The following is a 57,671-nucleotide window of genomic DNA, read 5'->3' on the forward strand; positions in this document are numbered from 1 at the left end:
ACTTGAAAAAGCTGCCGCCTGCAAAATACAGACAGCAGCTTCAAAAGGTTGCTTAGCTTTTTTTCAAAATGTCCTTTACAAAGGGTACACTTTAACTTTGGCAGGCTTTCCTTCTGATCTCTTCTTATCATAGAATTCTTTCAGCTTTTTGTTTCTTGAACTTCTGATACCGCACAATACGGCAAGATACAAAGCATGGCGTAATCTACTTGAGCCTCGTTTAGTAATACGATTGGTTGTGGCAGTGAACTTTCCTGATGAGTGAACACTGGGATCTATTCCTGCAAAGGCAACCAGTTTTTTAGGATGACTAAACCGATCAATTTCACCAATCTCAGAGATTATCGTGGCAGCGATTTTTTCTCCGATTTCTGGAATCGATTGGACAATCTTGTAATCTTCCAATTCATTTGCCAAGGTCACTATACGAATTTCTAACTCTGAAAGGTGTCCTTGGTACTGAAAAAGCAGCTCAATATACATTTGAAGATTGATTAAGTGACTGTGATAGACCACTTTTTGAAATGGATTTCGAGATGCAGAATCCATTAATTTTTTTGCCTTATCCAACGCCCATAGACTAGATCGTCTTGGACAAAACTCCATCACACACTCCGCTAGCCTACTTTCCCCAGCCGCTATTACATCTTCTGAAGTAGGATATTTCTTTAACATCAATAAAGAAACCTTCGAATAAAGATCACCAAAAACCTTGCGGTATTCTGGAAACACTTGATCTAAAATAGTGTGAAACTATAGCTTAGCTTCTACATACATATTCGTCACAATCTCCTGTTGTCTTGAAAGATTTCTAAGATTTAGCAATTGAATTCCTCCGTTTTTATGAGGTTCAAAATCTTCTTTGTAATAAAGTACACACAACTGATACGCATCAATTGCGTCTGTTTTTACCTTTCGTAAACTAGATCTCTTAGCCTGATAAGAAATAATAGGATTAAGCAAGATATATAAAACCTCGTGCTCCTCCAAGTATTGAATAACGGGGGTATGATAATGACCTGTAGATTCTAAAATGACCATAGGCATTTGCCCAGTCATCACTTCAATCTCATTTAAAAAGCCTATAAAACGGTTTAATTCCTCTCTTGTATGCTTCATCGAAAAGCTCTTTCCAAACAGCTTCGATTTATCTAAAAACGCCTGAACTTGGCTCTCTCCTTTTGCCACATCCAGTCCAACTACTGGATTCATTTGCTTCCTCCTCTGACAACTCATTCACCAGTACCCCTAATCCTCCATGTAGTATCATAGCTTCGCTTGTTATACGAGATCTATGTCCCAACCAGCCTCAAACATGTTTCTACAAGTAGGGGGGGGACAGTTTAGTTGACGGGATCATTGTCCCACGCACCCGTACTTCCTACCCTGGCTACTGATATAATAGATTCTATTAAAAAAAGGTCAACCAGTAAAAACTGGTTAACCTTATAATACGATCGCACCCGTTAGCTGAATAGTATCAACAATTTCATGCACTTTCAGTTGACATACTTATTTAAACAAGGTTCGCTTATGAAATGATATAGACTTGTTCAGTATTTAAGAAATTTTGGAATACAATCGCTTGGAATAATAATATGACTGACGGAAATGTTGGATATCATTGTCGACTAGTGAAATAAACACTAAAAGACTTTTTTAAAATCGCTTACATATAGTTCGTATTTAATAGATTCTTTTTTGTTCGGCTGACAGTGGCACTTACTTCGAGTCATAAAAAATACTCCCTATTAGATAAACAGATTTTTAATCTATCTACCTAATAGGAAGTTTTAGAACAGATTCGTTCAATAGTAAAGAGGATAAGTATTAATAATTAATTAATTCGAAATCATCTAATACAGTTATTCCATCTAAATCATAAACAGGAATTATATTGATATAACTACGACTTTGTGTGTATGTGATTGCTTCTTCTGGTATAGTGAATTTCGGTGCTAAATCACTAGACTTTATATATCCTTTAACCCCGTTAACTCCTATTGCAGAGATTAGATCTGGTGCTTCCCCTTCTGTAAATTCAGAAAAAGAGGATCCATAAGTTTCTCCGTTATTATTTACGGCATACTCTTCTGTCATTAAAGTTAAAATTTCTTGTGAATATTCAATTTCAGAAATATATTTCGATGATGGCATGCTCATGTTTGGAGATTTATACCCAAAAAATGTTCTATATCCATCACCAGTATAAAAATCGCCATAAGTTAAAGCATAGTAGGTATCCTTAGCCGTAGCTGTAGGTGAATATGCATATATACCTGCTACTTTCGTTGTATTATATTTCATCGCACTGGCAGTCCACAATTCCCCTTTTGAAGTATACAGACGAGCTTGAGCACCCATATAACCAGGGTCAACATTTTTGCTCGCTTCGATATAAGCTACTGCTTCAAGTGTAACTTTGTTGGAATTTGATCTACTCCACACCATAGACTTCATGTCATAAGTAAATCCGTTTATTTTAGGTGTCGTGTAAATATCAGATGAAGTATCAGCTGCTGCATTTTTGGGTAATAAAATCATTACTAAAATACAGGCTGTTACAATATTAAACAGCTTTAATCCTAATTTTTTCATTTCACTTTCTTCCTCCATATCATTATAGTTAATTCTCCGATCCCAATTTAAATTCGCCAATTATAGTCTTACCGTCTGATTTATACAGAGGAATTGATTTATAACCAGCAATATCTACAGCTTTTTGGTGTGCTAAAGCTTCTTCTGGTGAAGTAAATCTAGGATTTAAATCTTTTTCTTTGACATACCCAAGTACTCCATTCTCTCCCTTTGTCTCAATTAAATCTGGTGATGTAATTATTTTACCTGAACCATCAGTATGAACCGTTCCATAAGTTTCTCCTTGAGCATTGACAGGATACTTAAGACTATCTCCTTTAACCGAGGAATTTGAATTACTTATTTCTTCGATTTTGGGTTTAGAAAAATGATTTATTAGAAACGGTAAAGACACTACTAATATAGTTACTATAGCGACAGCGACTTTTAAAAATGTTTTTATAGTAATCCTACCTTTCATAATTTGTATTCTATTTCAATATACCATAAAAATACCAATAAAAGTTAAAAATTAACTCTTATTTTTTGTATAAAATATGTTTTTTTTACAATAATAGTGAAACAACAAAGGATTTATACATTCCCATACATTCTAGGTTTACATAACATTAGAAAAAGGCAGTAACGATAAAGGATCAACCCTTGTCGTTATTGCCTTTTCGGTTAAAGCACGAATGATTGTATATACAGGATTATATACATCGTTAGTTTGACAACGTTTTAAGGCTGGTTTACTGGCTGTAGCCTGCATAAAATCCTGTATAAATACAAAGACGGAAACAAATATTTTTAGCATATTTGTTTCCGTCTAATTTTTTAAAAATGGCAATTTTAATCTTCCCAAACTATTTCACCCGTTTTAATTTTAGAAAGTATCCTTTTCCATTCTTCCGGTCTAAATCTTTCTTCGTCCGTTTTTTTCACAGAAATAATTTCATTTGTATTTGATTTATTAGAAACCATTTCTTCTTTCTTATCATTTAAATCACTCTGAGTAACTTCTTGGTTAGTAACTTCTACATTAGGTGTATTTTGGGCAGCCCAAGTAGCTGCTGCTGTTCTAATAACTCCAGTTACAGTAATAACTGTAAATGCAATAATTAAAATTGGTTTTGAGACTTTTTTGGCATTTTATACATTTTCTCACCACAAATTTATAAAATAGCTTACTCTTCTTGTTTATATAAGCCTTACTGAAAATTGTACTATCTTTGTATAAGGAAACAAAATGTAAAAATTACCAAAATGCTACTTCTTATATACAGATATAATCTTCAACTAACCTGCCCCGTTAGCCATCCATGTAGCGCAAAAACCAGCGCTACACCACAGAAAATGAAAGATGATTAAGTTCTTTCATGGGAGTTGAATAAGAATTGGAGGAACTCAATTAAATTTAGTTCCTCCGATACAATGAATACTTACAATTAAATCTACTTCGGCTTACACTCAAAAGAATAATCACTCGTGAGATTATTATGGATTTCTAATATGACTTCTCCACCAATTTCATAGCAACCATTACTCATTAAATTTATTTCTTTAGTATTGAAATAACTATAGGTATGCGTTATAAAAGACACTCCAAATAAAGCGATAACGAAAAGCCATAAAAATCCTTTTAAATCCTTTTTTTAAAGATACTCATTTTCATCCCCTCCTTTATTTCAATTGAACCAATCTATTCCTTTACTTTTTTACGTTTAAAAGGAATATAAGTTCCAATTACTTCAAAAAAAATTCCCCTTATTCAACTAACCTACTCCGTTAGCCATCCATGTAGCGCAAAAACCAGCGCTACACCACAGAAAATGAAAGGTGATTAAGTTCTTTCATGGGAGTTCAATAAAGAATAAAAGAGCCGCATATGCAACTCAATGGTCTACAAGTAAAGCAAAAGAGCGTTAATCTACATTTCGTTAACACACTTTTATCTTCTCTTTTTTATTTAGTTAAATGTGGTTAACTCTTCTGAAATAGAATTTAAAAAATCTTTCTCAAACATAATATAGTATTTACCATCTATCATTTCCGATTTCATTCCATCACTTAAAGATAACGATTTCATAGAATTAATTTCCAATCCCATTCCCTTTTCTAACAAATGATCAATTGATGTATTGGCTTCTATTTTAGTAGTAAGTTCTTTTAATTGTGTTTGTGGGATTTCGTTTTTTGTTTTATTAATAACAGCACTAATGAGGTTTAATAGGTTTTCTTCACCTAATATTTTTCCCTCTGTAGCAGCCACTATTAATGCCGCAACCTCTTCTCCATTCAAACGATTCTTCCCCTTTTTGAATTCAAATGCCTCTCTAGATATAGCTCTTACTCGAATATCTTCTGGCAAGTCGTAATCTATACCATTCACTGAATCAATTAACGTTGAAAGGGTTGAAATATCCATAACAGCATAATAATTTATTGTTAGATTAAATAGCTTAGAAACTGTTGTTCTTACATTTTCAACTCCTCCTGAACCGTGAACATAAGCAAATGTCAATTTATCATATGAAGTAGTTCCATTATTCTTATCCAATATCGGAGCATAAGTATCACGAGGGATAGACAGAACCTTAACCATCTTTTTATCTTTACTATAAGTAATTAAAAGGTTAATAGGTATTCTATTATTCTCATCTTTCACCGTAAATAGAGTGGTAAAAATCTCGTCTTCTTGTAATACTGTTCCGCTTACATCACCTCTATTATATTCTTTATTAACGTTTCCAGGGAAAATCGATGGAATAAACAAAAATATACACAAGCCTATTACTAATAAAGAAACTGTAAGTGGAGCGAATTTTTTTGAAAAAGAAACAAGAGACTTGTTTTGTGTATTATTATTCTTCTCCATTTTATAAATTTGTTCAAATACTTCATTACGGTCTTCTTTTGTAAATCTTAGTTCTTGTTCAGACGTATTATAAAATTTATCTCTTGATCGTTTATCTTCCATTAAGTTCTGCCTCCTTTATCATCGACTCTAATCTTTGTTTTGCTCTTCTCAATCTAGTTTTCACTGTATTAACTGGAATATCCAAAACTTCAGCAATTTCCTCTGTCTTTAATGAATCATAGTAGTATAGATAAACCACTTCCCGATACACTTTTGGAAGAGAAAAGATAGCATCTTTTATTTCTTCATTATTGTATTTATTGATAACTGTTTTTTCTGTTGATGGTAATATTGACTTTGCTGTTTCATTTATAAAACTTTTTACCTGTACCATTTTGTAATTCCAACTTTTCAAATAATCTTTACATTCGTTAATTGTTATACGATATAGCCAAGTTTTTATTTGTGCGTCAAATCGAAACGAATCAAGGTTTTTGTAGCATTTGATAAACGTATTTTGAACCACATCCTTAGCAATCTCTGTATCCTTCACATAAGAAAAAGCCAATCGTACCAACTCATTACCATATTCAATCATCGCTTTTTCTAAAATGAAATCTTTTTCTTCTTTGTCCAATCTACTCCCCTCCCTTTCAACCTACTTCAAATTCTGCTATTAGACGACTATCAAATCATAATAGGTTCAATTTTTAAAAAATATTTATTTTAACAAAAATTCTCTTCTAATCGGCGTGTTCAATATTTATAAATATTCCATAAAAAAGGATCCATACAATTATAGCTGAAATAAAAAACCTGTATCTTAGATTTAATCATAGATACAGGCTTATTGTTTATAATTATTCCTTATTCCATTAAACTACTGCGTTAGCCATCCATGTAGCGCCAAAACCAGCGATACACCACAGAGAATGAAAGATTATTTCGTTCTTTCATGGGAATTACATAATACTTTTTGATTGACGCTCTCAATGTGCTGAAAGAAGTTAAATTGTTTGTAGTAGTGAATGGTGTAATTTCTTTCATCCTAAGCCGGTATTCTCCTAGGAAGTTAATACTAATTGAGAGGATTTTTTTAAGGTTGCATATTCATCCAACTATCAACATGATGAATGGCAAAACCATTATAACTTTTTTTATTGGCATAATGTTGATGGACTTGTGCTAACTGTTTATTCATATAGGCTTCTCCATCATCATAGAAGGTAATATTTTTCCCTTCATCAGAGGCACCTGTTTCCACACTAATAATAATTGATTTTTTTACTTTTTTTGCATAGTTTATTTCATGTTCAACAATATTTATAATGTCTTTAGCAGCATCTCGATAAGCCATTATCGAAACACTTTCCACTTGGTCAATCACCCAATCAGCTAGTAACCCTTGTCCAAATTGGTTTTTGTATGTAATTTCGTCAAACCAAAATGGCATATCCACTTCCAATGGCAAATGTAATCGATCAGTATCCCCTTTCGCTCTAGTAAGAAGCACTTGATAGGATTCAATCGTTTTTACTTGGTTCGAGCTCCAACCACTATTTAAATACGGCTCTACGTCGAGATGAACTCCAGAAAATTGCTCTGTGGCTGCTGCATTTTCATTATATGTACGTAACCAATCAAACAGCTGATCCTGCATTTTATAGCCCTCCTTTGAAACCCAGCTTGCAGAACCATCCAACGCATATACTTTTATACCTTTTGCCATTGCTTTATCAATAAAACTTTTGTAATAGTTACTTGCTATATCACTATTAATTTGTAAATATAATTTATTAATATCTTTGCTTTCTAAAAATGAGAGTACCCCTGATTCATCTTCGACAATCTCTGTCGTATCCCATAACCAAGTAGCCTTATCTTGCATGGCCATTGCGTCTACCTTCCCCATTGTTAATCCTAGCGTACTTACAATTGTTACTATAAAAGCAATGATTGCTTTTAGTGAACGACTTACCATATATTACATCTCCATTCTATTTACCGAGGCTCATAGAACAGAACCTGGCAACCTGACAATCATGCACTACAATAGTGTTTAGACTCATGGCTTTGCGTCCTTCCCTTTCGGTGAAGTTTGCCTTTTACAGTATTTTTCTTACCTTACATAATACGATGTTAGAATGAATATGTCTGTAGGTAAAACGCATAATTTTATTGATAACTTTCAAATATGAGAATATGAAGACAGGTTATTTTTACTATATTAGAAATAAGTAATTGATGGTAGTGAAGAGGTACGTGTAGCGATTGAAGATTATGGAATGCAAAATTAGAGACAGTGATTCCTTTCGATATCTTTAACTGAAAAACAATTTGTATATAATGTAGCCTATCAATAACACTAAAACTAATACGACCGTCTCTTTCCAACCCATACCATTTAAATTTCCGCTAGTTCCCCTATTTATCCCATCGTTTAAAGAACCAGTAGGATTGTTTTTTAATTCACTTTGTTTTAAATGCTCTCTTTTTTCTTCAGGTGTTTCCGTTTTCTTTGAATCCATATGATAAATACCTCCTCAAAAACGAATTATTAAAAGATATATGCATAATTATGCTTTGTCATGCAGCTCATCGGACGTCCCAAGGAAAGTGACCTGTCGGAATGGAAATCAACGACACGTTTTGGTGATAAGCTTAATATTCGACATAGAGTATTCAGTTTCCCTTTTGGAAGCCACTTAAAAAGAAAGACAGAATCACATATTTGTAATTCTGTCTAAAACATCAACATGAAGTGTTGTATTGAATTATTTAATCCTACAAAAACTTATGCCTCTACGTTTTCTTTTTCATTTTCAAGCATTTTGTGTAAATAATTTATTATTTCACGTATACCTTCTAATGAATTCACAAGTATCTTCGGGTCAACGTATGTGATCATACGATTTTCAAGATTAGCCACAGCTGTAAAGTAGCGTGTTTTTGAATAATTGACAAGTCCCATCTGCTTTAATACTGACTCATCAAAATCAAGAATTTCACGAGCTTCTGTTACAAGTAATCCATAATTCACAACATCCGTGTTCAACACTATAATCCGTGCTGTTGCAGCATTAGAAGAACGATTATATAGAATACGCTCAAAATCAAGCACAGGGACTAGCTCGCCACGAATTCTTGTGAAGCCTAGAAGATAATTAGGTAAGTGAGGAATCGGTGTTACTTGCTCTAACTTTTCAATCGAAATCGCTTGTTCCACAGGCACTGCATATTCCTCTGTACCACAAGCAAAAACTACTGCCTTTACACTTTCCATTCGTTCACATCCTCGATTTTTGTGGTTATTTTTTCGCAGACTCTTTGACGATTTCAACAAGTAAATCCGCTAATTTTTCTAATTCTTCGACTGGGATTTTTTCATTTGTTGTATGAATGTCCTCGTACCCAACAGAAAGATTTACTGTAGGGATGCCAAAGCCCGCAATAACATTAGCATCGGAACCTCCGCCTGAAATACCAAGCTTTGGCGTACGATCGATGTTGTGTACAGCCGCCATTGCCACTTGAACAACTTTATCTGATTCTGTTACACGGAATCCAGGATACATTAGCTTCACTTCAACTTCAGCTTTTGCACCCAATGAAGCAGCGACTTGCTCAAACGTCTCCTGCATATGCTTCGTTTGGGCATCTAGCTTCGCTTTGTCGATCGAACGAGCCTCTGCAAGAATTGTTACTTCGTCACACACAATATTTGTTGCCTGACCACCCTCAAAGCGACCAATATTTGCTGTTGTTTCTTCATCTAATCGACCTAGCTTCATTTGTGCAATACATTTGGAAGCAACTGTTATCGCTGAAATTCCTTTTTCTGGAGCAACACCAGCGTGTGCTGTTTTCCCAATTATTTTAACGGAAATTTTCGCTTGGAATGGAGCTGCTGTTACAATTCCTCCTACTTTGCCATCACTGTCTACAGCAAAGCCGTATTTCGCTTTAATTTTAGAAGGATCTAACTCTTTAGCGCCAACAAGCCCACTTTCCTCGCCAGCTGTAATAATAAATTCAATATCACCATGTTCAATATTTTGCTCTTTTAAGCGTTTAGCCATTTCAAATAATGTGGCGATACCAGCTTTGTCATCAGCACCTAAAATTGTTGTACCATCTGAAACGATATAGCCGTCTTCACGAAGAGAAGGTTTAATACCTTTCCCCGGGACAACTGTATCCATATGAGAAGTAAAATAAATTGGGTCGATATCTAATGAACCCTTTAGCGTAGCAAGTATATTACCTGCTCCATGCCCGTTACGAGTATGTGCATCATCTTGTTCTACTGTAAAACCAAGCGTTGTTAATTTGTCGATTAAAATCGGCGCAATCACTTCTTCATGTTTTGTTTCTGAATCGATTTGTACGAGCTCAAAAAACTCTTCTACTAAACGACTTGTCATGTTGTAGGACTCCCTTAGTTTACGTGTTTTTCCACGTCATAGTTATCTTCTATATTTTAGCATACTGCTGCGTTTGGGAAAATAAAACGATTACATTGTTTTTAAATCGATGGTTGCAATTATCCTTTTCAATAAAATTTACAAATTATAGACGGGTAAAACTCCTGATAATTGCTATAATTAATTCTTTTAAAATGGGATCTGTTATGTTTTATCCCAATTATATCCAATTATTTAATGTCGATTAGCCCATTAAATCGACAACAAAATCAATGAATTTTTTTATAATAAACGATTAACTTGAGGTCCAATTAACACTGAGAGGAAATCTATTAAACCGTTACATATCATACGTTCAAACAGTATAAACATACTTTTTCTAGAGTTATTAAACTATTAAACGAAAAGAAAAATAAAACTAATTTTTCTGAAAATTACTATCGTATTACAGAACATTATGGTATATTCTGAAATATATTGTCGAATAAAAATATTCAACGACATATGAAAGATGAATTTTTCTATACAAAATTAATCGTTTAAGGAGGAGATGGTCATAGCATGATATCCAAAGTAGAACGAATTCTTAATTTATATCAACAGCTGAATGAGGTTCAATTTAGCACGCAAGCATCCGCCAATAATGTTAAGATAGCTCGTTATGTCAACAATCATTTACAAGAGGTAATTTTTATGACTTCATCAAAAATTGCTAAAAATGTAGGCGTGAGTCAACCAGCTGTTATTCGTTTTGCTAAGTTATTAAACTACAACTCCTTTTCTGAGTTACTGAAAGACTTGCAAGAATTACCCAATGTATTTAGTGAACAACAAGATAGCCAATTCGATAAAGCAGCTCAAAGTATCATCGACCGCGAATATGAAAGCCTTAAAAACTTAAGTAAATACTATTCAGAATCTAGTACAACTGCCGTAGCACAACAATTGTATACGGCAAGAACGATTCATATTTTCGGCACAAGAACAGCCGTAACGATCGCTAATTATTTCTATTTTTATTTTAGAAAAATTCATGCTGAAGTTTACTTGCATACAAATGTGAATATGGAACTGTATGAACGGCTTTTGACCATTGACAAAGAAAATACAATGGTCATGTTATTTGCCTATCCGCGCTATTCAAAAGATGTAGTTGATTTATTACAATTTATTAAGCATCATGAAATCTCTTATATTACTTTTGCAGATAGCTATGCTTTACGAACATCAAAAATTTGCGATGTGCACCTTGTTGCACCTGTTACGTACACAGACACGTACGATTCACTTTCAGCTGCATTTTGTTTATTAAATATTTTGTTGGACAAAATCACATCAAATAATCTAGAACAATTCAAACATAGAAAAGCAAACAATGAAAACTTATATAAGGAATTAGGATTTTTTATTTCTGAGTAACTTACCCGATTCCGACTAAAAGAAAGGAGAAGTTAACATGTTTAAACTACGTAAAAGTTTAGTATTTATCATTGCAGCGTTAACGCTAGTGCTAGCAGCATGTGGAGGAAATGATTCTGGAGGCGCTACAGAAGATAAAGTATTAAAGAGCATTAAAGAAACTAAAGTATTAAAAGTAGGTACGGATGCAACATTTAAACCCTTCGAATATAAATCAGGTGGCGAATTCAAAGGCTATGATATTGAATTAGTTGAAGCTATCGCTAAAGAATTGGGCGCAGACAAAGTAGAGTTTATTGATACAGAATTTAAAGGTTTAATTCCAGGCTTACAAGCGAAAAAGTTCGATATGATTGCTTCTGCCATGTACATTACAGATGAACGTAAAAAAACAATTGATTTTTCTGATACTTACTTCCCTGGTGGCCTATCAATTATGGTGCAGGAAGACAACAAAGAAATTCAAAGCATTGATAATTTAATCGGTAAAGAGGTTGCTGTACAAATCGGCACTAAATCTACTGAATTTTTAGAAAAAAACTACCCAGACATTCACTTAGTAAAAGTAGAGAAAAATACTGAAATGTTTTTAGAGTTAGAGTCAAACAAAGTAGATGCAGTTGTTACAGGCTTACCCGCAGCTAAAGTTTACATTAAAGAACACGGCAAAATGAAAGTGTTAGAAAATACACTTACAGAAGAGTTCTACGGTTTCGGTATTCGCAAGGACAATACAGCATTCCGTGAGGCTGTAAACGAAGCATTACAAACGTTAAAAGATAACGGTACGTACGACGAACTTACAAAGAAATGGTTTGAATAATTCAAGGAAAGTAGGAGAGACCTATGGGCCAACTAGATTTTTCTTTTTTATTTGAATGGGAGACACTATCTCTTTTACTAAAAGGTCTTCAATATACAATTTTGTATACATTAGCAGGTTTTGTGTTAAGTATTATTATCGGCATTCTGATTGCATTCGGGCAAATGTCTAAAAATTTGGTCATCAAGTTTTTAGCGTCGGCTTACTTATCTTGGTTCCGCGGTACACCTTTGCTTGTGCAATTGTTCTTACTTTACTACGGTTTACCGTTACTGTTCGGCATTGAAACAATAGCTTGGGTTGTAGGGATTATCGGCTTAGGTATGTACAGCGGTTCATACGTTTCGCAAGTCATTCGTGGAGCAATTCAATCGATCGAATTGGGGCAAATGGAAGCTGGTCGTTCATTAGGTTTTTCGCACTTCCAAACGATGCAAAAAATTATTTTACCGCAAGCAGCTGTACGTATGCTTGCACCTATGACGAATGAGTTAATCTCCTTAACTAAAAACTCTTCCCTACTATCCAGCATTACGGTAGTAGAGTTATTCCGTCAATCAAACTTATTAATTGCAGACACATACCGCACAATGGAGATATTAATTGTGGTGGCTGTAATGTACTATCTTGTTAACAACTTAATTGGATATATAGGACTCTTCCTAGAGAAAAAAACAAGTGTAGGAGGAGATTTACGATGATTAAAATTAATAGCTTAATAAAATCCTTTGGCGAAAACCACGTGTTAAAGGGCATTGATTTAGCAGTTGATAAGGGCGAAACCGTCGTAATTTTAGGTCCTTCAGGTTCAGGTAAAAGTACGTTATTACGTTGCATAAACTATTTAGAAACATATGAAGGTGGCTCGATTGTTGTTGATGGAAATGCCATCGGGAAAAAAGAAGTCAATGGCAAGCTCATTGATATTAGCCAAGCCAAGCTAAACACATTGCGTCAAGAAATCGGCATGGTTTTCCAATCCTTCAACCTTTTCCATCATAAAACCGTGTTACAAAATATTACGATGGCTCCGATTTCTCTTAAAGGTATGTCAAAAGAAAATGCCAATAAAATCGCCCTCGATTTACTAAAAAAAGTTGGCTTGCAAGAAAAAGCAAATGTCTATCCTGCGAGTTTATCAGGTGGACAAAAACAACGTGTTGCCATTGCGCGCGCATTAGCAATGTCACCAAAAGTTATTCTATTTGATGAACCGACATCAGCATTAGATCCAGAAACTGTTGATGAGGTTCTTCAAGTTATGAAAAAGTTAGCAAGTGAAGGAATGACAATGGTGGTCGTTACACATGAAATGGGATTTGCTCGTGATGTAGCAGATCGCGTTGTCATTATGGATGGTGGTTATGTCGTAGAAGAAGGCTCACCAGATATTATTTTCACGAACCCAAAAGAAGAACGTACAAAGTCATTCTTAAGCAAGATTTTAAATCAATAATAATGTTAGGTGTTTCCCACATAAAGCGAAGCGCTAGCGAATGTTTTCTGTGCGAAAGCGAAGCGACAGCAAAAGCGGCTCATCGGACGCCCCTGGGAAAACGTCCGGGCCGGAACGGAAATTACCCCCGCTTTACGGAAACGTAAATCACCAAGAGTAAAGATAAAATTTATCTAAGGTAGTTAGCTTTTTGAAGCGAACTACCTTTTCGAAGGAAAACAGGAAATTTGTGTTAAAATATTTTATAGATTATTAACGTCAATTTTTTGGGAGCGGTGACTTGAAGAAAAAAGTTATTATTATTGTTTCTTTGTTAGTTGTCATTATATTGTTGCATTCAACACCAAGTATGGCATTAAGGACACATATATTTTTAATGGGTTATCCAAAAGCCGCAATTTCTTCAGGAATTATTGAAGATAAAGAGCATAATGAAGTAGATAAAGATAAATTTGCAGAATTAAATGCCAAAGCATACAGTCTAACAAATCCTCCAATAGAAAAGGCTACTCAAGGTGAATTAAGAAACTTTCTTGTGAGGAAATTTGGATTTTTACATTTTGCAGAATACTACGGTGATACTTAATAAGCTTCGTCAATCAAATGGGGACTTTACACACAAAAAACGCTCAGATTACTGAGCGTTTTTTTCTGCCGTTTATGTTATTACTAGTTTAAAGGAAGAGTCTTTTCACAGATCACTTTATATCTACGTTTTGAAAGATCGCTTCTTTTTCTTTATGTAGAGACTGCAAATAGTCATCCGCCTTATTATGTTTATTCTGTAGACGCAAGATCGTATTATGTACATCATCTTGTACACGAGAAACCTGCTCTCTTGCGGTAGATATTTTAGAATGGACAGACCAAGCTGAAAAAATATCATCAAAGAAATAGTCCGCAAATTTTACAAATCCATCTGTTTCAACTGCTAATGATTTCGTTGACATATCTTGCACATCCAGTAGTTCGTTTTGGAAGCGCTGTAATGCAATTTGAGCATTATGAAGATAATTTTCGGACTCATCAAGTGCATCATGCTTTAAATGTGTAGCAATGAGACCTCCACCAAAAAACGTATCCCACGCTGAATAACCACTTGCAGAATGCAAGGACTCTGCAGCTTGTCCAAGCTTAGTAAGTGCTGCTTCACCAGCTTCTTCTGCTTCTTTTATCTCTATAATAAGTTGTTTCGTTAACATTTCTTCATGCGCTAATTGTTCAAGCCTTTTTGCCTGTTCAGGTTCATGTATTTGGAAGTAGCCTTTCTTTTTAGCATTTAATTGCCTTAAAGCTTCTTGCAACTCTTGTTCATTTATTTGAGTAAGTTTAGTGTTTATTTGTCGTAAATCATCTGTCAAATCAAGTTCCATCTTCTTTGCTTCATTTATTTTTAATTCAAGAATAGCTGCTTCATCAATTTTTTCAGTACGTAGCTCATCTTGTTGCCCTGTCCACGTACGAATCATATTCATAAAAGAAAAACCTTCTAACTTATCGAGTTTCAAACGAATTTGATTGAGTGCTTTAGAATGTTTGTAAATTTCCTGTTGTGCACGCTCGATTTGCCTTTCAATTAAATCCTTTTGTTCACTTAACCTACTAGCAGTTCTTAATTGTGCATGAATCATTTCTTGCTCTTTTTGTAATTGTTTCCATTCCATTTATCTCAACTCCTCTTACATATATGTACGGATGAAACGTGGATATGTTTCAATTATCTGTAATTTTTAATAGATCTTTTATTATCGAAAATTAGTTCAAGTCAAAAAGAAAAGCCTAGTAATCCTCATGGATACTAGGCTTGTACATTTTTATAGAGGAATGTTTCCGTGCTTTTTATCTGGACGTGTTTCATGTTTGTTCGATAACATATCTAGCCCTTGAATTAGCTTAATACGTGTATCACGTGGGTCGATAACATCGTCTACCATACCACGAGATGCTGCCACGTATGGGTTTGCGAACTTTTCTTTATATTCTTCAATTTTCGCTGCACGTGTTGCTTCTGGATCTTCTGATTTTGCAATTTCACGCGCGAAGATAATGTTAGCTGCACCTGCTGCACCCATAACAGCAATTTCTGCGTTAGGCCAAGCAAATACTAAGTCTGCCCCAATTGATTTAGAGTTAAGAGCAACGTACGCACCACCATATGCTTTACGCAGAATCACTGTAATTTTTGGTACAGTTGCTTCTGAATATGCATAAAGGATTTTCGCTCCGTGACGAATGATACCGCCATGCTCTTGTTTAACGCCTGGGAAGAAACCAGAAACGTCTTCAAATGTGATAATTGGTATATTGTAAGCATCACAAGTACGAATGAAACGAGCAGCCTTGTCTGAAGAGTCAATGTCTAACCCACCAGCTAATACTTTAGGTTGGTTACATACAAGACCAACTGATTCACCAGCAATTCGCGCAAAACCAACTACTACGTTTTTTGCAAATTCTGCATGAACTTCCATAAATGAGCCTTCGTCCACTATTTGCTCGACTACTTTACGTACATCATAAGGACGAGTTGTTTCGATCGGTACAGTATCCACGATTTCCGGACGATAGTCATCACCCTCTGGACGTGCTTGACGAGGAGCTTTTTCTTTATTATTTTGTGGTAAGTAGCTTAATAGTTTTTTAATTTGATCAATAGCTTCTTCTTCAGATGGTGCGCGGAAGTGTGCATTACCACTTACAGCGTTGTTTACTTTTGAACCACCTAAATCTTCAGCAGAGATTTTTTCACCTGTTACTGTTTCAATAACTTTCGGTCCTGTAATAAACATTTGAGATGTTTTATCAACCATTAGAATGAAGTCTGTAATTGCTGGAGAATATACCGCCCCACCAGCACATGGTCCCATGATAACTGAGATTTGAGGAATTACCCCAGAGTAGATTGCATTACGATAGAAAATATGACCATAACCATCAAGTGAAAGTACACCCTCTTGGATACGAGCGCCACCTGAATCATTAACACCGATAAATGGTGTACCATTTTTTGCGGCTAAATCCATTACTGTTGCCATTTTTTTGGCGTGCATTTCACCAAGTGCTCCACCAAATACTGTGAAATCTTGAGAGAATAAGTATACTGGACGTCCATTAATTTTACCGAAACCAGTTACTACACCATCACCAGGACCTTCCATCTTGTCCATGCCAAAGTCTACTGTACGGTGTGTAATGAATGGGTTGATCTCGAAAAATGTACCTTCGTCTAGTAATAATTCAATACGCTCACGAGCAGTTAATTTGCCTTTATCATGTTGCTTCTCGATGCGCTCATAGCCGCCACCAAGTTCAATTACTGTCTTACGGTCATACAAGTCATTAATTTTGTCGAACATATCCATACTGATCACTTATCCCCTTTTCCACTTTTATCGCATAATTCATATAACACACCGAAAGATGATTTTGGATGCATGAAAGCAACCTCTGCACCACCAGCACCTGGTCCTGGCTCTTCAGATAAAAGGCGGACACCTTTTTCACGAAGCTCAGCCATACGCTCACGAATACCTGTTACACCGAAAGCTACATGGTGAATACCTTCTCCACGTTTTTCGATGTATCCGTGAATAGTACTTTTTTCACTCATCGGTTCTAATAACTCAATTTTTACATTACCCGCGTCAATGAATGCAACACGAACCTGTTGAGATTCTACCTCTTCCACTTTCAGCAGCTTTAAGCCTAAAGTTTCTGTATAATATGTAATGCGTTCATCAAGATCACGCACTGCAATCCCAATATGATCTACTCTCTCCATGGTGACATCTCCTTCTGTTATGGTACATAATCTATTTTACAGACTTTTTCGTCAAAACTCTACTACTTGAGAAATTTTTCAGATTTGATAAACTATTTATAAGAAAAGAAGGAGCGAACGAGCATATGAGTAATAAAAAATTTCAAAAAATCGTCGTTTATACGATGGTTGCAATCATGGTAATTTCATCTCTAGCATTCGGCTTATCAATGTTTGTGTAATGAAAAGCTAGGCGTCCGCATTACTGCGGGCGCTCTTTCTTTACCTTTATCCCCTTGAAAGACTGCTTAATTTCTAAATATCGATCCATTTCCTCTAGAAATTGATAGAGTGCTGCTTGTGCTAGAAATTGCTCATGATTTTTTGGCAAAGGTAATTGGGCGAAATCTAGCTTTACTTGCTCTAACTTCTCCCTAAAATGACTAGCCGTATTTCCTGAATGAACATGCTCACCGAGGTCTTGTAAAAAGTCAGCGACGATCACTGCCTCTTGTACTATAACAGGAAGTGCCGTTATTTTTGGAAGAACCCTATCGATAATTTCTAGCTGCTGTTCACGCATATCAAAATACACGTAGTAGTCATTTTCACGTCTCGTAAAATGATTTTCAACATCTTTAAACGCTAGGGATTTCGCACTATTTAATGCTTTTATCGCGTCTATAATTTCCTGCCCATCCCACAATGTATCGCCTTCTCTTAAATAGTTGGCAATTTCTAAAAAAATCTTACTGTAAAGTTCCTCAATTTTAACTCGATAGTAATTTAATTCCTTTTGAATGTCTGGCATATACATATTTATAGCTATTCCTGTACCATAACCGATTGCCATTAATGCGAATTCATTAGAAACAAGTGCCCATGAAAAGCTTTTTGCTGCATAAATATGCATGATAATTACTGCACTTGAGACAAAGCCGTCTGCTACTTTTAATGACACAATTGTTGGTATAAAAACAATTAACATACATGCTAATGTAAGCGGATGATAGGAAAATAGCTCAAAGCTCAAAAATGCATAAAGCATACCGATAATACTTGCGACGAATCTTGTATAAGCTGCATGAAGAGATTTTTTCTTCGTTGGCTGTACACATAATATTGTTAGAATACCAGCAGATGCATAAGAAGCTAATTCAAAGTATTGGGCAATGGCAATAGCGATTGCTGCACCAAATGCCGTTTTTAATGTACGATAGCCGATTGAAAACTTCTTCAAGTCGACTGCCTCCTATCTTTCAGTACTCTAATTTTACAAATGTGTTGAAGGCTATATATCACTACAAACATAGGCACATCACCATAACGTGGGGTTGATTTCCGTTCCGGCTGGGCGCTTTGTTGCTGTCGCTTCGCTTTCGCGCAGAGCAAAGCTTCCTGGGGGCGTCCGATGAGCCGCTTTTCCCCAAGGAGTCGCCCAGCCTCCACTCCAATCAACTAATATTCATTGAATAGGTTTTTACAAATGTCACCCACAACTTTTAGCGATGAGCCGCAATATATAGTTTTAGAAAAACAATGGGTTTCACCACAATAATGCCCAATATTTCTAATCAACACACCTGTTAATTTTATTCATTTCGAACTTTAGGTGAATTATTTAGCCAATATTTCAAATATTCCGAATGCCAATTGACTAGTATCTTGAATATAAAAGAAGATTATCTATGAAGTCATGCAAATCGGGGATCATCTATCATGGCTAAGTAGTAAGCCTCCGCAGATGTTTTCTAACTGCGGGGCTTCCTACTTATAGAATAGCTTCTCTTTTATTTCTATGAATAAAATTAAAGTTCGTCGCAATATTCCTCAAAGTTTGCTTGTAAGTTTGTTACTACTGACATTGGGTCATGTCCCTCAATTTCATAGCGTCCAACTTCTGCTACTACTTGTCCATCCTTTAATAACACAAATGATGGGGAAGATGGTAAATGATCTTCACCGAAGTGATAACGAGCAGCTGCAGTTGCTTCTTTATCTTGACCAGCAAATACCGTTACAAGATGGTCTGGACGTTTATCGTAATGTACGGATTGTGCTGCTGCTGGACGTGCAATACCGCCTGCACAGCCACATACTGAGTTTACCATGACTAATGTTGTACCTGGACGAGCAAACGCCTCTTCAACAGCTTCTGGCGTGCGAAGCTGCTCATAACCAGCACCCTCAATTTCTGCACGTGCTGTTTTTAAAATTTCTTGCATAAATAAATCGTAATCCATATTCATATAGCGATAGCTCCTTTCAAGTTCGCGTCATCATCAATCATGCCCCGGCATAATTACTTCCGGAAGCCTTAACTTCTTTCAGCTGAAAGAAGTTAAACTTACTAGCTTTAGATAGTCGACGCACATACATCTCCTATCATAGCAGTTAGTGACGAATTTGTGCACCTAGTTGCTCATATTAAGGATCATATTATTTCTGTGATTGTTCATCGCTAAACAAACGATCTACACCTTGCGTGACTGTCAGCTGTCCATTTAAAATTTGACGTTCTAAAAGTTGCACCTGTGCTTTACGTTCTGGATTACCATAAAACATATCGATTAATTGGTCGGTAATCATCGATTGGAACCAATCTCTCGTCTGATTTTGGCGTCTAATTGACCAGTAATTATTTGCCTCAACGATTTGTCTGAACTCCCCTATTGTACTCCATACTTTGTCGAGACCACGTTTTTCCCATGAGCTTACCGGCATTGCTGTAGACATCCAACCTGGAGTAGCAGGCTGTAAGAAATGTAAAATTTGCTTATACTCAGATACCGTTTTTTTAGCAAGGCGAACATTATCACCATCAGCCTTATGAACAACAATGGCATCCGCTAACTCCATAATGCCCTTTTTCATGCCTTGTAACTCGTCCCCGGCACCTGTTAAAACTAACAGCAAGAAGAAATCAACCATACCACGGACATACGTTTCACTTTGTCCAACACCAACTGTTTCTATTAAAATGACATCATAGCCAGCCGCTTCACAAACAAGCATCGTTTCACGTGTCTTTTTATGAACACCCCCTAGGGTACCTGCTGTTGGAGAGGGACGAACAAATGCATTAGGCTTTCTCACGAGCTCCTCCATTCGAGTTTTATCGCCTAAAATACTTCCTCCCGATAAAGAAGAGCTTGGATCAATCGCAAGGACTGCCACTTTTTTCCCCATCTCACAAAGCATCGTTCCGAAAGCCTCAATAAACGAACTCTTTCCCGCACCAGGAACGCCTGTGATCCCAATACGGACACTGTTTCCTGTATGTGGTAGAAGCTCTTGTAGCAGTTCTTGTGCTTGCACTTTATGTGTTGCATTTGAACTTTCAATGAGTGTAATGGCTTTTGACAAGTGTGTACGAGAGCTTGCACGTACTTCTCGTGCAAGCTCCTGTATGTTTACATTGTCGGCTTTTTTCTTTCGGAATTTTTTAGGTGTACCATATTGCATTCCGTCGTGAGTTGCCTCTACTCCGTCCATAACAAATAGCGCACTTTCAGGCATTCCTTTGTTTTTGTCCATTATTCAGACACTTCCTCATAGCCTAAACGTTTGTAAATCTCCTCAATAATCTTTTGTGCCGATACAGGAATAACTGTACCAGGTCCAAATATCGCTACTGCGCCAGCTTCATAAAGGAAGTCATAATCTTGTGCTGGAATCACGCCTCCAACAATAATAATGATATCTTCGCGGCCCAGTTTTTCTAACTCTGCTACTAATTCAGGAACTAGCGTTTTATGACCAGCTGCTAATGAAGATACACCAATGACATGAACATCGTTTTCCACAGCCATTTGAGCTGCTTCAGCAGGTGTCATAAATAATGGTGAAATATCTACGTCAAAACCTAAGTCAGCATATCCCGTTGCCACAACCTTCGCACCGCGATCATGTCCATCTTGTCCCATTTTCGCTACTAAAATACGTGGGCGACGACCTTCATTCTCAAGGAATTCCTCTGTCATTTGTTTCATTTCAGCAATTTGCTCTTCATCTGAGAAGTTTGCAGAGTAAACGCCAGAGATTGAACGAATTACTGCCTTATGGCGACCTGAAACAACTTCGATTGCATCAGAGATTTCACCTAAAGAAGCACGAGCACGCGCTGCATCAACCGCTATTGCTAATAAGTTTTCTTCACCATCTTGCGCCGCTTTCGTTAATCGAGCTAGATGTTTTTGTACTTCTGCCTCATCACGAGCTGCCTTCATTGCTTCTAAACGTTCAATTTGCTTTTGACGAACTAATGTATTATCAATGTCAAGAATGTCGATAGGTTCTTCTTTTTCTAAACGATATTTATTTACACCAACGATTGTTTCTGTTTTAGAGTCGATTTTCGCTTGACGTTTTGCCGCAGCTTCCTCGACTTTCATTTTCGGAAGACCTGTTTCAATCGCTTTCGCCATGCCGCCAAGTTCTTCGATTTCTTCAATTAATGCCCACGCAGATTTTGTAATTTCGTCTGTTAATTTTTCCACATAGTATGAACCGCCCCATGGATCAATAACCTTTGTCATTGCTGTTTCTTCTTGTAGGAACAGCTGTGTATTACGTGCAATACGTGCAGAGAAATCAGTTGGTAGCGCAATCGCTTCATCAAGTGCATTAGTATGCAGGGATTGTGTATGCCCCATTGAAGACGCATTCGCTTCGAATAGTGTACGTGCCACATTATTAAATGGATCCTGCTCTGTTAAAGACCAACCAGATGTTTGTGAGTGTGTACGAAGTGCTAATGTCTTAGGATTTTTAGGATTAAACGTTGACATCATTTGTGCCCAAATTCGGCGTGCAGCACGCATTTTTGCAACTTCCATATAATAGTTCATACCGATTGCCCAGAAGAATGATAAACGCGGTGCAAAGGCATCAATATCGATTCCAGCTTTTAGCCCTGTACGAACATATTCAAGACCATCTGCTAATGTATAAGCAAGCTCAATGTCATTTGTTGCTCCCGCTTCTTGAATATGGTAACCAGAGATCGAAATTGAGTTAAATTTCGGCATATATTTCGCTGTATATTCAAAAATGTCTGCAATAATTTTCATCGACATTGCTGGTGGATAAATATATGTGTTACGAACCATGTATTCTTTTAAAATATCGTTTTGAATCGTACCCGCTAATTGCTCTGGTGTAACGCCTTGCTCTTCAGCAGCAACGATATAGAATGCAAGAACTGGTAATACAGCGCCATTCATTGTCATAGAAACTGACATTTGATCCAAAGGAATTTGGTCGAATAAAATCTTCATATCTTCTACAGAGTCAATCGCTACGCCAGCTTTACCAACATCCCCTGTTACACGAGGATGATCTGAGTCATAGCCACGGTGAGTTGCTAAGTCAAAGGCAACAGAAAGACCTTTTTGACCCATCGCTAGATTACGCTTGTAGAATGCATTTGATTCTTCAGCTGTTGAGAAACCTGCATATTGGCGAACAGTCCAAGGACGAGCTACATACATAGTAGGGTATGGACCGCGCGTATTTGGCGCAATACCTGCTACATCATTTAAATGTTTTGCCTCTTTAATATCTTCTTTTGTGTATATATCTTTAATTTCGATTCCTTCATTGGTCATGAATTTTTCTTCTGACGCTTGAGGAGCTTCTGCTGCTAAAACTTTTTCGATTTCAACTGCACTAAAATTTGGCTTGCTCATCGTTGGACCTCCTTCATGCTAGCGAACACTGAGTTTAATTTTTCGATGATGTTCTGTCCTGCGAAAATAAAGCCGTTTAAGCCATTTGCTAACCAAGCTTCTTCTTCGTCTTTAAATTTACCTGCAACGTCAACAATGACGTTAGCTGGTTTGCCTGCTAAAATTGCTTGTACTAATTCTTTTGTATCGTCATCATTACCTGCAATTACCACATATGTTGCTTCTGTAGCGTTTAACCAAGCTAATGCTTCTTCAGCCGTAGCAACTGGTTCGCTTTTTTCTGGAACTAGACCTACAGTGTTTAAGAAACCTGACACGAAATCAGCACGTGGTTTTGAGCTTTTAAGTGTACCTAATGATAAGATTCCCGTTTGCACATTTGCCGCAGTCATTACCGCACGTAATTCCTCAAAAGGTTTAGCAATTCGCTTAATTTCTGCGAACGCTAGGTTTGTTTCGCTTTCAAGCACATCTGCTGGATTAGCATAAATATTTGTACCTATTAATGATTGCTTACGCGTTTGTACCGCTTTGATACGAGCTTGATAGGATTTTTCTAGTTCCTCCATAAGCTTTCCAGATACAGTGTAAGCGTCGATGCCTCCAGCTGCTTCAATTTCTAAGAATAATGCCCAAGCTTCTTTCACAAAATCTGCTGTTAATGACTCAATAAAGTAAGCGCCACCAGCTGGATCTATAACTTTTAAAACATTTGTTTCTTCTTTTAAGATTAACGATACATTACGTGCAATACGAACTGATTGATCGGTTGGCTTCGTTAATGCATCATGAGGGTGAACTGTAAAGACATCCGCACCGCCAATTAAGCCTGAAAGAGCTTCATTCGCTGAACGTAATAAGTTTACATATACATCCAGCTTCGAGAAGCTTCTTAATGATGTTTCAGCAATAGTTGGAACTTTTACGCCATTAGATACTCCATATGCGGATGAGAACGCTTTCCAAAGTACTTTAAAAGCACGGAGTTTTGCAATTTCTGTAAAGAACTGTGTATCCACTGCAAAGGATACATAAAATTTCTTCGCGAACGCTTCAAAGCTTTCTTCTTGATTTGCGTATTTTGCGGCTAATGCAAGTGCATATGCTAACTCTTGTACTGCGTTTGCTCCTTCATTATGATAAACCGTCGTGTCCGCACCGATTGAGCGCACGCTCGGGAAATTATTTAAAGTGATAGAGATAGGGTATTTCGATACGATGAAACCTTTTACAGCTTCTCGCTGATCAATTGCTATTTTGTCGAACACTGCTAATAATGGGTCATTTGAATTTTCAACCGTAATTTTAAACGAATATTCAGAGAAATAAGTCGCTAATTGTGCCAATACTTCTTCAGTCCATTCAAAATTCACACGGCTATCAACTGTTACTACTTCATTGCCTCGAGCTAAGCTATCATCAAGCTGTGCAAAAAATGCCTCGCTTGTTTCAGCATATACTTGCTGTGCCACTCGAAATGCTTCGTTATTTTGTAGGGAACGGATTGTAGCAACTTGTTTATCAAGTTCTTCACCAAGTTTTGCTACTAAACTTTCTTGGGTGTAAAGAGGTTCTAATGTAATACCTTCACTTGTTTTCGTTAAAAGAGACTCGAATGATTTCCCTTTTAAAGCCTTGATTGCTGCATCTTGCCATTCTGAATAGGACGGCTTTTCAAATTCAATATTTTTCATGTTGTTTGACATGCGGACGCTTAATCAGCTTCCCCCCTTAGTAGTTTCTATTTGTTATTCTACATGACAAATTGCGACTCGAAAAGCAAAAAAAAATCGGAAACCGTTATATAACAGGTTTCCGAGAAGTCATCAGTAGACTGACGTCGAAGATTTATTTGCATTTTCGAGTATTTCTTTTACTCTATTGAGGAATTTACCACAAACAAGTCCATCAAGAACGCGATGATCTAAAGATAAACATAAATTCACAATATCTCGTGCAGCGAACATTCCGCCCGGTAAAACAACCGGTTTTTTTACAATACTTTCCACTTGGAGGATAGCTGCTTGTGGGTAATTAATGATGCCCATCGACTGTACAGAGCCGAATGCACCCGTATTATTAACCGTAAATGTACCACCTTGTATATCATCCATCGTTAGTTTTCCGGCACGAACTTTCACTGCAAGCTCATGAATTTCCTTGGCAATACCTTTAATTGACTTTTCATCAGCGTGTTTTATAACAGGAACAAATAGTGCATCATCTGTTGCGACTGCAATGGAAATATTTATGTCATGTTTTTGGATGATTTTATCTTCTGCCCACATGGAATTCATCATCGGGAATTCCTTCAGAGCTTGAGCAACTGCTTTTACGAAGAAAGCAAAATACGTTATATTAAAGCCTTCTTTTTGCTTAAACTCTGTCTTAATGCTATCACGATATGTTACTAAATCTGTAACATCTACTTCCATCATCATCCATGCATGTGGCACTTCATGGACGCTTCGTACCATATTATTGGCAATAGCACGGCGCACCTTTGTTACCGGAATTTCAATATCGCCTGCTTGAATTGGTTGTGTCGGTGTGGCTGGTTTAGTATTTTCCTGTGATGCTGGTGCCACAACAGGTACTGACTGCGGAACGGCTGAATCGATTGCAGGCGGTGTTTCCACTAGAGAAGTTGGCACATTTCCTGCTTCAATCAGTTTCATTAGGTCTTTCCTTGTTATACGTCCCCCTTCACCAGTACCTGTGATTTGATCAAGTGCAATTTCATACTCTTGTGCAAGTCGAAGAACAGCTGGTGAATAACGCACTTTATCCTGTCGAACTGTTTTTTGTGGGGCTACTGTTGCTGTAGTTGGCTGCTGAGCCTCCTGTTTCTTTTGTACACCTGCATTTAAAATTGCTGTACTTACCGCTGATTTTTTCGGCGGAGGCGGAGGTGGTAACTCACTGTCGCCTGCTATTTCAACGGAACAAACGACTGTACCAACTGGTAACGTTTGCCCTTCCTCTGCAAGTAGCTCTGTAATGACTCCTTCAAAAGAAGACGGGATTTCTGCATTAACTTTATCTGTTACAACTTCTGCTAATGGATCATATTTTTTTACCGTATCACCTGGCTTGACAAGCCATTTTTCAATCGTACCTTCTGTTACACTTTCGCCGAGCTGTGGCATTGTAATATTTTGAATAGCCATCATCTATTCCCCCCATCAATTATGCCTAGGTGTATTTGTATCTATCAAATTACTATCATATTTATAATAAACTCATCACAATAAAGTGGGGGTTGATTTCCGTTCCGACCGGACGCTTTCCTGGGGGCGTCCAGTCTCCACTCCAATCAACTTATATACATGACATAACGTTTTAAGAAATGTCATCCCAAACTTTCTATGAAGAGTCTTAAAATACCTGTGATATTTATAAGCTTTAGGCTATGACGCGTAGATAAACAATCACACGGATTTTAACTTTTCATAAGCTTCTATTTACTACAATGAGTAGATAACGTTTTACTTCCAGTCAAATTTTGTAGATCCGCCCGAGATATAAACTTTTAAGCTCTTCTATATTAGAATGCTGCAAGTTCTCGCATCGCACGCTCTACTTTATCAGGGTTGATCATAAAATATTTTTCCATCGTTGGTGCATACGGCATAGCTGGAACATCTGGTCCTGCAAGGCGCTGAATTGGTGCATCGAGCTCAAATAAACAATGCTCTGCAATAATTGCTGCAACCTCACTCATAATGCTACCTTCTTTATTATCCTCGGTAACTAGTAAAACTTTACCTGTTTTACTAGCCGCTTCAATGATCGCTTCTTTATCAAGTGGATATACCGTGCGTAGGTCAAGAATATGCGCTGAAATACCATCTGCTGCTAGGCGCTCGGCCGCTTGTAATGCAAAATGGACAGCTAAACCATACGTAATGACAGTAACGTCTTCCCCTTCCCGCTTAACATCTGCCTTACCAATGGGCAATGTATAATCGTCGACAGGGACTTCACCTTTAATGAGTCGATATGCACGCTTATGCTCAAAAAACAGTACTGGATCCTCATCTCGGATCGCTGCTTTTAACAAGCCTTTTGCATCATACGGTGTTGATGGTATAACAATTTTCAATCCTGGTGTTCCTGCAAAAAGTGCCTCTACAGACTGCGAATGATAGAGCGCTCCGTGAATACCGCCGCCAAATGGTGCTCGTATAACCATTGGGCAAGACCAGTCATTATTTGAACGATAGCGGATTTTTGCTGCTTCAGAAACAATTTGATTAACGGCAGGCATGATGAAATCAGCGAATTGCATCTCGGCAATCGGGCGCATCCCATACATTGCAGCACCAATACCAACACCTGCAATTGCACTCTCAGCAAGTGGCGTGTCAAGTACACGATGTTCACCAAATTGCTCGTAAAGACCTGCTGTTGCTTTGAAAACCCCGCCTTTGCGACCAACGTCCTCTCCTAAAATGAAAACACGCTCATCACGTTCCATCTCTTCCTTCATCGCTAATGTAATCGCATCAATATAAGACATCACTGCCATTACACATCACCTCCGTCCACTGGTGCATACACGTATTTCAAAGCATGCTCTGCTGTTGCATACGGAGCAGCTTCTGCATAATCTGTTGCTTCATTCACCTCTGCCATGACACGTTCTTCTATTTCAGCACGTAGTTTTTCTGTCATAACTCCTGCATCCATAAGGTACTTTTCAAACAACAAAATTGGATCCTTTGCCTTTCCTTCTGCTATATCCTCGGCAGTTCGATATTGACGATCATCATCATCCGAAGAATGAGCCGTTAAGCGATAAGTCACTGTTTCTATTAAACTTGGACCTTCACCACTACGTGCGCGATCAGCTGCTTCTTTCACAACCTTATAAACTTGTAACGGACATTTTCCATCAACCGTAACACCTGGCATACCATAGCCAATACCGCGATCTGATACTTTTGCACAGCCTAATTGACGTTCTACAGGCACAGAAATTGCATATTGATTATTTTCTACCATTATAATTACTGGCAGCTTATGCACGCCTGCGAAATTCGCACCTTCATGGAAATCACCTTGGTTAGAAGAACCTTCACCAAGCGTAACAAAAGTAATAAAATCTTCTTTTTGTAGACGACCTGCTAGAGCAACTCCCACCGCATGTGGAACTTGTGTAGTAACTGGCGAAGAGCCTGTTAGAATACGATTTTTCTTATGTCCGAAGTGACCTGGCATTTGACGCCCACCCGAGTTTGGATCCTCTGCTTTAGCAAATGCGGATAACATCAATTCTCTTGGTGTCATGCCAAAATGTAAAACAACTCCCATATCTCGATAGTAAGGTGCAATATAATCTCTATTATGATCAAGAGCAAAGGCTGCCCCTACTTGTGCTGCCTCCTGTCCCTGACAAGAAATAACAAACGGAATTTTACCAGAACGGTTTAATAACCACATACGTTCATCTAGTCTTCTCGCCATTAACATCGTTTCGAACATTGCAAGTACATCTTCTTTTGATAAACCTAAATCCTCATGCTTAATTTGAACACCTTGCATACGAACACCCCTTCCCGACGTTTCACTTTCGCTACCAAAAGAGAAATTAAAAATGAATGGCGCGATTATCCACTGCTAACGCTGATTCCGCTAGTACCTCATTTAGTGACGGATGTGGATGAATGGCCTGACTAATTTCCCACGGCGTTGCATCCAATAATTTAGCAAGCGATGCTTCTCCAATCAAATCTGTCACATGTGGTCCTACCATATGAATACCCAATATATCATTCGTTTCTTCATCGGCAATCATTTTCACAAAGCCATCTGTCTCTCCATTAACTAGCGCTTTTCCAATCGCCTTGAATGGAAACTTACCAACCTTCAATGAATAACCTTGCTCTCGAGCAGCACTCTCTGTTAAGCCAATACTTGCAACCTCAGGGTAAGAATAAACGCATTTTGGTACATTTAGAACATCAAGTGCCTCTGTTTTACCCGTTGCAATATGCTCAATCGCAGATACCCCTTCATGCGAAGCAACATGAGCTAATTGTAAGCCACCGATAACATCCCCTATGGCATACATATGTGATTCCTTCGTTTGATACGAATCATTGACTTTGATAAACCCATTTTCAACTTCTATTTCAGTATTTTCTAATCCGATACCTTGTGTATTTGCTTCACGTCCAACACAAAGCAATAGTTTATCAGCCTCAAATAATTCATCCTTATCATCGACTTTTGCAGAAATGAAAACGTTATCATTTTCAATTTTAAAGGTCCCCGTATCTAAGCGGGCGTTAGTCACAATGCGGACACCTCTTTTTTCAAGCTGCTTGGTTACTTCTTTTACAATGTCTGCATCCTCTGCTGGTAAAATGGATGGCCCATATTCAATGACCGTTACGTAAACCCCAAAATCACAAAGCATCGAGGCCCATTCAATTCCAATAACTCCTCCGCCGACAATTAACAATGACTTTGGCAAATTTTCCATTTCCAACGCATGATCAGAGTTCATCACATATTTACCATCAACCGTTAGTCCGGCCATTCCTCTTGGCTTTGACCCGGTGGCAATGACCACATTTGTTGGAACTAGCATTTCATTTTCATCGCCATTATTCATTTCAACTGAAATAGTGCCAGGCATTGGTGAGAAAATAGAAGGTCCTAAAATTCGCCCTGTTCCCTGATAAACGTCTATTTTGCCCTTTTTCATCAGTGTATTCACACCTTGGCTCAATTGCTCAACAATCGTTTGCTTTCTCGCCTGCACTTTGTCGAATTGCAATGTAACGCCTTCAATATCAACACCATATTCAGCAGCTGTTTTATTTGCCATACGATACACTTCTGCACTTCGAAGTAAGGCCTTACTCGGTATACAGCCTTTATGCAAGCATGTTCCACCTAGGCGCTCACGTTCAACAATAGCTGTTTTTAAGCCCAGCTGTGCAGCTCGAATTGCTGCAACATAGCCACCTGTACCTCCGCCTAAAATGACAACATCATAATTTTGAGCCATATGGATTCCCCCTTATGAGAAAAATGCTAAAGCATCTTGTCCCTTTGGTACCTAAGATAAGTGATCTGTCCTTGCCGTTTAAATTCATTTAAACTATTAAATCTATTAATTTACTATAAAGTTAGAAGAAGTCGACAATGCGACTTCTCTCAACGAATAATCGGTTCTTAACGACCGTGTAAAATATTTTTTTCATTTTTTAAGAATTGGCTACGAGACTTCGATACTCGAGCGATACGTTCTTCTGCTAAACGATTAGCTGCAACATATGTCGGTATACCATCACGTTTAGAAATCTCGAAGATTTTTTCGATACTATCATAAATGCCTTCAACACGCTTCATCGCACGCTCACGGTTATATCCGTATAATTCATCAGCTACATTTATTACTCCACCTGCATTAATCACATAATCAGGTGCGTACACTAGCCCTAATTCATGTAAATAATCACCATGGCGAGAATCTTGTAGCTGGTTATTAGCAGAACCTGCGACAACCTTTGCTTTTAGTTGCGGAATCGTTTCATCATTTAAAATCGCTCCTAATGCACAAGGTGAGAAAATATCAACTTCCTGTGAATAGATTTCCTCTGGTGCCACAGCAGTCGCACCAAAATCATTCACAACTCGATCAATTGCCGCTTGATTAATATCTGTAACAACAAGTTTTGCACCTTCATTATGTAAATATTCGCAAAGCTTGTAGGCTACATTGCCCAGACCTTGTACAGAAATAGTACGCCCCTCTAGTGAATCAGATCCAAACGCTTCTTTTGCCGATGCTTTTATACCACGGTATACCCCGTAAGCAGTTACTGGAGATGGGTTTCCTGATGAACCAAAAGCCGGAGATATTCCCGTTACATAATTTGTTTCCTCATGCATTAAATCCATATCTGTCACTGTTGTACCAACGTCTTCTGCCGTAATATAGCGACCATTAAGCCCTTGGATGAAACGTCCTAGTGCACGGAACATTTCTTCATTTTTATCTTTAAATGGGTCACCGATAATGACCGTTTTTCCTCCGCCTAGGTTTAAACCAGCTGCAGCATTTTTATAGGTCATCCCTCGTGCTAAACGTAATGCATCCTCGATCGCATTTTCTTCTGATGCATATGTCCACATACGTGCCCCGCCTAGTGCTGGCCCAAGTGTTGTGTCATGGATAGCGATAATCGCTTTTAACCCTGATGCTTCATCTTGGCAAAATACCAATTGTTCATAATCATACTTTTCCATATACTTGAAGATTTCCATGAAAACTCGCCCCTTTGCTTTAGAAAGTGCATCCCCAAATGCCCATTCCAATTCAGTATAATAAATGTTCAAAAATTGTTTAACAATGGATAATAATGCTCCATTTATTTTTACAATACTCACAATTTCACAATTTATCAACTATTATTACACTTTCTTATTTAATTAAGAATTTTCTAAACATTCAGTTACAACTGATCTAGTATGTCTTTACTAGTTGTTGGGTACTCCAGTTACATAGCTTCCTTGACATTCCAATATCCACAGGTACAATTAAAATTAGGAATAAGGGGGGACATGCATGGCTCGTTTAGCTGCATTTATTGTAATGCTTATTCCAGGTCTTATGGCTGCAGGTGGCATTAAATTTATGCGTGATACATTATTTGGAAAGCTCATCTCACCTTTCCCATTTTTATGGCTACAATTCGTCGTTGGCATTATTCTCTTTGTTATAGGCTTTGGCTTTTTCGCAGGATTCTTACTCCACCGCGATCGAAAAAATGGAAAAGTGGCTCCACGCTTCCAAAAAAAATAAAAATAGCTATCCTTTTAAGTCCAAATGACTTATTGGATAGCTATTTTTATCTTCATTCATCAGAATGATTAACGTTGCTGTTTCGCAATTACTTTATCAGGAAAATCAGTAATCCAACCAATTACAGAAGGATGCGGATTCAATAAAAATGTTTCATCCCCATCTATTGCATAAAAACGACATGCTTTATTACTCGCTACACAGGCCTCTAAATATCTTGGTTTATAATACCTTTTATGCATATGAACACTGTCAATAGCTTTGTAATCACTAAGCAAATCCCATTTTAATTTTTTTGTTGCTATAAGTGCTGTTTCATAGTCCGGCTTATATTGTTTCACAATCTCCAGAAGCTCATAGTGAAACGATGAAAAATGACTGCCAACTGGCAAAGTAAGCCCTTGAAGCATTTGAATAAGTGCGCTTTTATTATCTAGAATTGTTGATTTTAATTCGATATTAAGGGGTAGCTGTTGTGAATTTGCCCAAGCTAAAACTACGTCAAACGTCGGGATTTTATTCGTTGAAAATAATCGCCTCCAAGGCTTCCCAAGTTTAAAGCTTACTAGCTCCTCTATCGTACATTCGTTCACATGCTTATTGATGCCAACCAATCTTGACAGCTGTGGATCATGATACACAACCGGAATACCTTCTTTTGAAAGCTGGATATCTAATTCGATCCCATCTGCTCCTAGCTCTAAAGCCTTTTCAAAAGCCTTCAAAGTATTTTCAAGTGTATACGCTGAAGCCCCACGATGTGCAAATACAGGAATGAACGATTCCCTAGACATTTAACTCACCAAATTCAATAAGAAATTTACCGTTTGTCATCTTACTTAATAAGGATGATTTTTTGCCAATTTGAATATAGGTACCAGGATGAGCTTCCTTCGTCACAATAATTTCTTCTTTTCCAGCATGACGCATTTCATCCATTATTAGCTTAACCTCACGATCGATTGCTACTGCATCCGCTTTCAATTTTGTTAAGCTTTGTTTTGTTTCCTCAAATGTAGCTATCTGTTCCTTAGACATTTTATCAAGGAAAGGCAATATGCTTTTAATTTTTCCCTCGTGCTCAGAGATTTCTGATTGTAGCGACTTAAGCTGTGCAGCCCTCTCTTGCATAATAGAGTATCTTTCCTGTTTATTAACGCTTTCAATGATTAAGTCCGTTCGACGCTCTAAACGATTTCCTGAGATGGCAGTGACTATTGTATTCTTAGCTACTGCACGGCCCCCAATAATTTTCCCTTTTCGTTCGTCCACAAAAATCGAATGCGCAGAGAGCTGTGATCCTAATGAATAAAATCCTATATGAATGCTGTCAGCTGCAACTAGATTTGCTTCATTGACATGCTTAACGAAAATATTGCCGCCTGCTTCTACAATAGTTGAGCCTAAACCAAAAATCCCTCCACGAATATAAACGTCGCCTTCAATGGATTTAATAAGTTTGGCACCGCTTACACCTTCAGCACCCTCGATGGAAATATCTCCAGTAGCAATGACTGTATAGCCTGATGTAACTGTTCCTTTAATGCTTAATGAGCCATTAAATTCGAGATTCCCTGTTTCAACGCCAACGTCCCCATTAATTGGCAAATGTCTATTAACACCGATCATGCCTTTGACATCATCTAATACACCAGCTATTTTAGAACGGATGACAGTTTTCCCATCCTCTTCCACTTCATAAGCTGATTTTTTATCGTATCGTATAGGAGAATCACGACCTGGTACAGCAGCCATAATTTCGCCTAGTACATTTTTTCCTGGTTTACCTAATGTCGCAGGGACTTTTTCACCTAGCCAAGAACCTTCTGAAATTTCAGAAATAAAGTTCATGTCATAATAATCAGCTTTCCCATCTTCGCGAATTACTGGCTTTCTCTCCGGTTTAGGTAAGTATGTAATTTGTGCATCTGTTCCTGCTACAGGTGGTGTTCCTTGTGCAATTAAAAATGCTTTTCCTGGATCAATTTTAGAAATATCAAAATCTAATATTCCATGATCAATTCCTTCGTTCTCGATTGTTTCCAGAATTTGTTGAGTTAATTTCTCTTTATTCTCTAGTATATAATCGTGTGTTTCGTATACAAATATTGAGGCAGACATTTTATCTCGTGCAATTTCTGCTTCAACATTTGGAAGCCAGCGTCCAATTTCAACAGGGCTAGTATTTTCTGTTGCTAAGACATTTTTTAATATTGAAAAATTTGATAATTTAAGTCGGGGATGACTACGTAAAATACTATCAAATTCTTTTAATGGATAACCGGCACTGTAAGTAAGCATATAGACCTTGCCATTTTCTTCGGTTATTTCGAATTTATCATTACGAACTAGAATCAAGTTACCTCCTCCTTCCCTCTAACTGTAAGTATATACAATCTATTTACATTTGTTTAGAGACAATTGTCACTACCAAGAAAGATTTTACCCATACTTTGTAAGCAATACATTCATATTTTCTTTTAATTTTCACATCAAAATTAGTCGATTTATACTATAGAAAGGTATGTTTTTACTCAGATTCGAAAATCTACCTTCATTAATCGGACAAATCCCACTGTTATTAATCAGGAAATTCACAAAATCTTTAATAAATTAAAATAATACATAATGTATCTGTCATAATTTTCACAAACATACATTAGGCCTTCAATACTAACTGACTACTCCCACAGCTAAAGCAGTGGGGTTCTTATGTACTTGAGAGAAGCGTTACAAAGCTCTCCACAGATGGTGTTGCCATGTCCTGTGTACAACATCTTTGATTTATCTTCTGTTCCATAAGACTTTCTTATTTACACAACCGATGTTGTGTTGGCGATAAGTTTTAACGAAGGCAGGTAGCGCTACCTACAGGGGAATACCCCCTCACTTGATTTGATTGATACCCATGCTAGGAGGGAATGTTTTCTTTACTTGTTTCAAGTCTTCTATATGTTGATTGTGTAACTCTAAAAAGGTAGGAAATGTTTTCTTGCATAAGTCTTGATTAGTTTGTTGTAAATTTGGATCACTATTCATCAGTAAAAACGCACTATATAAATCTCGTTGTACGGGATGACTCCCAATTTGACTCCAACGTTGATACAGTTTTTTCTTTTCATAACGATCCGTCACATGGTTATACTGACTGGCTAAAGAAAAATGCACTTCATTCCCCCCACCTCTGAAGAAGTGGGCTTCCTGAAGCTCACTTCTGTGAATATGTCTTGTAAAACATTTATCAACTACTAATATAGGTTTCGAATAGAGTTGAAATATGTTTACAGATCATCCTCTAGAATAGCCTCAATGCGAATATGAGCGCCTAATTGATCAAAATTAAGGAGTTGTTCACGTGTCATATAGTACACACTAATGCTTCCATTAATTCCAAGTCGCACCTCAAATAAATTTTCTTCTATCTGCGTTATTTCTAACGAATTATTTTCGTCAAGCTGTAAGTTTACGCTTTTCATATGTTATCACCCAATATAATTATATACGTTTAAGCAAAGATAAACGATCAACAGTATTTTTGACCGATCAATTATGCCTCGGCATAATTGGGTATGGAATCGGCTTTGTGCTCTGCAAATGTTTTTTGCGCGAAAGCGTAGTGCTAACGTAGCGGCAGCAACAAAATGTTGATCACTCAGTCGTGTGTTGTTGCTGACGCTTCGCTTTCGCTACACAAAACAATTGTAACTGCCGTTCACTTACGTTACACAAAACATTTGTAACTGCCGCTTCGCTTTCGTTACACAAAACATTTGTAACTGCCGCTTCGCTTTCGTTACACAAAACAATTGCTGAAAGAAATTAATTTTATGCCTTTCCTAATACATATTCCGCTAACACACTTTGAATTTTATAAATGTTAGTTGATTTATTAAAGTTTTTCTGAATCGGTAATTCACTACCTGAAACCCAAATTTTCAACTCTGCATCTAAATCAAACGTTCCCGCAGTTTCAACTGAAAAATGAAGAATACTCTTATATGGAATTGAATGATATTGCGTTTTCTTCCCAGTTACTCCTTGTTTATCGATTAAGATAAGTCTTTTATCCGTAAAAATAAAAGTGTCTCTTATAATTTTATAGGCATGCTTAATTGTTTCATGAGGTGTTAATAAATCTTTAACTTCTTCCCGTAATTTTTCTAGATTTACTTCACTTGCATTACCTATTATCCCATCAAATAAGCCCATCTTAATTCCCCCTTCAAATGTCCATTCTCCATATAAAATATGTGATTATTTTTCCATAAATTCAATGTAAATCTGCTGCAGTTAACCTTTAAAACTGAGTGCATTAGCATAAAACTCAGGTTAGGTGAATTAAAAAAGTAAGCACTTTTAGATTTTTACAGAAAAATCCAACATATACGTTCAATTTCGATTTTTAGACAATAAAAATACGCCCTCTCAAACAGTCAGCGCAAACTGTCTAAAAAGGCGTTATAATTTTCGCTACGTTATTTAAATTAGATTTACAGGTCAATCTCCGCTAGAACAAAGCTCAGCTTCGATATACCGATTAGCTCGCTTCATGTTGATTCATAATTGCCACGATTCCATGCTACACTTTCGACACTTAATAGAATTGAGAAAACCATAATTAGTTACTATAATTTTAGTAATCCTTAAGTTATTCAGTGCCCACTGCCTTTTTGCTTAGTTAATCCGCGCTGGCAGATCGAAATCGTCTGAATCGTGGTTTTTTTGAACAACAAACTCAATAAGCAAATCTTCGCCTGTAAGCGCCCCTACTATACCTGTAATCAAATGACTATAATGATTCTCAAGCCAATCTCGAGCAAACGAATTTGGTGCAGCAATCGCCACAGTTGAACTACTTCCATTGTAAGACAGTAATTTTGTAGACTTAAACCACGTTTCGAAGCTTGGTTTAGAAATTTTTTGTTCAACTTGAGCCAGGATAATATTCCATAATTCTTCTAAATTTTCAAAGCTACTAATCTTTACTGCGCTCTTTAAATTAAGAATCTCATCTGGCATTTGTCCTTCTACTTCAGCTTTTTGCTTTGCAGGTTCTTCAAACATTTTTGGGCTGTTAATAACCATATTTTGCTTTCCTAGTTCTTCGGCTAAGAAATTAAAATTCTTTTCAACGTTATCAAAACGTTTGTCCACTTTGTCAAAGCGTTGATTCATGTCTTGCTTCATTTCAGCCATTTCGGCTTTCAATTCTTGTAGCATTTCGATTATTGTTTTTTCAGTTTCGTTTGTCATTTTGGCTACTCCTTAATTTATGTATGATACCTTATTATTTCTCATCAATTATGCCTCGGCATAATTGCGTCCGAATCAGCTTTGTCTAGGCTCTTTATTTTAGTTGTATAACAGACTTGCATTTAATAATTCATTTTGCTGGTCTAAATCGAAAAAAGCTCTATTTACTATTTCGTACGAAAAATCCTTTACAATAATTTGATTTTCTATAAGAAGAACATTCCCATCCATATTCCGTTCCACATAATCCTTTAGGCCTTGTTTAGTGCAAATCGAACACCATCGCCTTTGACCATCGCTAAAGGTAAAAGTCACTTCAATATGTTCTAAAGATTTTTCACTTGAATCAATTATTTCATCATCAAATTTCCATTTATCCAAAACAGGAACAGTAGTCCCGTGTGGAACAAAATAATATTTTTTATACCACCTTGTTCGGTTGTTATCGCCAACTATCCTTATCTGCTCTTTTTCCTTATTCTCCTCTATGACCACATATTCTTTTCCGCGAGTTAATGCTCCACTATAAGAACCAATACTGTTACAAATTACAATTTCCTTCAAATCAGATCATCCTTAATCATAAGTCTTTTGGATAATTTTATTCTATATTATCACAACTGTTTGCTATAGTTCCCGCCACATGATTAAAAGCGGTTTTTTCTTAACTCAGGCAAAAAACTACTATAAGGTTCTAATATATTTAATAATTTTATAAAAATAAAGGATGTGCTCTTTAGTGGATTGAATATCGACTTTCAATAAACTTAAAATTCCTTTAACATACCAAAGTTCTAACGTTTGGTAGAACTCATTCAAATTAACCGAAACTTCATATTCTGCTAAAAATACTTGAGTGTATGTATCAATTGTCTCTAAACTCGGAGGTAAATATGACGCAAAAATTGCTACTAAATCAAAATATTTAGGTCCTTGCCGTGCCTCACTAAAATCGATGAAGCAAACATTTCGTTCAGCAGTTAATAAAATATTCCATGCACCTAAATCTCCATGAATCCAATTCCTCTGGCTATGATCCAACGCCTTTAACTTTTCAATTGATGGGCAAAGTTCATCATAAATTTCTGGGAAGTTTTCATGCAAAAGTTCTTTTGTATCTCTCCATAACCTATCTAATGCGAAACGATTATGACGCGCTGGTTCATAATGAAAATCCTTTAAATATTCTTGTAACATCTGATAAGTATTTAAAATCTTTTGCAAAGGAGCTTTTTCATTTACTGAAGGTACGTAAACCTGTATTTGAAATAAATTCTTATCTATTTGAGTAAATGGCTCATCCGACTTTGAAGTTAAAATCTCACTCACAATGTTAATATTTTTTGTTCTAATATGTTGTATAAGTTTATATTCAAAGTAAGCCTGCACTTTCGTATCAACGGATTTCAAAATATATTTTTTTGAAGTATTTGTATGCAATAAATAGGTTGAAGCTGTTTTTCCATTAGTCAATAGAGTTTTATTTGTAATTGTAGGTATACCGAATTCCTTTACTATTTCTAAAAAATAATCCATAACTTATCACTCCTCTTCGCAAACAAAAGTTTAGAATACAAAAAGCCACGAAAGCTGATTTAACAGTAGTTCGTGGTCATTTAAATGCACATTATCTATACGTTTTTTATAAACCGTACTAACTACTTACTTATGATACAGTTCTCTGTAACGTATATAAAGAGGTTTTCTCTTCTTTACGATCGATCAATTTATTTTCTCTAAGAATACGTGAGCAAGATTTGCTTACTTGTTAATGAGACAACCTATCTAGCGTAATCCCTTCATTACGTCTTGCCTCGTTGCCCACAGAGCAGGAAATAAAACTGCCGCCATACCTATTAATGGAGAAAGAACAATTATACCTCCCAGAAGTAAAGGCATTGATGGAAATGTAGTAGCATTTAAACTTTGAAGCAAACAGTATGTGGAAATCATCGATAACCCTACTGCAAATATTCCAACTGTTCCCGTTAAAAGAGCTCCTTCAAGCAATAGCAACGAAAATAACCGTTTCTTTGTATAACCAAGTACACGTAGCATACTTAATTCTTGGATTCTTTCCTTAATACTACTGGCTGTACTATTCATTAACCCGATGATAGTAAACAAAATGATTAATCCTACAGCTAGAAATAATATGAAAAAGCGTTGTAACAATTGTTCTTCTAAGTCATTCAATTCTTCTGCTCTATTATATAAAATTGTATTAGCATACTGCGGTTGTTGGATCAGTGATTGAACTTCTTCCATTGTTTCTTGTTGGTCTATATCTGATGTAATATTCATCTCTACACTATGAAGAGTATGAATCTGAAACATATCTTCCATATTTTTTTTAGTAGTGAATACTTTGTAGTCGTCACTCATGTGCTCTGAATTGGTTATAATACCTTCGACGATAAATTCTTTCTTATCCACTTCATCCACATTTTCAGACATATCAGCTTCTATTACATCGCCTAAATGATATCCTAATTTCTTTGAAGTAGACTCTGTTATCATAACGCCGTTAGGACTCAAATCTTCCTCTAGATGAATACCGTCCTTTATCTGAACCTCATTTTTATCTAAGCTGTATTGTAAATCAGTCCCACTAAGAGCAAGTATCACTTCACCTTGTTTTGAAGGGAGATTCATCGTATCAAACAGCTTTACATTTGTGTAAAAATGCGCCTCTATATTAGGGCTTTCACTGACAAGGTCATAGAATGAAAATGGAAACCCCTCTTCTATTTCTGATCCCACAGACACTAATTTCAAGTCATTTGGGTAAGTATCCTTGATTGTTTCAGTTGTGTTCACTTTAACACTTGTTAATACCACCATTCCTATAATAGAGATGATAACCCCTAAAGTGAAAATAGTAGAGATTTGCACATTTCTGCCTAATTGTCTTAGTAAATTTTTTGTAGCTAATAAGCCTTCTGCTCTAACCCTTAATTTTCGATCTAACAGACTTATTCCTTTCTCAAATAACACAAACATTAGAGGGATCGTCATAAATATTAATGCTATAAACAAAACTGCGTTAATAACATATATAAACCTCGATTGCCACTGCCATTGATTAAGGGCAAATAATATAGTTATGAATACTGCATACAACAAACTAATCATGAAATACCTTTTAGTAATACCTTGGATGTTTTTCACACCTCTATAAACAACAATTGGTGGAGAAAGACTTGCTATATAGCCAGGAATGAGTGAAGATAAAAAAATGATTACTGTAAAAATCCCCAAACTAAATAATATATCGTGGTATGGTAATACAATACCGGCATTTGGAATATTCATTAGTCTTAAAAACACATCAAGTGTAAGAAAAGGGACTAGAATACCAACAAGGATTCCCACTGCTACAGAAACTAATCCTACCATCATCGTTTCAATTAAAACTAAAAACATAATGTGTTTTTTCCCAAAACCTAATAGGCGTAGCGTTGCAAGTTCCTTTTGTTTTTCCTGAATGGACATTCTCATTGTGCTAATAAGTATCAATGCACTTATAAGGTAAATGGCAATATTAAGCCCCTTTACAAATGGTCCAAGCCCGCAAATATTATTACGTTCATTATCAATCTCTAATCGATTATCAATAAAAAAACCCTGGTTAAGCTCTCTCAATTCTTGAACAACATCCGATTTCTTTTCAATATCATCTAACTTAATAATCAATGCGGTTGTTATTCCATCGTTTAAAGTAACTTCTTGAAGCCAATGAAAGTCGAGAATGACCATATTCGATAAGGCTTCATGCTCTTCAGTAATTCCCGATACCGTAACATCTCTTTTCCCTTGTGGTGGAAAATTCATTTCTATCATCGAGCCAATTTGCAAATTATTCAATTTAGCGTATGTGGGAGAAATTAAAGCTTCTTGTGCTTTAGGGAAATTACCAGATTTTATTGATACAAACGGATATTCATAAGCCAACTCATCATTGTTAAAACCAATGTAAGTTGGTTCGCCCCACATATCATACTCTACTTCTTTGTTTAAGTATGGGTATAGGAAGGGACTTATTTTCTCCACTCCTTCTATCGTCTCTATCGTATCAATCTCTAATTTAGTAAGTGACTTATGACTATCTTGATAACCAACTACTATGTCAAAATCGCCATGCAAATCTTTGATTGTCTGTTCATTTGATTCTTGTAAACTAGCTAATAATATTTGCACAATTACAATTAGAGCAACACCTAGAGAAATACCTAAAACTAAGAATGCGTTTCTGGCCTTATGGTTGAATATTGAATTAATAGCTGCTTTAATAAATAATCTCATAAGCTTAGTTCCTCAATCTTAGATGCAATAATCCTGACTACTTCATGATCCTTCAAGCTTGAGTTTTTTAAATTTAGCGTATCGCAGATTTTACCGTCATGCATGAAAATAACTCTATCAGCATAAGCAGCTACATTTGCATCATGTGTTACTACAATTAACGTATGTCCCAGTTCCTCACAGAAGTTACGTAGAATACTCATCATAGCTTTAGAGGTTTTTGAATCAAGGCTACCAGTAGGTTCATCTGCTAGAATTAATTCCGGGTCATTTATAAGTGCTCTCACTATCGCTACTCTTTGTTGTTGACCGCCAGATAATAGATTAGGTTTAGATTGTATAAAAGAACCTAAACCAACCAAATGCAACAAGTCAATCGCTTTTTCTTCTAATTCTTTCTTATTCTTTACAGTTAGCATTGCTGGGAGGGTAACATTCTCTATAACGGACAATACAGGAATTAAATTAAATAATTGAAAAATAAACCCTATCTTTTCTCTGCGTAAACGAGTCAATTCGTGATCAGAATACCCCTTTATATTTTCACCACTTATCAGAACTTCTCCCTGATCATATGTATCTAGCCCAGATATCATATTTAAAAGGGTTGATTTTCCAGAACCACTTGTCCCCATTATTGCGACAAATTCGCCTTTTTCAATTTCTAATTCAATATGATTTAATGCCTTTACTTGACTTTGACCTTGACCATATATCTTAGAGAGTCCTCTCACGCTAAGAACTGACATTTTTTAATCTCCCCCTTCTTATTCTTGTAAGAATTATAGCCAAGGTAAATCAATTTTCTATATAATTAGTATCAAGATTTTATCAAGAAACATCATCCTTCTATACAACAACTAGGTATACTTTATACTCACTTTCACTGTTTTGAAAAAATAACAATCAAAAAAAAACGAAGGAAGCGATTTCCTTCATTTTTATGTTTTCTGATTATTTTATTCAATGATATTTTTAGGAATCTTTATAACAATCTTTGCCCCTTTTTCCACATCATTTGCGGCTTGGATTGTTCCACTATGCTTCTGAATAATAACTTGTGCAATAGTTAAACCTAATCCCATTCTTTGTCCATCGCTAAACTTTTCTTCATCTCCTTTATATAAAGGTTTAAATATGTGCTCAAGATCCTTTTCTGCAAAGCCCTTTCCATTATCTAAAATAATCGTTTCTATAAAACTATCCTTTTCTCTAATGAATATTTCTATTTTCTCTGTTGGTGGACTATGGCGAATACAATTGATAAGCACATTTTCAAATGCTCTTTTTAGCAATAGATAATCACCAGTAATGGGGAGACTCGTTCGATTAATTACTTCTAGCGTAAGTTTTTTCTCTGAAAGTTTAAAAAACAACATCTGCTTTAAATCGTGTAGTAGATCATTAACTTGAAATACTGTTATTTCTTCGAGTTTAATTTGTCCTTCAATATTTGAATAATTAGCCAAAGACGTGACCAATTCATTCAGATGATTTGCTTGTTTCATGCTCATTTCTAAATATTGCGTTTTCTTTTGTTCGTTTTAAAAAAGTCCCTTTATTAATCCTTCCAAATAACCTCGCAATGAAAAAATAGGCGTCCTTAAATCATGAACAATGGAAGACACAAAGAGTTTTCTTTCATCTTCTAATCTTTCGTTATTCTCTTTCGACAATTTGAGATTTTTAGCCATTTCAATAAAGGCATGAGTGGTATAGTTCATTTCTTTAATGTTGGAACTTGGTAAATCTATGCTATATGTTCCATTAGATATAAGCTGTGAAGATTTATTAATAGCACGCAATGGCTTCATTAAATTTACTTGCAGAAATAATATATAGAGTATCGAGACTAAAGAAAATGCACCAATGTAAAAGACAAAATCGTAGTTCGTACTTTTAAGTTGTTCTTCTGCAGGTATCGGAGGAGGGCTAATATATACCGTTGCAATGAACGAATTATCAGCTGAATAAACATTATAATGAGCTGTATATAAATAAGATTGAACTAGATATAAATTAGATTTTTCATCGAGATTTTCTGAAAGGGCTTGATCACCTTCAGGGAGTAGAGTATTTTCAGGTTCCTTCATTCTTTCAGTGTAGAGCAACTCATCATCGGCAAAAATAATGAGCAGATCAAGATTATCTTCTTCGGCTTTCTTTCTTAATTGACTTTTCCATTCTTCCTTATCAAACTGTGTCTTATCAGTATTCACTATATTATTCTGCACCCATGAGTCCAAATCGAATCTTTGACTCTCTTTGGATGAAAAAACATTCGTTAGTTGTGAAGCAGTTTTCGCTAAAAGGATTGGCGTGAAAACAATAGCGATAAGGCTCAACGCAATAAACGCCTTAAAACTAATCTTTGGCATTTTTTATCCTCTCATTCCTTTATGCAACTGGTAACCAACGGATCTAATTGTTTTTATCTCGGGAACTGTATCGAAAGGAGCTAGCTTTTCTCTTAATTTTGCAACATGGACTCGCACACTGTGAAACCCAGTTACATCGTCATTCCATATTCTATCTATAATTTGCTCATACGTTAGCACAATCCCCTCATTTTCCATAAAATAGTATAATAAATCAAACTCAATTGTCGTTAGCTCTACTGCTTGTTGTCCTACCCTCACTGACCTCGTGTCTAGGTTTAATTCAAGTTGATCGATAGATAAAACCCTCTGCACATCTATAGCTTTCCGAGAATGTATAGCTATTCTTCTTTCAACTGCCTTGACCCTTGCCACGATTTCACTTGGACTTGCCGTTTTGACAATATAATCATCAGCTCCAAGCATGAGACCTCTAATTTTATCTGCATCGGTTTGATGATTGGCACTTAAAAATAAAATAGGAACCTCTGAATCTTTTCGAATTCTCTTGCAAAGGGTAAAGCCATCAGTTCCAGGCAGCATAATGTCTAAAATAATACAATCTATTGTCATTTGACGTAACAGTGTTTCTGCCTCTTCAGCATTTTTAGCACCATAAACTTCGTAATTTTCCATTTCTAGAAAATCAGTCATTAATTGAATAATTTCTATATGGTCATCAACAATTAAAATATTTCTAAAAGGCAATTTAACCACCTCTTTAATTAAATTTCTATAGCTTATTTTACCATTTTTAACTATCTTCATACTATTCTACTATATAATTCATTAAAGAGCATGCTTTACAATTCAAACAAACCACTTCTATTTATTTGAAAGAAATTATGTCATAGAAAGTACAAGCTGTTCCAAAACGATCTATTACTTTTATAGTACTAGATTGTTCTATTTCAAGAAAAGTTTATTTATAAAATGTTAAAAGTCTTGATTTTTTAAATGATACTTCTGCCCCCGAAACGTCTTATCGTCTGCTACACGCTCTCGTAACATGTTCACAAATTATGTAGAACACGGCAACAACGAAAATGTATTGTATATCCTGCGTAGCCATAGCCACTCAGACCTTCCATTCCTGCCCTTTATGTTCGGCAGCACCATTCAGTTACCAAAGCCAACAAGGAGGCTTCTAGCGATATCCTAGACGTTTGTATGTGGTAGAAACGTCATAACCTGTCAAGTTTAGTTGCAATTGGTATTACTAGGTATCCACCAATAGCTAGCTCATGCTGACTAAAAAAGACAAATAAGAAACTAGACCTTTGCATTCGTCTAGTCCCTTTGCCACACAATCCAACATAAAACGGACTATTTCATTATCGAAATTAGTCATAAAAAAAAACACCTCCATGAATGGGAATTCCCATAAATGAATGTGTTTCATAGTTTAATTCAATTATTATGATCTCAGTAATTAGTCGGTATAAATTCAATGAATTCTCTCTAAATAAGTCCTGTAATCTTTTGTGGCTCTATCCTTAACTCGCCATCATATCGATGCGAATCTTGTCTGCGATCATGGCGATGAATTCGCTATTTGTCGGTTTCGATTTTAAATGATGCACCGTATAACCAAACATCGACGAAATTGATTCATAATTGCCACGGTTCCACGCGACTTCAATGGCATGACGAATCGCACGTTCAACTCGTGATGGCGTTGTATTGAATTTTTTAGCAATTTCTGGATATAAAATTTTCGTCACAGAGCCCAATAACTCGATATCTTCGAACACCATCTGGATAGCTTCTCGCAGATAAGAGTAACCTTTAATATGAGCTGGAACGCCGATTTCTTTAATAATGGCTGTAATCGTGCTATCTAATTGATGTTGATTTAATTTTTGAGGTGCAGCTGGTTGTAAAACACTTGTCTTTTTAGGGAGTGTAGCCTTCTGCCCAGCACAATGTAAGATCTTTTGAACCAATTGATCAAATTCAAATGGCTTTAGCATGAAATAGGATGCACCTAAGTCTACAGCTTGTTTCATCACATCTTCTTGGCCAAAAGCAGTTAACATTATAACTTGAATTGATGACATTCGTTCATTTTGATACATCGACTCTAAAACAGCTAACCCATCAAGATGCGGCATGATTATATCTAGAAGCAAAATATCTGGTGCGAATTCTTCTAGCATTTGTAAACAAACTTTCCCGTTTGAAGCAGTTGCAATTATTTCAATTTCAGGATGCCCTTGAAAATACTGCTCCATCGTTTTTAATAACTCACGATTATCATCTGCAATCGCTACTTTAACCTTTGTCATTTAAATTCCTCCTTTTGAACTGTGCTTTGAAATACCCCAAAGCGTCACCTATCCCCTAATGCAATTTTTGCACACTTTGGAATTTTCGACATTTTCGTTTTAAAAACCTTTTCAATTTCCAAAAATGAGTATGTAGTCCGATACTTTCTTTTTATATCGACAAGTTATGATAAATACCTGCAAAGCTTCGAATGCTTATATCATTTATTTTAGAGAAAAAACGGAGATAAAACTACAGTTTTTTTTTAGTATCGCAAATCGCTTCATAAATAAACGAAATACTTGATGAACAAGATATTTTCATGAAGAATGGAGCTACCTTTTTGGCAGCTCCTTCTTTTAAGATGATTTTTTTAACATTTCTGCTACTGTAAGCGCTGCTCCCTTTTTTGGCTCCTCCACAAACATATGTGTAACCGCACCTACAAAACGACCGTCTTGAATGATAGGACTGCCACTCATCCCCTGCAAAATACCACCGGTTTTTTCAATGAGCTTTTTGTCATTTACTATGAATTCAAGGCGTTCATTTTCAACCTTGGTAATTTCAATTGAAAAAGTTTCCACCTTACTGCCCTCAATCGCAGTATAGATTTCAGCCTTCCCTGTTTTTATATCCTTTTCATGCATAATTTCAATTGCTTTAGGCAAACTTTGTTGATAACCGTCTTCCCAACGGCCAAAAATTCCATAAACTGTATTTTTATCTATACTCCCTAATCGATTATGATGTTTTTCAATGGAGGATATTTTATAGCCAGGTTGACCGGGTATGCTTTTACGAATTTGTTGAATCGAAGCTAAAAAAATGGAGCCAGCATGGAAAATAGGGGCTTCTTGTAACGTTGAATCAACGATTTGGTGGCCTAATGCACCGTAATTTTTTGTCTCTGGATCAATGTATGTCAATGTTCCTACTCCATCTGTTTCATCTTTTAGAAAGGAAATAACATGTTCTGCTTCTTGTTCCTGTAAATCAAGTGTCATTTCTTTTCCTTCACTTTTTATCGTCCATTTCTGTTGTCCTTGCCGAGCAACAGCTTTTTTGGCATCTACAAGCGTTTTTACTGTAATATCATTTATTTTTTCAATTACAGCGCCTCCTTTCATCCACTGATTGGAAGCTAACAGTACATCATGTGCTACAAATACATGTGATAGCTGAAGTTGAATACCAATTGCTTCGCCCATCGGAATAAGCTTTTTTGCGGCAAAAGCCTTTACGGGCATGAATAATAAAACGATGAGCATAGGCAAAATGACAAATTGACGCCAACGACGATACATACGACACCTCCTTTTTATTTTTGTCTTTTTACTATGTGTTTTTGTGGCGTTCTTATAAGCGGTAAATATTTGCGCAAAAAGAAAAAACCCAGAAACAACGAGCTGTTTCTGGATTCTTTTGCTATCTCATTTGTTTTTTTCGTGCATTAGCCATGTTTAAGAGCTCTGTTGCGTGCTGCAAAGTTAAATCTGTAATTTCCGCTCCAGACATCATGCGACTGATTTCTTCAATACGAGCATTCGTATCTATTTCCAGTAATGACGTAAATGTTCGATCATGCTCGACTTCTTTTTTAATAAAATAATGATGATCAGCCATCGCAGCCACTTGCGGTAAATGCGAAATACATAAAACTTGAGAATTAACGGATATTGCAGCAATTTTTTCTGCAATTGCTTGTGCTACACGACCACTTACACCTGTATCTACCTCATCAAAAATAATAGATGTTATGCCATTAGAGGAGGAGAAAATCGTCTTTAACGCAAGCATCATACGCGATAATTCTCCACCAGAAGCAATTTTCGGTAAAGATTTTGGCGGCTCACCGACATTCGTAGAAATATAAAAAATTACTTGGTCTTTACCATTTGCATCAAAGTAAGGCAATTCATCAAAATTAACAATGAATTTTGCTTTTTCCATATGTAATTCACGTAGTTCGGCCATAATAGCTTCACTTAGATTATGTGCAGCGTCCTTTCGAACAGTAGAAAGTTCTGCAGCAAGTTCAGTTAATACTGCTTCCATTTCCAATACTTTTCGTTCTTTTACTTGTAAAATTTCGTCTCGATTTAAAAGCTCATTTAACTCTGTTTTAATTTTATCGTAATACGCTAAAATTTCTTCAACTGTTGAACCATATTTGCGCTTCAAATTTTGTATTAAGGCTAAACGTTGCTCAACTTCATTTAATCGAGCCGGATCAAATTCTAATTCATCCAATACATTTTTGACCTGGTAAGCAGCATCCTGTAATGCATAAAATGCAGTCGTGACAGATTCTGATGCTTCTTTAAATTGCTCGTCAACTGTCGCAGCATCTTCTAATGCACCCATTGCATTGCCAATCCAGTCAAGGCCTTTTGAATCACCTTGAATAGCTTCATACGCGGCACTCGAGCGTTCGAAAATCTTATTGAAATTCATTAAACGGCGACGTTCATCCAGTAATTCATCTTCCTCGCCAAGTTTTAAATTGGCATCCTCTAGCTCTTTCATTTGGAATTGGTACAAATCAATACGTTGCGCCATTAACTGTTCGTCAATCGAAATCGAAGCTAATTCTTTTTTAAGTGAACGATATTCATCGTATTGAGAACTGTACAAATCTTGAATAGGTGTTAGTTGTTCCTCTGCAAAATGATCAAGTAAATAGATATGCTGTTTCTCATCCATAAGCTCTTGATTTTCATGCTGACCATGAATATCGATAAGACTAGCCCCAATATCACGTAGTACAGATAATGGCACAAGTTTACCGTTTACTCGACAAACACTTTTTCCAGAATCATTTAAATCACGGCGTAGAATAATGGTATCTTCTTCTATTTCTATGCCCGCCTCTTCAAGTTTCTTATAAACAGGATGCCCAGAACTTGAAATTTGAAATAAACCACCTAATTCAGCCTTTTTAGCTCCATGACGAATAAATTCGGAATTCCCTCGGCCGCCAGCAAGTAAATGCACGGCATCGATAATAATTGATTTTCCTGCACCCGTTTCACCTGTTAAAACTGTTAAACCATCTAAAAAACTAACTGTTAAATCCTCAATGATGGCAAAGTTTCGAATACTAAGCTCTCTTAACACAAATTGTCACCTCTGTATCAAATTACCCCGCTATTTTATAGCATTTCTAATAAGCGATTTTTTGTATTTTCACGCTCATCTTCGTTACGACAAATAATTAAAATAGTATCGTCTCCAGAAATAGTACCTAAAATTTCAGGCCAATCTAAATGGTCAAGTAGTGATGCAATAGCATTGGCATTACCAGGAAGAGCCTTCATTACTAAAAAGTGTGATGCACCATCAATGCTGACAAAAGCATCAGCTAATGCACGATGTAATTTTTGTATAGGATTGAAACGTTGGTCTGCGGGCAAGCTATATTTATAGCGTCCATCCTGTAAAGGTACTTTCACAAGATGAAGCTCTTTAATATCACGTGATACTGTTGCTTGTGTCACATTATAGCCTGCATCCTTTAAAAAATCGACTAAATCATCTTGTGTTTCAATTTCATGATTGGCAATAATATCCCGAATTCGTATATGCCTCTGTCCTTTATTCATGTCGGTCACCTCTTATAAATAGTTGAATATTTGTATATTTACACTACCATTTTAAACATAAAAGCACAAGAAAAAACACGGCTCTATAAGAGAGCACGTGTTATTTTAGTGCACTATGCGCTTCTTCAACGAGTGCATTAAAAGCTGTATATGCAGGAATTTCTTCATTACCTACAGGATTCACTAAATGGAATAAAAATTCAATATTTCCTTCGCCTCCTGTAATTGGCGAAAACGAAGCATCCTTAACGACAAAGCCAACCTCTGTCGCCATTGCAGCAGTTTTTTCTAAAACTTCTAAATGTACTTTTTTATCACGAACAATGCCTTTTTTACCGACATTCTCTTTCCCAGCTTCAAACTGAGGCTTCACTAGTGCCATTACATCGCCACCTGGCATTAACACTGTTTTTAAGACAGGTAAAATAAGCGATAATGAAATAAAGCTAACGTCAATTGTTGCAAATTCTGGTAAGCCCTCTGTTAAATCTGCCGCTGTCGTATAACGGAAATTTGTTTTTTCCATTACAGTTACACGTTCATCAGAACGGATCTTCCATGCTAGTTGGTTAGAACCAACATCTAATGCATAGCAATGTCTTGCACCATTCTGTAATGCGCAATCTGTAAAACCTCCTGTAGAGGAGCCAATATCAAGCATTAGCTTTCCCTCTACAGACATATCAAAAATTTGTAGCGCTTTTTCAAGTTTCAAGCCGCCACGACTAACATATTTTAAATCAGAGCCTTTTACTTGTAGTGGTGCATCTATAGCAATTTTTTCCCCCGCCTTATCGATGCGAGTTTCATTAGAAAAAACAAGCCCTGCCATAATAGAGCGCTTTGCTTTTTCTCGCGTTTCGCATAGTCCACGCTCTACAAGTAAAATGTCTACACGTTCTTTTGGTTGTTTTGTCATTATTTATTCAAACCTACTTGCTGTTTTTGTTGAAGTAACACATGCAGACGTGCCACTGTATCCTCAGCCGTCATATGAATTTCAGCGAGAAGCTGATCTACATTACCATGCTCAATAAAATGATCAGGGATTCCCATACGATCGATTATTGCACTTAAATAGCCATGGTCATGGGCAAATTCTAATACACCACTACCAAAACCACCTTTTAGGACTGCCTCTTCAATCGTCAATATTGGCTTACGGCTTGTTAATATACGGTGAAGCATATCCTCATCCATCGGTTTAATGAAACGGGCATTGACTACCTCTATCTCTACACCTTGCTGCGCTAAAATATTGGCTGCTTCCATTGCCATTGGAATGGTCGTACCAAAGGTTAAAATCGTTGCATCCTTACCTTCACGTAATACTTCCCAGCTACCAATTGGTAACTTCATAAGCTCATCATCCAACGGAACACCTATACCATTACCTCGAGGATAACGTAATGCAATTGGACCGCCATCATAGTCTATGGCTGTTTTCACCATATGCTGACCTTCATTTTCATCTTTTGGCATCATAATTGTCATATTTGGTATATGACGAAGGAATGCAATATCAAATACGCCTTGATGTGTTTCACCGTCTGCGCCAACTAAGCCTGCACGGTCAATCCCTAGAAAGACATTTAGATTTGGACGTGCAATATCATGTAGCACTTGGTCATAGGCACGTTGAAGGAATGTTGAGTAAATGGCTAAAAACGGCTTCATGTTTTGTGTCGCTAAACCTGCCGCCATCGTTGCTGCATGTTGTTCAGCAATCCCTACATCAAAGAAACGTTCTGGGAAATCTTTTTGGATCCCTTGTAATTTTGAACCCACTGGCATTGCAGGAGTAATAGTGACAACGCGTTTATCCTCATGAGAAATTTTGCGGACTGTCTCAGCAATCAAGCTACTCCAAGCTGGACCTTTCGTCTCAGACTTTACAAAAGCACCGTTTTCAATTTTATAAGGTCCTGTCCCATGCCAATTACCAATTGTATCATCTTCAGCAGGTTTATAACCTTTGCCTTTTTTCGTAATGACATGAACGAGCACTGGGCCTTTTACTTTTTTAGCTTGTGATAAAGTTGTCTCAAGAGCATCAAAATCATGTCCATCAATCGGACCAAGATATTTAAAGCCAAGCTCCTCAAAGAACACACCTGATACTACTAAATATTTTAAGCTATCCTTTACGCGCTCAGCCGTTGTAGCAAGCTTACCACCTAGCACTGGAATTTTATTAATGAGCGATTCCAATTCTTCTTTGGCTTTTGAATATTCTTTGGCTGTACGAAGACGTCCTAGTACATTGTGTAACGCTCCGACGTTTGGAGCGATTGACATTTCATTATCGTTTAAAATGACAATCATATTTGTTTTAGCATGGCCGATATGGTTTAATGCCTCAAGAGCCATACCACCAGTTAAAGCTCCATCTCCAATAATTGGTATCACGAAATTCTTATCTTTTTTGATATCTCGTGCTGCTGCCATACCCATAGCTCCTGACAAAGATGTCGAGCTATGACCTGTCTCCCACTCATCATGTTCACTCTCCACACGCTTCGGAAAACCACAAAGCCCATTGAACTGACGTAATGTATCAAATTGATTTGCACGACCTGTCAAAATTTTATGCACGTAAGCTTGGTGGCCAACATCCCATAAAAACTTATCTTTTGGACTGTCAAACATTTTATGGAGCATAATCGTTAGCTCCACAACACCTAGGTTCGGTCCAATATGACCACCCGTGACAGAACATTTTTCGATTAAGAAGGTACGAATTTCTTCTGCAAGTCGCTCAAGACCCTTCTTATCTAAGCTTTTTAAAAAGGCTGGACTAGTTATCTTATTTAAATCCACCTTTCTCACACACCTTTTCAATAAATTATTCACCGTAATCGTGTTTCCACTATTATAACAGTGTTATTAATATGCTAAAAGTACGAACACTTTATTGTTTGCACATTGGCAAACGCCCTCACCTATTTTAGCATATTATATGCCTTTAACGCCTCGTTTTTCCCCTAGTTTTTACGATGTACAATATAGGCTGCAAACTCACGTAATAAGTTGGCGTCTACTTCCAATTTATCTAGTGCGTTAATGGCATGCTGATAATGCTCAGCAAGCTTTTCTTTTGCCCCATCTAAAGATAATAGAGCCGGGTATGTGCTTTTATCACTTGCTACATCTTTACCTGCAGTTTTACCTAGTTCTTCTGTAGTACCCTCAATATCTAAAATATCATCTTGAATTTGGAAGGCAAGACCGATATGATGCGCATATTCCTTTAAAGTTTCGCGTTCTTCTTGCGTTACATCAGCTAATACTGCTCCCGCTTCAATACTAAATCGTAATAGAGCGCCCGTTTTATTAATATGGACATGCTCAAGCTCAGCTATGTTGAGCTGACGCTTCTCACCTTCCATATCGAGTACTTGACCCCCAACCATACCTTCTGCACCAGCTGCTTTACTTAACAGATTGACTAGTTCAATGCGTTTTTCAGCTGATACATCCATGCGTGCCAATATGCCAAACGCAAGTGTATTCAATGCATCGCCTGCAAGTGTCGCTAATGCCTCACCATAAACTTTATGATTTGTTGGCTTACCTCTACGGAAATCATCATTATCCATACTTGGTAAATCATCATGGATTAACGAATACGTATGGATGATTTCAATGACTGATCCTACAGTTAATCCATTCTTTAAATTTGTATTGTATAGTTCAAGAACAGCCAATACGAAAAGAGGGCGAATACGTTTACCTCCAGCTTTTAATGAATAAAGCATTGATTCCTTTAAATTGGCTGGTGCATCAATTTTCTCGACTAGTGCAAACATTTCAGCTTCAACTTGTGGTATGTTGCTTTCAATAAAATGTTTTAATTGCTCGTTCATTTCTTAGTTCTCTCCCTTTAGTGGATCAAATACCGTAGTCTCACCTGTCTCTTGGACAATAGAAATTAACTGCTCCTCAGCATGTTGCAGCTTGCCATGGCAAAATTGTGATAGCTCCATACCTTGTTTATATAAATCAATCGCGTTTTCTAGAGGCACATCACCTTGCTCTAACTGACGGACAATTTCCTCAAGTGCCGTCATTGCATCTGCGAAAGTTTGTTGTTTCTCTGCCACAATTATTCCCCCTCATTTTTCGGCAAGATCTTTACCACATCAGCAATAACCTTTCCATCATGGAAGGAAAGTGTTAATTGATCCTGTGGCTTTACATCAACTGATGATTTTAACATTTGATTATCTTTATAAGCTACCGTGAAGCCCCTTGTTAAAATGGCAAGTGGATTCAATGCTTCTAAAGTTCTGACAGTTGCCTCAAATTGTTGTTTTTGTTTCGTTACATAATGAGTTGCAGCACGAGTTAATTGTTGGACGTGAGTTTCTAGCTCTCGTTGATGGAAAGCTAATGCCTTTTTTGGCGAGTGCTGCTCTACCGCACTATGTAATTGTTGAAACTTTGCTTTTTTCTTCATTAAATCGACCTGCATTGCTTTTTGTAATCCCGATTCAAGTTGTGCTAGCCTTTCCGTAAATGGTCGATATAGGCGTTCTGGCATTGACAACGGATAAGATTGTTGGAGCTTATTTAGACGCTGACGTTCTGCCATAAGTTGCGCTCTCACGATTTGATGCAGTTGTGATTTTTGTGTAAGCACCCGTTGATATAAATCTTGTTGATCAGGTACAGCCATTTCAGCCGCTGCCGTTGGTGTCGGAGCGCGCAAATCAGCTACATAATCCGCGATAGTCGTATCGGTTTCATGACCTACTGCACTAATAATCGGGATACGACTTCCAAAAATCGCTCGTGCAACAGCTTCCTCATTAAATGCCCATAAATCCTCAATCGATCCACCGCCACGCCCAACAATCAGTACATCGCAACTCGCATCGATATTTGCTCGCTCAATATTTTGAACAATATTTGGCGCTGCTTGTGCTCCCTGTACAAGGGTTGGATAAATAAAAACTTCAGCAAGTGGATAGCGTCTTTTTAATGTTGTACAGATATCTCGAATGGCAGCACCTGTTGTTGACGTTAAAACACCAATTTTTTCTGGAAACCTCGGAATTGGTTGTTTCCACTCAGCTTTAAAAAGTCCTTCTTGTTGTAACTGCTCTTTCAGCTGGTTAAAGGCAACAAACAGGCTACCTATTCCATCTGGTTGCATTTCCTGTACATATAATTGATATGTACCGTAGCCTTCATAAACGTTTACATCTCCACGGATAAATACTTGCATACCTTCCTTTGGTTCAAACGCTAATTTTGTGGCTGCAGTTTTAAACATGGTAGCCGCAATTCGTGCTCCATCATCCTTTAATGTAAAGTAAATATGTCCTGATTGATGAATCTTGACATTGGATAGCTCTCCCTTTACATAGACTTCACGTAAATGCGGATCAGCATCAAATTTCCGTTTAATATATTTTGTTAATGCTTTTACAGTTAAATAAGAAGCAGATGACATTTTCCCGGCTCCTTTACTAAAATCAAGTTTTTCACAAAACTACACCTATCATAACATTTTTTATTGCGCTTGACGTGCCAAAATGCAGTTTCGTTAGAAAAAACGACTGTCTTTCATAGTATTGAAAACCTTACTATAACATTTCTATAGTATTGTTACCTGAATAAAGCTTCTTTAAAATGATATTGCTTATGCAAACGAATCGCATTTAAAAATTTCGATAATTCACTGAAATAAAATAAAGAATCACAAAGCTATGAGATTTTCATGTTATTTTTAACTAAGGGATATATTAAATAAAGTATGGCTTTCAATGCAAAGCGAGGGGTTGATTTCCGTTCCGACTGAGCGCTTTCCTGGGGGCGTCCAGCCTCCACTCCAATCAACCATTTCTCTTATATGTGTCTTTAGGTCGTTACTCTAATTTAGAACTCCTACCATTTCGTTTTTCAACATCAAGAAAACCTCACAACTAAATATAGTTATGAGGCTTTTTAAATTAATACCTATGTTTAAGAACTTTGTTGATATTTGATAAGAACGAACTCAGATGGAAGAAACGAGTCAAGGGGTTTATCATATTCGAATGTAAAAAGTTTTCATAGTCGTTTGAAAGCTGGATAAGTCGATTTAATGGCGTGGCGACGAAATACCTTGACCATTATTTAAGTTGCTTTCAATTTTTCACAAAATAACCGTAATGATGATACAACAGGTAGCAAGATCATTATTGAAAATTGCTTGTTCTCAACGATTGTTACCTATGATAAACTCAAGCTATCAAAATTTTCCATTTAGAAAAATAATCAGGGGGAAAGAGGATGAATACAACTGAATTACCAAAAGTCAATTTAAGAGAATTAACTCTTAATGATGTTGAAGACCGTTATCAATGGTGTCTTGATAAAGAAGTGATAAAACATTTAAATATGCCAGCGAAATATCCACCTTTTAGTAGGGAAGAAACTGAAGGTTGGATTAAAATGTGCATTACCAAAACAAATGGATATGAACAAAAAGCGATCATTACAGAAGAAGGAAAGCATATAGGTTGGATAGATTTGAAGAACATCGACACACTCAACAAACATGCAGAACTAGGGGTGGCAATAGGAGATAAAACCTATTGGGGTAAGGGCTATGGATTATCTGCAATGAAAGAAATGCTTTTGTGGGGCTTTAATGAATTAGACCTTAACAAGATTTGGCTTAGAGTAGAAGTTGACAATGCAAAAGCAATTAAGTCTTATAAGAGAATTGGGTATGTTGAAGAAGGTATACTAAGACAGGACCGACTAAGAAATGGTGAATTTATTGACCGTTTAAGAATGAGTATTCTGAAACACGAGTTCGTCAGTTAGCAAGAGCATAAATAGAGAAAGGGAACTCCAAAGATGTAGTTCCCTTCTAACAATATTCTTTAACATAGCTAAATTAATAAAATATTAATAAGAGAATACCTACAAGAAAGCAATAATATGTAAAGTAGCTAAGCTTGCCACTTTTCATGATTCCCATAAACCAACGCATTGCAAAATAAGTCATAAATAATGTCACAATAAATGTCGAAGCGTATGGAATTGCTAATACACCTTTATTTGGCTCATTTAAAAAATCTGAAATTCCAAGGACAACCCCACCAAGACTTACAGGAATATAAAGCATGAAGGAAAATCGCAAAGCAGTTTCCTGCTTCATACCAACTGCAACGGCTGAAATAATGGTCGCTCCTGAACGGCTAATGCCAGGTGTTAAAGCTACAGCTTGACCAAGACCTACGATAATGGCGTCTTTTGCAGTCAAATCCGCATCCTTTTTCGTACCACGCATATTACGGATTAGCCATAGGGCAATACCTGTCACAAATAGCATAAGTGCTATCGTAGTCATACTAACATTATCCGCAATAACATCCCTTAATAAAACACCTAAAACGCCTGCTGGAATAGAACCAATCACAATGAAAACGGCAAAACGGAAATCAGCTTTATAACGATTCTTTCCTGTTTTGAGATACAGGAAAAAGTTTGTAATGAGTCGGACAATATCCTCTCGATAAATATAGACAATAGCTAGTAAAGAAGCTGTGTTCGTTAAAATAGCAAAAGTAAAACCTTGCTCACCAAGACCAAGAATTTCGCTAGCAATCATAACATGTCCGCTCGATGATACAGGAATTGGCTCAGTAAATCCTTGTACAAGACCGATAATGATATGTTTGATTATAAGTATTAAATCTATGTTTTCCATAAAAACCTCCCTATTAAAATGTATGACCCAAACATTACATTAGACGTTGAAGGCAATGAAAAGTTCATAAAGAATACCTGAAAAGTAAAATAATGCAAAAAAAGCCACCTCAATAAAAAAATTGAGGTAGCTTTTTTGCAAACTAAAGAGTCATTCAATCATTCAAAATTATAACTTAACTGTATGTGCAAGCTTATTTTCTGCTGCTTGAACTGTGTTGAATAGAAGCATAGTAATTGTCATTGGTCCTACACCGCCTGGTACAGGTGTAATGTGAGAAGCAATACCATCGACCTCACTAAAGTTTACGTCACCGCAAAGCTT

52 protein-coding genes, 3 pseudogenes and 1 riboswitch (1 of these 56 running past the window's edge) are annotated in these 57,671 nt (G+C 36.7%); of the genes and pseudogenes, 9 read left to right on the forward strand and 46 right to left on the reverse strand.

Annotation, left to right across the window (positions count from 1 at the left end; translation table 11 throughout):
- Nucleotides 1-87: 87 nt before the first annotated feature.
- The 9 genes and pseudogenes from ACQKOG_RS18990 to ACQKOG_RS19030 form a co-directional block, all read right to left on the reverse strand.
- A pseudogene (locus tag ACQKOG_RS18990) lies at nt 88-1,212 on the reverse strand (IS110 family transposase); the annotation flags it as partial.
- A 618-nt stretch (nt 1,213-1,830) separates the two neighbouring features.
- Nucleotides 1,831-2,598 carry a peptidase gene (locus tag ACQKOG_RS18995; protein ID WP_402874168.1) on the reverse strand — a complete coding sequence of 256 codons (768 nt, stop codon included), beginning with the start codon at nt 2,596-2,598 and terminating at the stop codon, nt 1,831-1,833.
- A gap of 28 nt (nt 2,599-2,626) precedes the next feature.
- On the reverse strand, nt 2,627-3,058 hold the full coding sequence (locus tag ACQKOG_RS19000; protein ID WP_402874166.1) for a hypothetical protein: 432 nt from the start codon (nt 3,056-3,058) through the stop codon (nt 2,627-2,629).
- 1,488 nt (nt 3,059-4,546) lie between these two features.
- Nucleotides 4,547-5,557, reverse strand: coding sequence for an LCP family protein (locus ACQKOG_RS19005; protein WP_427447934.1), 1,011 nt, complete (start codon nt 5,555-5,557; stop codon nt 4,547-4,549).
- On the reverse strand, nt 5,547-6,074 hold the full coding sequence (locus ACQKOG_RS19010) for a sigma-70 family RNA polymerase sigma factor (protein ID WP_402874161.1): 528 nt from the start codon (nt 6,072-6,074) through the stop codon (nt 5,547-5,549). Before ACQKOG_RS19010 ends, ACQKOG_RS19005 begins: the two co-directional genes overlap by 11 nt.
- 459 nt (nt 6,075-6,533) lie before the next feature.
- Nucleotides 6,534-7,418 carry an amidase gene (locus ACQKOG_RS19015; RefSeq protein ID WP_402874158.1) on the reverse strand — a complete coding sequence of 295 codons (885 nt, stop codon included), beginning with the start codon at nt 7,416-7,418 and terminating at the stop codon, nt 6,534-6,536.
- Between the two features lie 43 nt (nt 7,419-7,461).
- Nucleotides 7,462-7,550: riboswitch (cyclic di-GMP riboswitch) on the reverse strand.
- Between the two features lie 208 nt (nt 7,551-7,758).
- Nucleotides 7,759-7,965: a DUF6366 family protein gene (locus ACQKOG_RS19020; protein WP_370081667.1), complete on the reverse strand. Its 207-nt coding sequence runs from the start codon at nt 7,963-7,965 to the stop codon at nt 7,759-7,761.
- Between the two features lie 266 nt (nt 7,966-8,231).
- The gene (locus tag ACQKOG_RS19025; protein ID WP_053483746.1) at nt 8,232-8,720 is read right to left on the reverse strand and encodes a chemotaxis protein CheW; all 489 of its coding nucleotides are present in this window, start codon (nt 8,718-8,720) and stop codon (nt 8,232-8,234) included.
- 25 nt (nt 8,721-8,745) lie between these two features.
- Nucleotides 8,746-9,861, reverse strand: a complete 1,116-nt coding sequence (locus tag ACQKOG_RS19030; RefSeq protein WP_370081665.1) for a M20/M25/M40 family metallo-hydrolase — start codon at nt 9,859-9,861, stop codon at nt 8,746-8,748.
- Between the two features lie 561 nt (nt 9,862-10,422).
- Here ACQKOG_RS19030 and ACQKOG_RS19035 point away from each other — a divergent pair.
- From ACQKOG_RS19035 to ACQKOG_RS19055, 5 genes are all read left to right on the forward strand, one after another.
- Nucleotides 10,423-11,280, forward strand: a complete 858-nt coding sequence (locus ACQKOG_RS19035; protein WP_370081663.1) for a MurR/RpiR family transcriptional regulator — start codon at nt 10,423-10,425, stop codon at nt 11,278-11,280.
- 37 nt (nt 11,281-11,317) lie between these two features.
- Nucleotides 11,318-12,103, forward strand: coding sequence for a transporter substrate-binding domain-containing protein (locus tag ACQKOG_RS19040; RefSeq protein WP_370081661.1), 786 nt, complete (start codon nt 11,318-11,320; stop codon nt 12,101-12,103).
- 23 nt (nt 12,104-12,126) lie between these two features.
- On the forward strand, nt 12,127-12,804 hold the full coding sequence (locus ACQKOG_RS19045) for an amino acid ABC transporter permease (protein ID WP_370081659.1): 678 nt from the start codon (nt 12,127-12,129) through the stop codon (nt 12,802-12,804).
- The gene (locus ACQKOG_RS19050) at nt 12,801-13,559 is read left to right on the forward strand and encodes an amino acid ABC transporter ATP-binding protein (RefSeq protein WP_427447938.1); all 759 of its coding nucleotides are present in this window, start codon (nt 12,801-12,803) and stop codon (nt 13,557-13,559) included. The genes ACQKOG_RS19045 and ACQKOG_RS19050 overlap by 4 nt, the downstream gene beginning before the upstream one ends.
- A gap of 280 nt (nt 13,560-13,839) precedes the next feature.
- Nucleotides 13,840-14,145 carry a hypothetical protein gene (locus ACQKOG_RS19055; protein WP_370081655.1) on the forward strand — a complete coding sequence of 102 codons (306 nt, stop codon included), beginning with the start codon at nt 13,840-13,842 and terminating at the stop codon, nt 14,143-14,145.
- A gap of 112 nt (nt 14,146-14,257) precedes the next feature.
- Here ACQKOG_RS19055 and ACQKOG_RS19060 read toward each other — a convergent pair whose 3' ends face one another.
- The 3 genes from ACQKOG_RS19060 to mce all read right to left on the reverse strand — a co-directional run bounded on the left by ACQKOG_RS19060 (nt 14,258) and on the right by mce (nt 17,340).
- Nucleotides 14,258-15,223, reverse strand: a complete 966-nt coding sequence (locus tag ACQKOG_RS19060; protein WP_427447940.1) for a hypothetical protein — start codon at nt 15,221-15,223, stop codon at nt 14,258-14,260.
- A 150-nt stretch (nt 15,224-15,373) separates the two neighbouring features.
- Complete coding sequence (locus tag ACQKOG_RS19065) at nt 15,374-16,921, reverse strand: acyl-CoA carboxylase subunit beta (protein ID WP_402874137.1); 1,548 nt, start codon at nt 16,919-16,921, stop codon at nt 15,374-15,376.
- A 5-nt stretch (nt 16,922-16,926) separates the two neighbouring features.
- The gene (gene mce / locus ACQKOG_RS19070; RefSeq protein ID WP_337989624.1) at nt 16,927-17,340 is read right to left on the reverse strand and encodes a methylmalonyl-CoA epimerase; all 414 of its coding nucleotides are present in this window, start codon (nt 17,338-17,340) and stop codon (nt 16,927-16,929) included.
- Between the two features lie 125 nt (nt 17,341-17,465).
- Between mce and prli42 the strand changes: the two genes are divergently transcribed.
- The gene (gene prli42 / locus ACQKOG_RS19075) at nt 17,466-17,561 is read left to right on the forward strand and encodes a stressosome-associated protein Prli42 (RefSeq protein ID WP_370081649.1); all 96 of its coding nucleotides are present in this window, start codon (nt 17,466-17,468) and stop codon (nt 17,559-17,561) included.
- Between the two features lie 20 nt (nt 17,562-17,581).
- Here prli42 and ACQKOG_RS19080 read toward each other — a convergent pair whose 3' ends face one another.
- The 10 genes from ACQKOG_RS19080 to ACQKOG_RS19125 all read right to left on the reverse strand — a co-directional run bounded on the left by ACQKOG_RS19080 (nt 17,582) and on the right by ACQKOG_RS19125 (nt 31,292).
- Nucleotides 17,582-18,559, reverse strand: coding sequence for an aromatic acid exporter family protein (locus ACQKOG_RS19080; protein WP_370081647.1), 978 nt, complete (start codon nt 18,557-18,559; stop codon nt 17,582-17,584).
- Nucleotides 18,560-19,127: 568 nt separating this feature from the next.
- A complete protein-coding gene (locus tag ACQKOG_RS19085) occupies nt 19,128-19,568 on the reverse strand; it encodes a BrxA/BrxB family bacilliredoxin (RefSeq protein ID WP_370081645.1) in 441 nt (146 codons plus the stop codon).
- Between the two features lie 190 nt (nt 19,569-19,758).
- Nucleotides 19,759-20,856, reverse strand: coding sequence for a methylmalonyl Co-A mutase-associated GTPase MeaB (gene meaB, locus ACQKOG_RS19090; RefSeq protein WP_370081643.1), 1,098 nt, complete (start codon nt 20,854-20,856; stop codon nt 19,759-19,761).
- Nucleotides 20,856-23,009 (reverse strand): methylmalonyl-CoA mutase, encoded by a 2,154-nt coding sequence (scpA, locus tag ACQKOG_RS19095; protein WP_415732146.1) that lies wholly within the window; start codon nt 23,007-23,009, stop codon nt 20,856-20,858. The genes meaB and scpA overlap by 1 nt, the downstream gene beginning before the upstream one ends.
- On the reverse strand, nt 23,006-24,703 hold the full coding sequence (locus ACQKOG_RS19100) for a methylmalonyl-CoA mutase family protein (RefSeq protein ID WP_427447944.1): 1,698 nt from the start codon (nt 24,701-24,703) through the stop codon (nt 23,006-23,008). The genes scpA and ACQKOG_RS19100 overlap by 4 nt, the downstream gene beginning before the upstream one ends.
- A gap of 132 nt (nt 24,704-24,835) precedes the next feature.
- Nucleotides 24,836-26,179: a dihydrolipoamide acetyltransferase family protein gene (locus ACQKOG_RS19105; protein WP_427447946.1), complete on the reverse strand. Its 1,344-nt coding sequence runs from the start codon at nt 26,177-26,179 to the stop codon at nt 24,836-24,838.
- A gap of 377 nt (nt 26,180-26,556) precedes the next feature.
- Nucleotides 26,557-27,540, reverse strand: a complete 984-nt coding sequence (locus ACQKOG_RS19110; protein WP_142507157.1) for an alpha-ketoacid dehydrogenase subunit beta — start codon at nt 27,538-27,540, stop codon at nt 26,557-26,559.
- Entirely contained in the window at nt 27,540-28,556 is a 1,017-nt protein-coding gene (locus ACQKOG_RS19115) for a thiamine pyrophosphate-dependent dehydrogenase E1 component subunit alpha (protein WP_370081636.1), read from the reverse strand. The genes ACQKOG_RS19110 and ACQKOG_RS19115 overlap by 1 nt, the downstream gene beginning before the upstream one ends.
- 46 nt (nt 28,557-28,602) lie before the next feature.
- A complete protein-coding gene (gene lpdA, locus ACQKOG_RS19120) occupies nt 28,603-30,030 on the reverse strand; it encodes a dihydrolipoyl dehydrogenase (RefSeq protein WP_427447949.1) in 1,428 nt (475 codons plus the stop codon).
- Between the two features lie 167 nt (nt 30,031-30,197).
- Nucleotides 30,198-31,292 (reverse strand): Leu/Phe/Val dehydrogenase, encoded by a 1,095-nt coding sequence (locus ACQKOG_RS19125; protein ID WP_427448003.1) that lies wholly within the window; start codon nt 31,290-31,292, stop codon nt 30,198-30,200.
- Nucleotides 31,293-31,593: 301 nt separating this feature from the next.
- Here ACQKOG_RS19125 and ACQKOG_RS19130 point away from each other — a divergent pair, with 301 nt between their 5' ends.
- Nucleotides 31,594-31,830 carry a DUF2627 domain-containing protein gene (locus ACQKOG_RS19130; protein ID WP_132356638.1) on the forward strand — a complete coding sequence of 79 codons (237 nt, stop codon included), beginning with the start codon at nt 31,594-31,596 and terminating at the stop codon, nt 31,828-31,830.
- Between the two features lie 68 nt (nt 31,831-31,898).
- Here the strand turns inward: ACQKOG_RS19130 and ACQKOG_RS19135 are convergent, their stop codons facing one another.
- From ACQKOG_RS19135 to xseA, 22 genes and pseudogenes are all read right to left on the reverse strand, one after another.
- The gene (locus ACQKOG_RS19135; RefSeq protein WP_427447951.1) at nt 31,899-32,624 is read right to left on the reverse strand and encodes a glycerophosphodiester phosphodiesterase; all 726 of its coding nucleotides are present in this window, start codon (nt 32,622-32,624) and stop codon (nt 31,899-31,901) included.
- A complete protein-coding gene (locus ACQKOG_RS19140; RefSeq protein ID WP_427447953.1) occupies nt 32,617-34,188 on the reverse strand; it encodes a DUF342 domain-containing protein in 1,572 nt (523 codons plus the stop codon). The genes ACQKOG_RS19135 and ACQKOG_RS19140 overlap by 8 nt, the downstream gene beginning before the upstream one ends.
- 528 nt (nt 34,189-34,716) lie before the next feature.
- The gene (locus tag ACQKOG_RS19145; RefSeq protein ID WP_427447955.1) at nt 34,717-34,998 is read right to left on the reverse strand and encodes a hypothetical protein; all 282 of its coding nucleotides are present in this window, start codon (nt 34,996-34,998) and stop codon (nt 34,717-34,719) included.
- 113 nt (nt 34,999-35,111) lie between these two features.
- Nucleotides 35,112-35,306 (reverse strand): hypothetical protein, encoded by a 195-nt coding sequence (locus ACQKOG_RS19150; RefSeq protein WP_402874122.1) that lies wholly within the window; start codon nt 35,304-35,306, stop codon nt 35,112-35,114.
- A 349-nt stretch (nt 35,307-35,655) separates the two neighbouring features.
- Nucleotides 35,656-36,039 (reverse strand): PH domain-containing protein, encoded by a 384-nt coding sequence (locus tag ACQKOG_RS19155; protein ID WP_370079899.1) that lies wholly within the window; start codon nt 36,037-36,039, stop codon nt 35,656-35,658.
- A gap of 471 nt (nt 36,040-36,510) precedes the next feature.
- A pseudogene (locus ACQKOG_RS19160) lies at nt 36,511-36,849 on the reverse strand (DnaA N-terminal domain-containing protein); the annotation flags it as partial.
- A gap of 333 nt (nt 36,850-37,182) precedes the next feature.
- Nucleotides 37,183-37,647: a hypothetical protein gene (locus ACQKOG_RS19165; protein WP_427447957.1), complete on the reverse strand. Its 465-nt coding sequence runs from the start codon at nt 37,645-37,647 to the stop codon at nt 37,183-37,185.
- A gap of 120 nt (nt 37,648-37,767) precedes the next feature.
- Complete coding sequence (locus tag ACQKOG_RS19170; RefSeq protein ID WP_402874116.1) at nt 37,768-38,619, reverse strand: phosphotransferase enzyme family protein; 852 nt, start codon at nt 38,617-38,619, stop codon at nt 37,768-37,770.
- Nucleotides 38,620-38,868: 249 nt separating this feature from the next.
- A complete protein-coding gene (locus ACQKOG_RS19175) occupies nt 38,869-41,388 on the reverse strand; it encodes an FtsX-like permease family protein (protein ID WP_427447959.1) in 2,520 nt (839 codons plus the stop codon).
- A complete protein-coding gene (locus tag ACQKOG_RS19180; protein ID WP_370079891.1) occupies nt 41,385-42,137 on the reverse strand; it encodes an ABC transporter ATP-binding protein in 753 nt (250 codons plus the stop codon). The genes ACQKOG_RS19175 and ACQKOG_RS19180 overlap by 4 nt, the downstream gene beginning before the upstream one ends.
- A gap of 210 nt (nt 42,138-42,347) precedes the next feature.
- Nucleotides 42,348-42,896, reverse strand: a complete 549-nt coding sequence (locus ACQKOG_RS19185) for a sensor histidine kinase (protein ID WP_427447961.1) — start codon at nt 42,894-42,896, stop codon at nt 42,348-42,350.
- 36 nt (nt 42,897-42,932) lie between these two features.
- Entirely contained in the window at nt 42,933-43,766 is an 834-nt protein-coding gene (locus tag ACQKOG_RS19190; protein ID WP_427447963.1) for a hypothetical protein, read from the reverse strand.
- A gap of 3 nt (nt 43,767-43,769) precedes the next feature.
- A complete protein-coding gene (locus ACQKOG_RS19195) occupies nt 43,770-44,534 on the reverse strand; it encodes a response regulator transcription factor (protein ID WP_415732132.1) in 765 nt (254 codons plus the stop codon).
- 728 nt (nt 44,535-45,262) lie between these two features.
- The gene (spo0A, locus tag ACQKOG_RS19200) at nt 45,263-46,054 is read right to left on the reverse strand and encodes a sporulation transcription factor Spo0A (RefSeq protein ID WP_370079885.1); all 792 of its coding nucleotides are present in this window, start codon (nt 46,052-46,054) and stop codon (nt 45,263-45,265) included.
- Between the two features lie 339 nt (nt 46,055-46,393).
- Nucleotides 46,394-47,341: a SpoIVB peptidase S55 domain-containing protein gene (locus ACQKOG_RS19205; RefSeq protein WP_427447966.1), complete on the reverse strand. Its 948-nt coding sequence runs from the start codon at nt 47,339-47,341 to the stop codon at nt 46,394-46,396.
- Nucleotides 47,342-47,462: 121 nt separating this feature from the next.
- Nucleotides 47,463-49,154 (reverse strand): DNA repair protein RecN, encoded by a 1,692-nt coding sequence (gene recN / locus ACQKOG_RS19210; RefSeq protein WP_370079881.1) that lies wholly within the window; start codon nt 49,152-49,154, stop codon nt 47,463-47,465.
- 35 nt (nt 49,155-49,189) lie between these two features.
- Nucleotides 49,190-49,639 carry a transcriptional regulator AhrC/ArgR gene (gene ahrC, locus ACQKOG_RS19215; protein ID WP_079561797.1) on the reverse strand — a complete coding sequence of 150 codons (450 nt, stop codon included), beginning with the start codon at nt 49,637-49,639 and terminating at the stop codon, nt 49,190-49,192.
- A gap of 100 nt (nt 49,640-49,739) precedes the next feature.
- Nucleotides 49,740-50,558, reverse strand: coding sequence for a TlyA family RNA methyltransferase (locus tag ACQKOG_RS19220; RefSeq protein ID WP_370079879.1), 819 nt, complete (start codon nt 50,556-50,558; stop codon nt 49,740-49,742).
- On the reverse strand, nt 50,558-52,459 hold the full coding sequence (dxs, locus tag ACQKOG_RS19225; protein ID WP_427447969.1) for a 1-deoxy-D-xylulose-5-phosphate synthase: 1,902 nt from the start codon (nt 52,457-52,459) through the stop codon (nt 50,558-50,560). Before dxs ends, ACQKOG_RS19220 begins: the two co-directional genes overlap by 1 nt.
- A gap of 164 nt (nt 52,460-52,623) precedes the next feature.
- Nucleotides 52,624-53,505 (reverse strand): polyprenyl synthetase family protein, encoded by an 882-nt coding sequence (locus tag ACQKOG_RS19230; RefSeq protein ID WP_370079875.1) that lies wholly within the window; start codon nt 53,503-53,505, stop codon nt 52,624-52,626.
- A gap of 3 nt (nt 53,506-53,508) precedes the next feature.
- Nucleotides 53,509-53,742, reverse strand: coding sequence for an exodeoxyribonuclease VII small subunit (xseB, locus tag ACQKOG_RS19235; RefSeq protein WP_427447972.1), 234 nt, complete (start codon nt 53,740-53,742; stop codon nt 53,509-53,511).
- A 2-nt stretch (nt 53,743-53,744) separates the two neighbouring features.
- Nucleotides 53,745-55,097, reverse strand: a complete 1,353-nt coding sequence (gene xseA / locus ACQKOG_RS19240) for an exodeoxyribonuclease VII large subunit (RefSeq protein WP_370079871.1) — start codon at nt 55,095-55,097, stop codon at nt 53,745-53,747.
- Between the two features lie 565 nt (nt 55,098-55,662).
- Between xseA and ACQKOG_RS19245 the strand changes: the two are divergent.
- A pseudogene (locus ACQKOG_RS19245) lies at nt 55,663-55,780 on the forward strand (IS1595 family transposase); the annotation flags it as partial.
- Between the two features lie 138 nt (nt 55,781-55,918).
- Nucleotides 55,919-56,458 (forward strand): GNAT family N-acetyltransferase, encoded by a 540-nt coding sequence (locus ACQKOG_RS19250; protein WP_370079869.1) that lies wholly within the window; start codon nt 55,919-55,921, stop codon nt 56,456-56,458.
- A gap of 73 nt (nt 56,459-56,531) precedes the next feature.
- Here ACQKOG_RS19250 and ACQKOG_RS19255 read toward each other — a convergent pair whose 3' ends face one another.
- Both ACQKOG_RS19255 and folD read right to left on the reverse strand, forming a co-directional pair.
- Nucleotides 56,532-57,347 carry an undecaprenyl-diphosphate phosphatase gene (locus tag ACQKOG_RS19255; RefSeq protein ID WP_370079867.1) on the reverse strand — a complete coding sequence of 272 codons (816 nt, stop codon included), beginning with the start codon at nt 57,345-57,347 and terminating at the stop codon, nt 56,532-56,534.
- Between the two features lie 168 nt (nt 57,348-57,515).
- A protein-coding gene (folD, locus tag ACQKOG_RS19260) for a bifunctional methylenetetrahydrofolate dehydrogenase/methenyltetrahydrofolate cyclohydrolase FolD (RefSeq protein ID WP_370079865.1) crosses the window boundary here: on the reverse strand, nt 57,516-57,671 show its 3' portion. It continues 711 nt past the right edge of the window; only the last 156 of its 867 coding nucleotides appear in the window; its start codon lies beyond the right edge, outside the window; the stop codon is at nt 57,516-57,518.

Source organism: Lysinibacillus sp. NPDC093216 (genome assembly GCF_050280325.1).
In the GTDB taxonomy this organism is placed as follows: domain Bacteria; phylum Bacillota; class Bacilli; order Bacillales_A; family Planococcaceae; genus Lysinibacillus.

What these genes read in the sequence shown, in the direction of transcription:
- ACQKOG_RS19050 (WP_427447938.1), top strand. Translation starts at nt 12,801, where the DNA reads ATGATTAAAATTAATAGCTTAATAAAATCCTTTGGCGAAAACCACGTG.
- ACQKOG_RS19230 (WP_370079875.1), bottom strand. Translation starts at nt 53,505, where the DNA reads ATGAACGAGCAATTAAAACATTTTATTGAAAGCAACATACCACAAGTT.
- ACQKOG_RS19040 (WP_370081661.1), top strand. Translation starts at nt 11,318, where the DNA reads ATGTTTAAACTACGTAAAAGTTTAGTATTTATCATTGCAGCGTTAACG.
- ACQKOG_RS19135 (WP_427447951.1), bottom strand. Translation starts at nt 32,624, where the DNA reads ATGTCTAGGGAATCGTTCATTCCTGTATTTGCACATCGTGGGGCTTCA.
- ACQKOG_RS19130 (WP_132356638.1), top strand. Translation starts at nt 31,594, where the DNA reads ATGGCTCGTTTAGCTGCATTTATTGTAATGCTTATTCCAGGTCTTATG.
- lpdA (WP_427447949.1), bottom strand. Translation starts at nt 30,030, where the DNA reads ATGGCTCAAAATTATGATGTTGTCATTTTAGGCGGAGGTACAGGTGGC.
- ACQKOG_RS19205 (WP_427447966.1), bottom strand. Translation starts at nt 47,341, where the DNA reads ATGTATCGTCGTTGGCGTCAATTTGTCATTTTGCCTATGCTCATCGTT.
- ACQKOG_RS19220 (WP_370079879.1), bottom strand. Translation starts at nt 50,558, where the DNA reads ATGACAAAACAACCAAAAGAACGTGTAGACATTTTACTTGTAGAGCGT.
- scpA (WP_415732146.1), bottom strand. Translation starts at nt 23,009, where the DNA reads ATGAGCAAGCCAAATTTTAGTGCAGTTGAAATCGAAAAAGTTTTAGCA.
- ACQKOG_RS19170 (WP_402874116.1), bottom strand. Translation starts at nt 38,619, where the DNA reads ATGGATTATTTTTTAGAAATAGTAAAGGAATTCGGTATACCTACAATT.
- xseA (WP_370079871.1), bottom strand. Translation starts at nt 55,097, where the DNA reads ATGTCATCTGCTTCTTATTTAACTGTAAAAGCATTAACAAAATATATT.
- ahrC (WP_079561797.1), bottom strand. Translation starts at nt 49,639, where the DNA reads ATGAATAAAGGACAGAGGCATATACGAATTCGGGATATTATTGCCAAT.
- ACQKOG_RS19115 (WP_370081636.1), bottom strand. Translation starts at nt 28,556, where the DNA reads ATGCAAGGTGTTCAAATTAAGCATGAGGATTTAGGTTTATCAAAAGAA.
- ACQKOG_RS19005 (WP_427447934.1), bottom strand. Translation starts at nt 5,557, where the DNA reads ATGGAAGATAAACGATCAAGAGATAAATTTTATAATACGTCTGAACAA.
- ACQKOG_RS19060 (WP_427447940.1), bottom strand. Translation starts at nt 15,223, where the DNA reads ATGGAATGGAAACAATTACAAAAAGAGCAAGAAATGATTCATGCACAA.
- ACQKOG_RS19000 (WP_402874166.1), bottom strand. Translation starts at nt 3,058, where the DNA reads ATGAAAGGTAGGATTACTATAAAAACATTTTTAAAAGTCGCTGTCGCT.
- ACQKOG_RS19175 (WP_427447959.1), bottom strand. Translation starts at nt 41,388, where the DNA reads ATGAGATTATTTATTAAAGCAGCTATTAATTCAATATTCAACCATAAG.
- ACQKOG_RS19110 (WP_142507157.1), bottom strand. Translation starts at nt 27,540, where the DNA reads ATGGCAGTGATGTCTTATATTGATGCGATTACATTAGCGATGAAGGAA.
- ACQKOG_RS19035 (WP_370081663.1), top strand. Translation starts at nt 10,423, where the DNA reads ATGATATCCAAAGTAGAACGAATTCTTAATTTATATCAACAGCTGAAT.
- ACQKOG_RS19100 (WP_427447944.1), bottom strand. Translation starts at nt 24,703, where the DNA reads ATGAAAAATATTGAATTTGAAAAGCCGTCCTATTCAGAATGGCAAGAT.
- ACQKOG_RS19185 (WP_427447961.1), bottom strand. Translation starts at nt 42,896, where the DNA reads ATGAAACAAGCAAATCATCTGAATGAATTGGTCACGTCTTTGGCTAAT.
- ACQKOG_RS19190 (WP_427447963.1), bottom strand. Translation starts at nt 43,766, where the DNA reads ATGCCAAAGATTAGTTTTAAGGCGTTTATTGCGTTGAGCCTTATCGCT.
- ACQKOG_RS19020 (WP_370081667.1), bottom strand. Translation starts at nt 7,965, where the DNA reads ATGGATTCAAAGAAAACGGAAACACCTGAAGAAAAAAGAGAGCATTTA.
- ACQKOG_RS19150 (WP_402874122.1), bottom strand. Translation starts at nt 35,306, where the DNA reads ATGAAAAGCGTAAACTTACAGCTTGACGAAAATAATTCGTTAGAAATA.
- ACQKOG_RS19065 (WP_402874137.1), bottom strand. Translation starts at nt 16,921, where the DNA reads ATGGATATGTTCGACAAAATTAATGACTTGTATGACCGTAAGACAGTA.
- prli42 (WP_370081649.1), top strand. Translation starts at nt 17,466, where the DNA reads ATGAGTAATAAAAAATTTCAAAAAATCGTCGTTTATACGATGGTTGCA.
- ACQKOG_RS19155 (WP_370079899.1), bottom strand. Translation starts at nt 36,039, where the DNA reads ATGGGCTTATTTGATGGGATAATAGGTAATGCAAGTGAAGTAAATCTA.
- ACQKOG_RS19255 (WP_370079867.1), bottom strand. Translation starts at nt 57,347, where the DNA reads ATGGAAAACATAGATTTAATACTTATAATCAAACATATCATTATCGGT.
- ACQKOG_RS19195 (WP_415732132.1), bottom strand. Translation starts at nt 44,534, where the DNA reads ATGAAGATAGTTAAAAATGGTAAAATAAGCTATAGAAATTTAATTAAA.
- ACQKOG_RS18995 (WP_402874168.1), bottom strand. Translation starts at nt 2,598, where the DNA reads ATGAAAAAATTAGGATTAAAGCTGTTTAATATTGTAACAGCCTGTATT.
- ACQKOG_RS19030 (WP_370081665.1), bottom strand. Translation starts at nt 9,861, where the DNA reads ATGACAAGTCGTTTAGTAGAAGAGTTTTTTGAGCTCGTACAAATCGAT.
- ACQKOG_RS19025 (WP_053483746.1), bottom strand. Translation starts at nt 8,720, where the DNA reads ATGGAAAGTGTAAAGGCAGTAGTTTTTGCTTGTGGTACAGAGGAATAT.
- ACQKOG_RS19045 (WP_370081659.1), top strand. Translation starts at nt 12,127, where the DNA reads ATGGGCCAACTAGATTTTTCTTTTTTATTTGAATGGGAGACACTATCT.
- ACQKOG_RS19250 (WP_370079869.1), top strand. Translation starts at nt 55,919, where the DNA reads ATGAATACAACTGAATTACCAAAAGTCAATTTAAGAGAATTAACTCTT.
- ACQKOG_RS19105 (WP_427447946.1), bottom strand. Translation starts at nt 26,179, where the DNA reads ATGGCTATTCAAAATATTACAATGCCACAGCTCGGCGAAAGTGTAACA.
- ACQKOG_RS19180 (WP_370079891.1), bottom strand. Translation starts at nt 42,137, where the DNA reads ATGTCAGTTCTTAGCGTGAGAGGACTCTCTAAGATATATGGTCAAGGT.
- mce (WP_337989624.1), bottom strand. Translation starts at nt 17,340, where the DNA reads ATGGAGAGAGTAGATCATATTGGGATTGCAGTGCGTGATCTTGATGAA.
- ACQKOG_RS19085 (WP_370081645.1), bottom strand. Translation starts at nt 19,568, where the DNA reads ATGAATATGGATTACGATTTATTTATGCAAGAAATTTTAAAAACAGCA.
- meaB (WP_370081643.1), bottom strand. Translation starts at nt 20,856, where the DNA reads ATGGACAAAAACAAAGGAATGCCTGAAAGTGCGCTATTTGTTATGGAC.
- ACQKOG_RS19015 (WP_402874158.1), bottom strand. Translation starts at nt 7,418, where the DNA reads ATGGTAAGTCGTTCACTAAAAGCAATCATTGCTTTTATAGTAACAATT.
- ACQKOG_RS19125 (WP_427448003.1), bottom strand. Translation starts at nt 31,292, where the DNA reads ATGGAAATCTTCAAGTATATGGAAAAGTATGATTATGAACAATTGGTA.
- spo0A (WP_370079885.1), bottom strand. Translation starts at nt 46,054, where the DNA reads ATGACAAAGGTTAAAGTAGCGATTGCAGATGATAATCGTGAGTTATTA.